Raw genomic sequence first — 55,795 nt, forward strand, 5'->3', positions numbered from 1 at the left:
GAAAAGCGGCCGCCCGAACCGTCGACGCTGTCTGCCTCGCCATCGGCCAGGTTCTGCAGCTCTTCACGCCCAAAGAACGCGCAAGCTACTTGGCAAACTCAGGATAGGCACGAACCTAACTTCATCACGCTCTAGTGCGCGGTCATCCAGGCGCGGGCTTCGCGCTGGGCGGCAGCGATCTCAGCTTCCGTCATCTGCTCGGCGATCTCGCGCCGCATCGCCATGGCATCCGTGCGGCCCTTCAGGGCGGCAAGGTTGAACCATTTGTGCGCCGCGACCAGGTTGACCACGCCGGAACGGCCGCTCGCCCAGTAGAGGCCACGCTCGAACAGCACGTCCGAGATCGCGGTCGCGTCCACCGGAATGGCCGTCTCCAGATTGATATGTCCCTGAAACATTCTCGTAGCTCCCCTTTTTATTGTTGGCCGCCCTCCCCCGAGCGCGGCCCCCGTCCACATCTAACGCCTTACTTCCCCTGCGCGCGATCAGCAAAAGTGGCATCCGGTTTTGCGTCCGATCGCGCGCCGCTTATGAAAAGAGCGCCTGATCTGATCGCCAAACCGCCTACACTTGGCGGATCAGGCGCTCGCCGTTTGCCGGCTTGTTGAGGGAGATCATGCCGGCCAAATTTGAAAAGCAGTTTAAGTATCGCGATGAACGGCGTGTAAACGCCCGGCGTGCGGCGAGTTCCCGAAATCCGAGAAGTGCCTGCAGCACAATGACTTATGCGCGATGGTGAAGTTCGGTTTACCCTGGCGGTTGGCGGAACGATAACCATCGCGCGCAAACGCCAACCGGACGCGGCTGCATCGCCGCCCGCCATACGGCAGCGGAAGCCAACCGGTCGTCATGTGGGGAGATCAGGCAACAAAAAAGCCGGCACCAAACGGCCGGCTATTGGAACGAGGGCGTCGGCGAACACGTCAGGATCAGATCTCACGATGGGCCTTGGGCCCTGTGAAATTGCGGAGCCGGATAAGTGGTCCGCACCGAACGAAGAAACCTGTTTCTTCTGCCGGACCGACTTCGAAGAGCGAACCCTTCTTGGAAAGGCGATCCAGCCGTTTGACCTGATGTCTCGCCGACACCCTCTTTCGTCAACCGGAGCCGCCTGGGTGGATCGCTTCAAGGAAGCAGATCGTCCGAAGGTCCGGGTGACGGGCCGGCGTCAACCCGCCGGCATCCTCTCTCGGGCGAGAGTTACTTCTTCTTCTTCGCGACCTTCTTGGTCTTCTTCGCAGTCTTCTTCACTGCGCTCTTCGCCTTCTTCGCCTTCTTCGCTTTCTTCGCCATGTTGCCCTCCAATGAGATGGCTATACTTCGCTGCGTGCACTCGGGAATCGAGATGCACTGCATCCCGAATACACCAACACATCGAAAAAAACAGCGTCCAGCTTAAGGAAGTGTTGATGTTACGAGGCGCGAGAAGTATGCGCGCGCCAAGCGCACGCGCGACGTTGCGCTGACGCACTGATGCAGGAAATGCAGAGTCGATCGACATCGACACTCATCGCGAATGCAAAAAGTGCCTGTGCCACAGGCATTTCTTGAATCGTCGCTTCTTCGCGCGCGATCTGACTGACATGTCGACAAGACTCACCGAGCGGGCTGAGAACACCTCGCGCAGGCGTCGAGTCGCCAATTCCGGCGCCAAAAAAAAATTCGTGGGTAAGCCCTGCCAGCGGCATCTCCGCCTGCCGAAACGGCCTTTCCGGACGAATCGCGGTCGGCCGATTCGGTGAAGCGATGATCCCGACGCGGTGATCGAAGGCGCGAGAAGCGAGCCGCGGACGCCTCCGCGCATCGTACAGAGTGCGTGCCGCGATGCCGTTCGCGTCCGCGCGCGAGGTGTCAGAGGCCGAGCTTCGCCTTCAGGAGATCGTTCACGGCCTGCGGGTTGGCCTTGCCGCCGGACGACTTCATCACCTGTCCGACGAACCAGCCGATCATCTGCGGCTTCGCTTTCGCCTGCGCCACCTTGTCCGGATTGGCGGCGACGATGTCGTCGACCACCTTCTCGATCGCACCCAAGTCGGTGACCTGCTTCATGCCGCGCGCTTCGACCAGCGCACGGGGATCGCCGCCTTCCTGCCAGACGATCTCGAACAGGTCCTTGGCGATCTTGCCGGAAATCGTCCCCTCGCCGATCAGCTCAACAATCGCGGCAAGCTGCTCGGATGAGACGGGCGAGCCCGTAATATCCCGGCCTTCCTTGTTGAGGCGGCCGAACAGTTCGTTGATCACCCAGTTGGCGGCGAGCTTGCCGTCGCGCGCACGGTCGGCGAGGCGGGCAAGCACCGCCTCATAGAACTCGGCGCTCTCGCGCTCGGCCACCAGCACGCCGGCGTCATAGGGTGACAGCGCCAAGTCGGCAATGAAGCGCGCCTTCTTCTGGTCCGGCAGCTCGGGCAGCGTCGTCTTCAGCTCGTCGACGAACGCCTGGCTGAATTCGAGCGGTAGCAGGTCCGGGTCGGGAAAATAACGATAGTCGTGCGCCTCTTCCTTGGAGCGCATCGAGCGCGTTTCGCCCTTGCCCGGATCGAACAGCCGCGTCTCCTGGTCGATGGAGCCGCCGTCCTCGAGGATCTCGATCTGCCGCCGCGCCTCATACTCGATCGCCTGGCCGATGAAGTTGACCGAGTTCATGTTCTTGATTTCGCAGCGGGTGCCGAGCGGACCGCCGGGCCGGCGCACCGAGACGTTGACGTCGGCGCGCAGATTGCCCTTCTCCATGTCGCCGTCGCAGGTGCCGAGATAGCGCAGGATCGAGCGCAGCTTGGCGACGTAGGCCTTTGCCTGCTCGGCATCGCGGATGTCAGGCTTGGAGACGATCTCCATCAGCGCGACGCCGCAGCGGTTAAGGTCGACATAGGACATCGTCGGCGACTGATCGTGCAGCAACTTGCCGGCGTCCTGCTCCAGGTGCAGCCGCTCGATGCCGATGGTGACGCTGCGGCCGCCCTCGAGCTCGAGCTCGACCTCGCCCTCGCCGACGATCGGCGATTTGTACTGGCTGATCTGGTAGCCCTGCGGCGAGTCCGGATAGAAATAGTTCTTGCGGTCGAACACCGAGCGCAGGTTGATCCTGGCATTCAGCCCAAGCCCGGTGCGCACCGCCTGCCGCACGCATTCCTCGTTGATCACGGGGAGCATGCCCGGCATCGCACCGTCCACCAGCGAGACATGGCTGTTCGGCTCGCCGCCGAACGCGGTCGAGGCGCCCGAGAACAGCTTTGAATTGGAGACGACCTGGGCATGGATCTCCATGCCGATCACCATCTCCCAGTCGCCGGTCGCGCCCTTGATGAGCTTGTGTGATGTGACAGGTGCGTTCATTGGTCTCGGTTTCCAAACAATTGATATCTGGGACTGCTTTCGGCTTCGCGCAACCGACCGCGCCAGTCAAGCCGGAGAGCATGATCCGGAAAGGATCATGCTCGGTTTTTGAGCGATCAAAGCCCGCGTCGAAACGCCTGGTAGGACTTGCTCAGGCGGAGCGCGTCGGCCCCGCCTGCGATCAGGAGGTCGACCTGTTCCGGCGGCAGTGCGAACCGCGTCGGGATCGCATTCAGGATGCCCGCGCGCTCTTCGCCCAACTGGTCGAAGCCGAGCCGCTCGACGTAGATGTGGATGTCACCGCATTGCCAGTTGCCGCCGACGCCAAGGCGGGCGCGATCCGCCGCCGACAGTCCACACCGCCACCGCTTCAGCTTGCCCGACCATTCGGTGGCAAGCCCGGAGAATGCCGCGTAGCTCGAGCGCACGCTGGCATCGATGGCGGTGTCGGCCGCTGCCGCAACCAGCTCGGCCCCGCTCGGGCCTTCGAGGCGCTGTGCGAAATCGCCGGATATGCCGCGCCCGGCATCGACCACCATGAACAGGATCCGCTGGAGCTTCACCGCCTGCCGCTCCGTCAACGGCTGGTACGGCCGCTCCGCGGCCAACAGCCCGATGGTGAGACCGGACAGGCCAAAATTGTCGACAAGACCGCCGTCCAGCAGCTTCACGTAGCGCATGGAGCCGTCGCGGTAGCGCGCATTGGCCTCGGCGAACGAGCGCAGCAATGGCTGCGCATTCGGATCGCGCCGCACGCGTTCGAGCCAGGCCGGCAGCGGCTTCGAGCACCCGCCGGGATAGGTCTCCAGCACGATCGGCGCGAACGCCAGCGGCACCGCCGCCGATGCGGCAACCGCTTCCGACACACGGTAGGAGCGGATGTCGCTGCACAGCGCGTCGAAGGAGGTCTTTCCGAACACGAAGGGCGTGCGGTTATAGATGTCGGAGGCGTTGATCCAGACCTTCGGCCGCCGGTCCTCGCGCAGCGCATCGAAGCGCGCGCCGTCGAACAGGTTCTGGTCCAGCCACTCGGTGAGCTGGCTGTTGTTGACGCCGCCGGCGAGCGCTCGGCCGATATTGCCGAGCGAGACATTGGTCCTCAGCCCCTCCTCCGCATTGCGCAACAGGAAGCGTTCGCGGAAATCGTCGAGCGCGGCGCGCTTCTTCAAACCGAAATAGGCGGCGGTGATCGAACCGCCTGATACACCGGAGACGAAGTCGACGCGATCGAGCAGCGTTTTCGCCTGACCGGAGCCGCCGTGAGAGCGATCGAGCTCCTTGAGCACGCCGAACGAGAAAGCCGCCGCCCGCGTGCCGCCGCCCGAGAAGGACAGCGCGACCAACACGTCGTCATCATAGCGTGGAATGTCAGCCCCGAGATTGCTATCGGCGAGCGCGTTGGCAAGCGGCACGTTGCTCGGCAAATTGTAGACCGTTGCGCATCCGGCAAGCGCCACTGCAAAACTGGCCGCCAGTACCGTCGACAGCCACGCCCCTATACCCGATCTACCCACAAACGCCCTCTTGCCCGCAGGCCCCCGCCACGCTTCCCCTCAGCCTATCGCGGGCAATCTGGGCGCCCGCGTGGCGCGGAAACAGGGCAATGTCTATACGAGCCAATTGAAGCCCGGTCCGGTAAAGAAACCGCGTCAAAATGAACCACGGAAAGCCTTCACAACTTGGAGAGGTTAGCCGAGCAGCGCGGTGACGATCCGCTCCCACTCGGCATCGACTCCATCCTTGGCGACCGGCTGGCCTGCCTGACGGTACCAGTAAGCGGCATTGCCGAGATCACCCTCGACGCGGTGCAGATAGGCGTGCACCCAGGCGGCCTCGGCGGTGCTTTCGTCCTGCACGATGCGGTGCGCCTGGTCCCAATCGCCTTTCGCCGCCCACCACAGCGCCGCCAGCGGCGGCGGCAGCGAAGGCTCCGGCGCGGCGTCGTTGAGGCTGGCGCGGAAATCCGCCATCTCACCACCATCTCGGCGGCGTGAAGTGTCCGGCCGCCTGCTCGATCACTTCGCCGAGCGAGAACAGCGTCTCTTCATCGAAGGTGCGCCCGATCAGTTGCAGACCGAGCGGCAAGCCTTGCGCATCCTTGCCGGCGGGGACCGCGATGCCGGGCAGGCCCGCCATGTTCACGGTCACCGTGAAGATGTCGTTGAGATACATCTCGACCGGATCAGCGCCGCCCTTCTCGCCGACGCCAAACGCCGCCGACGGCGTTGCCGGCGTCAGGATCGCGTTCACGCCCTTGGCGAAGCAGTCCTCGAAATCCTTCTTGATCAGTGTGCGCACCTTCTGCGCCCGCAGGTAATAGGCGTCGTAATAGCCGGCCGAGAGCACATAGGTACCGATCATGACGCGGCGACGCACCTCATCGCCAAACCCATCGGCGCGGCTGTTCTCATACATCTCGCCGATGCTGCGGCCGGGCACGCGCAGGCCGTAGCGAACGCCGTCGTAGCGCGCCAGGTTCGAGGAGGCTTCCGCCGGCGCCACGATGTAATACGCCGGCAGTGCGTATTTGGTGTGCGGCAGCGACACTTCGACCAGCTCGGCACCTGCCGCCTTCAACCATGCCGCGCCATCGCTCCAGAGCTTCTCGATCTCGGCCGGCATGCCGTCGAGGCGGTACTCCTTGGGGATGCCGATCTTCATCCCCTTCACCGACTTGCCGATCGCAGCCTCGTAATCGGGCACGCCGATATTAACCGAAGTCGTGTCCTTCGGATCATGCCCCGCCATCGAGCGCATCAGGATCGCGGAATCGCGCACCGTGCGCGCGATCGGACCAGCCTGGTCGAGCGAGGATGCGAATGCAACGATGCCCCAGCGCGAGCAGCGGCCATAGGTCGGCTTCACCCCGACCGTCGCCGTGAACGCCGCCGGCTGGCGGATCGAGCCGCCGGTATCGGTTGCGGTTGCGCCCATGCACAGCAATGCCGCGACGGCGGATGCCGAACCGCCCGAGGAGCCGCCCGGCACCAGATGCGTGTTGGAGCCCTCGCGCCGCCATGGATTGACCACCGGGCCGAAGCAGGAGGTCTCGTTCGACGAGCCCATCGCGAACTCGTCATTGTTGAGCTTGCCGAGTAGGATCGCACCGTCGCGCCAGAGCTGCGAGGTCACGGTCGATTCGTAAGGCGGCACGAAATTGCCGAGGATCTTCGAGCAGGCGGTGGTGCGGATATCGCGCGTCGCGAACAGGTCCTTGATGCCGAGCGGGATGCCGGCGAGCGGACCGCCCTCGCCCTTGCCGATCTGCTTGTCCGCGGCGTCAGCCATCTCGCGCGCGCGATCCGGCGTCTCCAGCACATAGGCGTTGAGCACGCGCGCCGCCTCGATCGCAGCAAGATGCGCATCGGTGAGCTCGCGCGCGGTGAAGGACTTGTTCGTCAGGCCCTCGCGGGCCTCGGCGATCGTCAGCGATGTCAAATCGGTCATTTATTGATCGGGCTGCAGAAGAACGGAGACAGGGTCTTGTCGTCGGCGGGATCGTCTTTCTTGGCGCGCGCCTTGTCGGCGGCCTCGAGCTGATCGAGCACGGTTTGCATCACCGCATTCGGATCGGCGGCCTTGCCCTGCCGCTCCATCACGTCGAGATAGTTCATGTAGGCCTGATAGGCCTTTTCATCGTCGCAGAGCAGACACATCGGACTTCCCGCAAAACAAGTAGAGAGAGGAGCTTACTCGACGACCTTCGGCACCAGGAAGAAGTGATTCTCGGTGGCCGGCGCATTGCGGACGATATCATCCGCAATCTCGCCGTCATTGACCACGTCGGCGCGCTTCTTCATCTCCATGGGCGTCACCGAGGTCATCGGCTCGACGCCCTCGACATTCACCTCCGAAAGCTGCTCGACGAAGGCGAGCATCGCGTTCAGCTCGCCCTGCAGATGGGGAACTTCAGCCTCGGAGACCGCGATCCGCGCAAGTTGCGCGATGCGGCGGACGGTCGTGGCGTCGACTGACATTATATATGGCCTTTGGGCAGCAAGATCAGCCCGCCGTATAGCAGACGCCGGTTTTGAGCCGCAACCCGCAGCCATTCACCTCTCCCGAAGGGAGAGGTCGCGCAAAGCGCCGGTGAGGGGCTACGGTCCCTCATTAGAGCCGCGGCCCCTCACCCGATTTGCTGCGCAAATCGACCTCTCCCCGCCGGGGAGAGGTAAAGAAGCTAGCGGCCCAAGGCCCCCATCCGCGCCAGCGCCTCGCTGGCCAATGTCCGGGTCAGCTCGTCCGCCGGCAGTTCGCGGCCCAATGGCAGCGCCTGTCCGGCCCACATATTGGTGAAATCGACCCTGCCGAGTTTTTCGGCAGCCACCTTCAGCGGCGCCAGCGCGGTTGCGGCATGCGGAAAGGCAGGCGCGTCCGGCGAGATCGGCCCGATCTCGGACATCGCGCGGTTGGCGACCCCGCGCGCCGGCCGCCCGGTCATCACATTGGTGATCACGGTTGAATCGTCCTTCGCCTGCGCCAGCGCGGCACGCGCCGCCGGCCCCACCCTGGATTCCGGGCAGCGCAGATAGGCGCTCCCGATCTGCACGCCGGAGGCGCCCAGTGCGAACGCCGCCGCGATCCCGCGCCCGTCCGCGATCCCGCCGGCCGCGATCACCGGCACTTTCACCGCATCGACGACCTGCGGCAGCAGCGCGAAGAGGCCGGGCTGCTCGGCAATATTGTCGGTCAGGAACATGCCGCGATGACCGCCCGCCTCGGCGCCTTGCGCGATGATGACATCGGCGCCGTGCTGCTCGAGCCAGACCGCTTCCTTCACGATGGTCGCCGACGCCATCACGATCGCGCCCGCATCCTTCACCCGCTTCAGCAGCCGCTCCTCCGGCAGGCCGAAATGGAAGCTGATGACTTCCAGCTTCAGTTCCTCGACCACTTCGCACATCGCGTCATCGAACGGCGCACGGTTGGCGGCGTTGACGGGCGCCGCGGGATCCAGCCCAAGCTCTTTGTAATACGCCGCAAGCCGCGCCTTCCAGCGCGCCTCGTGCTGCGGATCCGGATCGTCCGGCTGGTGGCAGAAGAAGTTCATGTTGATCGGCGCGGAGACGCGCTGGCGGATGATGTTGACCTGCTCGCGCGCCTTCTCCGCGGTGAGCATCGCACAGGGCAATGAGCCGAGCGCACCGCCTTGCGCGGCGGCGATCACGAGATCTGCATCCATCACGCCGGCCATCGGCGCCAGCACGATCGGAAACTCGGTCTTGAACAGATCGACAATTCGGCGGTCCGGCCACATGATTCAGCTCTTTCGTTGGCTCGTTGCTTGTAACCTTCTCCCACAAGGGGACAAGGCGAGATGCGTCGAACACACCTTCTCCCCTTGTGGGAGAAGGTGGCGCGGATGCAATCCGCGCCGGATGAGGGGTTCTCTCCACGGGCGCACGTGTTCGTGGAGAGAACCCCTCACCCAAGCGAGTTCGGTCGCAGCCGCCGGAGCTGCCCTCTCCCACAAGGGGCGAGGGCGCATCAACCGGCAGCATCGAGCCGTGATGAATTCAGCACGAAAGCGAACGTAGGATATTGCCCGGGACCCCATCTCGACAGCCACACTAGACAGAGCTACCATTCTCTCGAAATGAATACTTGAGAACGCTGCCATCTCAATAATGAAACGCAGGCCGCGATCATGGAACTCACCGACCTCCAGACCTTTGCAACGGTCGCCCGTCTTGGCGGCATCACGCGCGCCGCCGATGAGCTGCACACCGTACAGTCCAACGTGACCCAGCGGATCAAAGCGCTCGAGGCCGAGATCGGCACGGCGCTGTTCGAGCGGCACAGCCGCGGCATGACGTTGACCGGCGCCGGACGGCGGCTGCTCCCTTATGCGCAACGCATGGCCGCACTCTCGCGCGAAGCATTGCTCGCCGCCCGCGATGATGGCGAGCCGAAGGGACCGCTCGCGATCGGCTCCATGGAAACGACGGCCGCCGTCCGCCTGCCGGTGCTGCTTGCCGATTTCCATCGCCGCTTTCCGGCGGTACGCCTCACCCTGAAGACCGCGACCACAACCGATCTCGTCACCGCCGTGCTCGACGGCACGCTGGACGGCGCCTTCGTCGCCGGTCCGATCGATCACGCCGAGCTCACTTCCACCCTCGCTTTCCGCGAAGAGCTGGTGCTGGTCACCGCGCGCCGCTGGGCCAGCCTCGCCGCCTTGCGCGCAGGCACGTCGGAGTCCGGACCGACCGCGCTGGTATTCCGCACCGGCTGCACCTATCGCCAGCGGCTCGAGCAGATCTTCACCGACTTCGGCTGGCCGTCGGCCGCACGCTTCGAGCTCGGCACGCTCGACGGCATGGTCGGCTGCGTCGCCGCCGACATGGGCGTGACGCTGTTGCCGCGGGTCGTCGTCGAGCGCAACGCGTTGCATGCCAGCGTCAGCATCCACACGCTCGATCCATCCTATGCCCGCGCCGAAACCATCTTCATCCAGCGCCGCAGCGCCCATCAATACAGCGCGCTGCAGAGTTTTGCCGCCTGTCTCGACAAGGACGATCAGGTCATCGCGGCCTGACTGCCCGTTCCGCTCCGCGAAATTCGCAATGCCATTTTTCTGTGACGGAGCCACACGCTTCGCGCGTGCGAGCACACGTCATCAAAAATTTTTGGATCGTTGTGCGCGTCTACGTTAGTATGTGGCGCTTTCTACCAACAACCATAACGTCAACATCTGGGAGGGACTGCGATGCGCACCGCATTCGTGTTGTGCTGTTCTGTTGCCTTGTTGGCTACGGTGGGAACGGCAAGCGCACAAGACTGGACCAAGTCGAAATGGGGGCCGAACGACGAGATCGGCGCCGCCAACTACATGACGCCCGAGCTCGTCGTCAAAGCCGCGTCATTGGTGAAGACCGGCAAGACCTACGCGCTCGGCATTCCCGTCGACACCAAGACGCCGGCCTATCCGCCGCGCAGCTTCAAGATCACCATCGTCCAGCCCGGACAGGCCGGCAGCTCCGGCATCGGTCCGAACAAGGCAACCTACAATGACGATATCATCGATACCTGGGTCGGCATCGGCAGCCAGCTCGACGGGCTCGGCCATCTCGGCATCGAGCACGTCTACTACAACGGCAACAAGCTCGCCGATTTTGCCGATCCCACCGGGTTGAAGAAGCTCGGCATCGAGAAGGTGCCGCCGATGGTCGCCCGCGGCGTGCTGCTCGACATGGCCGCCTACTACAACACCGACGTGGTCAAGGAAGGCACCGCCTTCAACGTCAAGGAGATCGAGGAAGTCGCGAAGAAACAGGGTGTCGAGATCCGCCAGGGCGACGTCGTGATCTTCCACACCGGCTGGCTCAGCCTGATCGGCAAGGACGACAAGCGCTATTCCGCCGGCGAACCCGGCCTCGGGGTTGAGGGTGCCAATTATCTCACCGGCAAGGGCGTGGTTGCCGTTGGTGCTGATACCTGGGCAGTCGAGGTGCTGCCGTTCGAATCCAAGAATGTGTTCGAGGTGCATCAGATCCTGCTGGCGAAGAACGGCACCTATATCCTCGAGAACATGGACACCGCCGAGCTCGCCAAGGACAAGGGATATGAGTTCCTGTTCGTGCTCGGCCAGCCACGCTGGCGTGGCGGCGTGCAGAGCATGATCAACCCCATCGCAATCCGGTAGCCCCGAGGCACGCTGCCGGTTTCACCTCTCCCATCGGGAGAGGTCGGCGCACAGCGCCGGGTGAGGGGTCACGGTCTCTCATGGGCACCTGCGCCCCCTCACCCGGATCGCATCTAGCGATGCGATCCGACCTCTCCCCGCTGGGGAGAGGTGAAGAGAGCGCTTTGCCTCCGCACTGCACCACGTGTTAAGCGCATCGTCATGCCCGCCCCTGTCCTCCCCCTGATCGAAGCTGTCGCGCACTGGCCCGAGCGCGGCGCGTTGATCGGGCTCGATCTCGGAACCAAGACCATCGGCGTTGCCGTCTCCGATCCCGATCGGCGGCTGGCGACCGGCGTCGAAACCATCCAGCGCAAGGCGTTCAAGGCTGACGCGGCGCGGTTGCTGGTGATCGCCGGCGAACGCAACGTGGTCGGCTTCGTGCTTGGGCTTCCCATCAACATGGACGGCAGCGAGGGGCCGCGAGCGCAATCGACCCGCGCCTTCGCGCGCAACCTCTCCAACCTGACCACGCTCGCGATCGGGCTCTGGGACGAGCGGCTCTCGACGGCGGCCGTCGAGCGCGAATTGATCGGCCTGGATGTCAGCCGCGCCAAGCGCGCCGAGGTGATCGACGAGCACGCCGCGATCTTCATCCTGCAAGGTGCGCTGGATCGGCTGGCAAAATTGCGGGGCGAGCGCTGAAGCATGGCCGTCGTCATCGCGGCGCTCTTGCCGACATTCCTCTTGATCGCGCTCGGCTTCATCCTGAAGCGGACGCTGCTCAAGCCCGAGATGCAATGGCAGGGCCTGGAACGGCTGACCTATTACGTGCTGTTCCCCGTGCTCTTGATCCAGACGCTGGTGAAGGCCGACCTGACAAAGGTGCCGATCGGCGGTGTCGGCGGCGCGCTGTTCCTCTCGGCGCTGGCGATGTCGCTACTGTGCCTCGCACTGCGCCCGCTACTCGCGCGCAGCGGCGTCGACGGTCCTGCCTTCACCTCGGTGTTCCAGGGCGCCACCCGCTGGCAGACCTATGTCGCGCTCGCGGTGTCCGGTGCCCTCTACGGCGATGTCGGACTCGCGCTCGCTTCGGTGGCGATGGTCGCGATCATTCCACTGGTCAATGTGTTCAGCGTCTCCGTGCTCGCGCACTACGCCGCGCCGCAAAAGCAGTCGGCGGGCGCCATCGTCATGACGGTGGTGAAGAACCCGCTGATCTGGGCCTGCGTCGTCGGGCTCCTTCTGAACGTGACCCACTTCCCGCTGCCAAAGCTCTGGCATGACGTCGCAGACGCGCTCGGCCGCTCCTCGCTTGCGATCGGCCTGCTCGTCACCGGCGCCGGCCTGCATCTCGAAGGCATGTTCCGTCCGAACCTCGCCGCCAGCATCACGGTGTTCCTGAAACTGATCGCCATGCCCATACTCACCGTGACGCTCGGGCTCGCGTTCGGCCTATCCGGTCCGAGCCTGGTCATCGTCGCCGTCGGCTCGGCGGTCCCCACTTCCTCATCGGCCTACGTGCTCGCCCGCCAGATGGGCGGCGATGCGCCGCTGCTCGCGCAGATCATCACGCTGCAAACGATTCTGGCGGCGATCACGATGCCCGTTGTCATCGCGCTCGCTGCAAGCGGGCGCTAGGCTTACAATAATAGCCAAATGAAGAGGGCGAACATATTCATGGCTGAATGAGCCATTACTGCCAACAAAGTCGAGTTGCTGCGCCAGCGAAAGTAACCGAGAAAAATACCCGAGACGAAGAGACAGAAACGCCCAAGCCAATCATATTGAGTATGGAGTATCGCCCATACTATTGATGTCAGAACAATCGCGCCGGTCGGGCCGAGGAAGGACTGCGACCAGCCACGAAACATAAAACCACGAAAGAGAAATTCTTCCATTAGCGGCGCTGCAATGCAGGCGGAGATCAAATAAATGAACAAACCGTCGGCTCCCACGGCCCGGAAATCAGAATCGACAGGAGCGTCCCTGGTGGCACCAACGACCACACTCTCCACCACCAAGAATATGGTCGTGATTACGAGAGCACGTCGGAGTTCAATTGGATTTGGCCACTTCAACGCAAGATATTCGGCGAACTCCCGGCGGGCCATCCAGATGGCGATCCCAAGCACCGCGATCGCAGGTGGACTTGCCAGAATGCTGGCGGCGCTTTCCAAACTATTCTGGATCACCCCTGTTCGAAGTTGCGCAGGTGACAATATCTTGCCGGCTAGGTCCGATATGATATTGAAGAAAAAGTCCGATGCGAAAATGAAAGCGCCGTAAGCGATCAGGCTGACGAACGTCGTCTCCATGAAGTCCCAGGTTCGCGGCGGCCGTGGCGAGACCGAGGCCGGCGACTTGGCTTTTTCGAAGTCCGACATATCGATTTTTCCGCGACAAAGTCGCAGCGAAGGTGGGCTGAGCCTCTACCTAGCACGTCCGGCGATCATCCTGCCAGTGGGGTGCGAGGAGCTACGACTGCCCGGCCAGCCACAATGTCTGCAGCGTCGCCGCAAGATTGTTCAGCCCGTGCAGCACGATCGTGAGCCAGGTCGAGTTAAAGCGGTAGCGCAGATACCCGAACACGAGCCCGATCGAAAACACCTCGCTCAGGAAGAACCAGTCGTATTGCAAATGGAGCAAGGTCCAGACGAGCGACGACAGCAGAATCGCGCCTCCGGGCCGCAGGGCGGTTTCCGACCAGCCGCGATAGAGGAAGCCGCGAGCGAGAAGCTCTTCCGATACCGGGGCGGCGACGCAGAACGCGATGACGAGCAGCCAAAGCGCGCCTTCGGCCTGCGCCGATTTCATCACCTCGCCCATGAAGCCCGGCGAGGCTTCGCGGCCAACCGCGCGCAAGATGAGATCCCATACGCCAACCAATAGCGCCAGCGCGACCACGCCGATGGCGAAACTCTTCCAGGAGGTCCAGCGCAGCGCAAGATAATCGACAAAGGAAGTCCGGCTCGGACGGATCGCGATCCAGAGCGTCAGCAGCACTCCCGGCAATCCCGTGATGACCGAGAGCGCAATCGTCAAGCCCCCGCCGATCGTCTGGATGACCGATGCGATACTGGACGCATCCTGCTTAAGCATGAAGTAGATGACGACGGCGAGCTGCCCGAGGAACATGCCGCCGAACACGAACAACCCCCACAGCGTCGTACCCCAGAATTTCCAGATCCGCGGCGGCGGTGGAGCGGTGGTCAGCGGAGGATTATCGGGACTGAGGACATCCATCAGCTAACTCTCGATCGATTGCGCGCCTGTCGCCTCCACAACGTCATGGCCGGGCTCGTCCCGGCCATCCACGTCCCTTTTTCTCTGCGTCGCACGAGAGGCGTGGATGCCCGGGTCAAGCCCGGGCATGACGGAGTGTGTGTCATTCAATGTGGCAGCGCCCGCTCCAGCAGCGCGCGCATGTCGCTCTCGGCAATGTCCACCGCGCCGTACATGCCCGCATGCGTGGTCGCGAGCCGTGTCGCCGCGAACAGTTCGGCGTGACGCGGCATCACGGCATTGAGCGCGGCGCTCGCGGCAAGCAGCGCCAGTTTTTCGACTGCAAGCCGCGCGACGCGCTCGCTATCCGGTCTGCGGAACGCCTTGCCGATGAAGGCCACCGCCTCGCTTGCGCCGGGCAGGCCCTGCGTCTGCCCGGCCAATTCCTGCAGGATCGCCGATGCAGCATCCGCCTCGCGCGAGAGCGCGCGCAGCACGTCGAGGCACATCACATTGCCCGAGCCTTCCCAGATCGCATTGACCGGCGCCTCCCGGTAATGCCGCGCCAGAATGCCCTCCTCGACATAGCCGTTGCCGCCGAGGCACTCCATCGCCTCGTAGAGGAAGCCGGGCGCGCTCTTGCAGGTCCAGTATTTGATCGCGGGCGTGAGCAGCCGCATATAGGCGGCTTCCTTAGGCTCATCCGGTGTGCGGTCGAACGCGCGGCAGAGCCGCATCACCAGCGCAACCGTCGCCTCGACATGCAGCGCCATGTCCGACAGCACCGCCTGCATCAGCGGCTGGTCGGCGAGATGCTTCTGGAACACGCTGCGATGGCGCGCGTGATGCAGCGCGTGGGCAAGCCCCGAGCGCATCAGGCCGGCAGAGGCGATCGCGCAATCCTGCCGGGTCAGTTGCACCATCTGGATGATGGTGCGGATGCCCTTGCCCTCCTCGCCGATGCGCTCGGCATAGGCGCCGTGGAATTCCACCTCCGACGACGCATTCGAGCGGTTGCCGAGCTTGTCCTTCAGGCGTTGGAAACGGATGGCGTTCACGGACCCATCCGGCGCAAAGCGCGGCATGAAGAAGCAGCTCAGGCCCTCCTCGGCCTGCGCCAGCACCAGGAACGCGTCGCACATCGGCGCCGACATGAACCATTTGTGTCCGGTGATGCGATACGCATCGCCATCGCGCGCCGCGCGCGTCATGTTGGCCCGCACGTCGGTGCCGCCCTGCTTCTCGGTCATGCCCATGCCGAGCGTCACGCCGCGCTTCTCCCACCAGGGCACGAAACTCGGATCATAGGAACGCGTGGCGATCACCGGCATCGTCCTTGCGAGGAGATCCGGCTGCGACGCCAGCGCCGCGACGGCGGCGCGGGTCATGGTGATCGGGCAGAGATGTCCGGTCTCGACCTGTGCAGCGATGTAGAATTTCGCCGCGCGCACCACCTCCGCCGCGCCGCCCGCGGGCTTGCCCTGCGCGGTCCAGGTCGAGTTGTGCACACCGGCATGGGCGCTATGCGCCATCAGTTCGTGATAGGCCGGATGAAACTCGACCACATCACGGCGGTTGCCGCGGGAATCGAAGGTGCGCAGTTTCGGCGTGTTCTCATTGGCGATGCGCCCCCGCTCCGCCATCGCCGCCGAGCCCCACTGCTCGCCGAATTGTGCGAGCTCGCCCTGTGCCGAGCCGCCGCCATTGGCGGCCACCGCCTCGACCAGCGGCTTGTCGAGCGTGAACAGATCGACATCCTCGAACGGCGGCGACTGGTTGAAGACCTCGTGGGTCGAGAAGATGGCTTGGGTCATGACGCTTCCTGAAAGCCGGAACTAGAGCATGATCCGGAAAAGTGGACACCGGTTTTCCGAAAAGATCATGCTCAAACAAAGGACTAGAGCGGGATGACGATTCGAAGAGCAGTCATCACGCTCTAGCGGCGCGGCGGAATCGGGAAATCATAGGCCTGACCGCCCCCGCCGGGCAGCGAAAAATGCCACCACTCCTTGGAATAGTTGACAAAACCCTGTCGCGCCATCGCTGCGACGAGCATCCTGCGCCACCGCCGCTGCGACCGATTGATCGAGGCTGCGGCGGTATGCGCCTTGACGTCGGAGCAATCATAGCCGGTGCCCATGTCGACGCTGCCTTCCGGTGCCCGCCTTTCCACTGTTGCCGTGCAGTCGGCATAGTCTCTCGCGGGATCGAACTTGCCGGAATTGTCGGCGGCAAGATCCACCAGCGTCAGGTCGAGCGCGGCCCCGGTCGAATGGCCGGAACGCGCGGCGATATAGCCGAGCCGGAACAGATCGGCCTTCCTGAACGCCGGATTGTAGCGCTTGCCGGCGACCGTCTCCTTGCCATCCCTCGACCACGCCACCATGTCGGAGACCGCCCGCACCGGGCGGTAGCAATCGAACATCTTCAATGAGAGCCTTTGTGCCGCGAGTTCCTGCTGCACGGCCTTCAGCCTAAGCCCGACCTCGCGCTTCACGACGCATTCCGCCGCGCCGTAGCCCCTGAGCGGCCGGCCGACGAAATTGTTCGGGCCGGCATATCGGATGTCCTGGACGATCGTGGAATCGATGTCGCGCAGGAACACGAAACCGCCCGGCAGGGTTTGCGCGCGGGCTGCCGAAATCGACATGGCTGCCACAATTCCGATGAGTATCGCTTTCACGAGGACCTACCCACTTGCGTCATGGCCGGGCTCGTCCCGGCCATCCACGTTCTTTGCGGCCGATACTTCTTTGCGGCAGATATTAAGTAAGCCGTGGATGCCCGGGACAAGCCCGGGCATGACGACGCCGTGACAGACCCGGGGATAACTCATCCACCCCCTATTCCCGCTTGCCCCGCCGACCATCCACGCCTATAGCTCTGGCTTTAATGACCCCATCATTGAAATCGACCTTTGTCCTCGGTCACCGGCATTTGCTGGGCATCGAGGGGCTTTCCGCTGCCGACATCACCGGGCTGCTTGACCTGTCCGAGGAGTATGTCGAGCTCAACCGCCAGGTGGACAAGAAACGCGCATCCTTGCGCGGCCGCACCCAGGTCAACCTGTTCTTCGAGGCCTCGACCCGCACGCAATCCTCCTTCGAGATCGCGGGAAAAAGGCTGGGCGCCGACGTCATGAACATGTCGGTGTCCTCGTCCTCGATGCGCAAGGGTGAGACCCTGATGGACACCGCGGTGACGCTGAACGCGATGCATCCGGATATCCTGGTGGTGCGCCACCATGCCTCCGGCGCCGTGGAACTGCTGGCGCGCAAGGTTGACGGTTCCGTGATCAATGCCGGCGACGGTGCGCATGAGCATCCGACCCAGGGCCTGCTCGACGCGCTGACGATCCGCCGCAACAAGGGCCGGATCGAGGGGCTGGTGGTCGCGATCTGCGGCGACGTCATGCATTCCCGCGTCGCACGCTCCAACATCCTCCTGCTCAACACCATGGGCGCCCGCGTCCGCGTCGTTGCGCCCTCGACGCTTGTGCCGCGCGGCATCGAGCGGATGGGAGTGGAGGTCGCCCGCGACATGCGCGAGGGGCTAGACGGGGCCGACATCGTGATGATGCTGCGCCTGCAGCGCGAGCGCATGAACGGCTCCTTCGTGCCGTCCTCGGGCGAATATTTCCAGTATTTCGGCCTCGACCAGAAGAAGCTGTCCTACGCCAAATCAGATGCACTGGTGATGCATCCGGGGCCGATGAACCGCGGCGTCGAGATCGACTCGGCTGTCGCCGACGGCGCGCAGTCGGTGATCCGCGAACAAGTCGAAATGGGAGTGGCAGTGCGCATGGCGGTGCTGGAAGCGCTCGCCCGCAACCTGCCGAATGCGTGAGATCATGCTGACCGATCGTCGTCCAATCCTGCTTGCCAATGCCCGCGTCGTCGATCCCTCCCGCGATCTCGACGGGCCCGCCGACGTCCTGATCGCCGACGGCATGATCCGCGATAGCAAACGCGGCATCGGCACGACCGGCGTCCCAGAGGGTACCGACATCGTCAATTGCGCCGGCAAGATCGTCGCTCCCGGTCTGATCGACATGCGCGCCTTTGTCGGCGAGCCCGGCGCCAACCATCGCGAGACCTTTGCCTCGGCTAGCCTCGCCGCAGCCGCCGGCGGCATCACCACCATCATCTGCCAGCCGAACACCTCGCCGGTGATCGACAATTCGGCGACCGTCGATTTCGTGATGCGCCGCGCCCGCGACACTGCGATCGTCAACATCCATCCAATGGCGGCACTGACCAAGGGCTTGGGCGGCGAGGAGATGACCGAGATCGGCCTCCTCAAGGCCGCCGGCGCGGTCGCCTTCACCGATGGCGACAAGAGCGTCACCAACGCGCAGGTGATGCGCCGCGCGCTCACCTACGCCCGCGACTTCGACGCGCTGATCGTGCATCACACCGAGGATCCCGACCTCGTCGGCGAAGGCGTGATGAACGAGGGCGAGTTTGCGACGAGGCTGGGGCTTGCCGGCATCCCGAATGCCGCCGAGTCGATCATGCTCGAGCGCGACGTGCGGCTCGCAGCGCTCACCGGCGGGCGTTATCACGCGGCCTCCCTCTCCACGGCGGAGTCGCTTGAGATCCTCAAACGCGCCCGCGATGCTGGCGCCGACGTCTCCGCCTCCGTCTCGATCAACCACGTCACGCTGAACGAGAACGATATCGGGCCTTACAGGACGTTCCTGAAACTGTCGCCGCCGCTGCGCACCGAGGATGACCGCCAGGCATTGGTCGCAGCGCTGGCCTCGGGTCTTATCGACGTCATCATGTCCGATCACAATCCGCAGGACGTCGAGGTCAAGCGCCTGCCGTTCGCCGAGGCCGCCCCCGGCGCGGTCGGGCTGCAGACCATGCTGCCGGCGGCCTTGCGTTTGGTCCATAATGGCGAGATGGATTTCAAGACCTTGATCCGGGCGATGTCGACCCGACCTGCCGAACTGCTGGGCCTGCCCGGCGGCTCGCTGCGCGCGGGTTCGCCGGCCGACGTGATCGTGATCGATCCGGACACGCCCTGGGTGCTCGATCCCGCCGACCTCAAATCGCTGTGCAAGAACACGCCCTTCGACGAGGCCCGCTTCTCCGGCCGCGTCGTACGCACCATTGTCGGTGGGCGGACGGTGTATGAACATGTCTAGAGCGTTTTCAAGCGAAGTGGATACCGGTTCGCGTCAAGAAAACGCGTCAAGAAAAAGAGACACCTCCGAGACATGCCGCGCCTGCGGCGGGAGCGCCGGCCATGTCCTCTGACGCCTTCCTGATCGTCGCGTTTCTGATCGGCTATCTCTTCGGCTCGGTCCCGTTCGGCCTGATCCTGACCAAGATCGCCGGCACACAGGATCTGCGCTCGATCGGGTCCGGAAATATCGGCGCCACCAATGTGCTGCGCACCGGGCGCAAGGGGCTCGCCGCGGCCACGCTGATCTTCGACATGCTGAAGGGCACCGCTGCAGTCGTGCTGTCGGGCTATCTCGGCGGCCCGAATGCGGCGATGGTGGCCGGACTCGGCGCCTTCCTCGGCCATCTCTATCCGGTCTGGCTCGGATTCAAGGGCGGCAAGGGCGTCGCTACCTATATCGGCGTGCTGATCGGCCTGTTCTGGCCGGCCGCGGCCGTCTATGGAGCCGTCTGGCTCGCGACCGCCTTCACCACGCGCTATTCGTCGCTCTCAGCGCTGGTGGCCGCCGTCGTCACCCCAATCTTCCTGTGGTGGTTCGACCACGCCGCACTCGCCGCGCTCGCCGCGGTGCTGATGCTCATGCTGTTCTACACCCATCGCGAAAACATCAAGCGCTTGCTGGCGGGAACCGAGGGGCGCATCGGCCAAAAGGCCTAGAATTCGCCATCAACCTGTTGAGGACGGGTCACATCTGTCCGAAATTCTTGCGCGACACTGGCAAACGGTAACGCGGGCTGTCATCCTTCGATTCAAATGGCGTCATACGGTTTCGTCAGGTGGACGGGATCGAACAGGATGGGATTAGCGGAATGAGCGCGCCCGATGTCGCGTCGCGTCCGGTGAGTACGTCCGGCGCGAGCGCCCTGCTCGCGGCCAGCGAAATCTGGTCATTCTCCGGCAAGACACCGACTGCCGTCGATTCAGCAGCCAAGTCCAGCTCGGAAGCTGAGCTGCCTGCCCCATCACTCCCGGACGCCATCCTGAACATGCAATCGGCGCGGGCCGACCTGCGGGCGCGCTCGCCGGTCGATAGACCGAAAAAAACGGACGCACGCGAATCGCTGGTCTGGCCGCCGCGACAATTATCGCTGGCACTGCAGGGCGGCGGCACCTTTGCCGCGTTCACGTGGGGCGCACTCGAGCGGCTCCTGGAAGAACCGGATTGCGCGTTGGACACCATCAGCGGCGCCAGCGCCGGCGCCGTCAATGCCGCGCTGCTCGCTTGCGGCCTGGTGGAAGGTGGCCGCGAAGGCGCACGTGCCGCGCTCAACCGGTTCTGGATGCGGATGATGCACGAGGCTTCGTTCCGCTCGCTGATGCTGGTCGGAGGATTCTCGCCGGCCGGACGGTCGGTCGCATTCGGGCCGACGCTGCGGTCCGGCCAGTTCGATCCGTTCGATCTCGATCCGCTGCGCCAGGCGCTCTGGAGGGATATCGATTTCTCCGCGCTGCAGAGCCCCGCCAGCCCGAAGCTTTTGGTCGCGGCGACACGCGTGCGCGACGGCCGGCAGCAAGTCTTCGGCAATGACGAGATCACCGCCGATGTGCTGCTCGCCTCGACCTGCCCGCCCCTGATCCATTGCGCGGTCGAAATCGACGGCGAGTCCTATTGGGACGGCGGCTTTGGCGGCAATCCCCCGCTGGTCCGACTCGTGCAGGAATCCGAGACGTCCAACGTGCTCGTCGTTCAAGTCACGCCGGCGCGCGACAGCTATGTTCCGATCACGCCCGCCGCGATCGATCGCCGCCTCGACCAGATCACCGCCAATTCCGTGCTCAACGCCGAGATTGCGGCGCTGGAATGGGCGCGTCCTGCGGCAGCCCCCTCGTTGCGACTATTCCGGATCGCAGCGGAAGATGAGATCGACGGGCTCGCCCAGCGCAGCGCCACCGATCTCGGGCCGGGCTTCATTCGCCAACTGCATCGGAGCGGCCGCAAGGCTGCCGAACGTTTCCTGGCGCAAGATGCCGGCTCGACGCGAATCGAGACGCCGCGCAAGTCGCGCGCCGCCGAGCCCGCACTGTTATAGTTTCGCCAGCGCCATCTCGACAAAGCGCGCCGCCGCCAGCGCCTTGGCGTCGGCAGCGAATGGCGCGATCACCTGCACGCCGACAGGCAAGTTGCCTTCGGCCACGTAGGTCGGCACGTTGACGCAAGGAACGCCCATCAACGTCCATAGCCGGTTGTAGCGGGGATCGCCGGTCGACGAGAGCCCCTTCGGCGCAGCACCGGGCGCGGACAGCGTCAGCAGCACGTCGACATCCGCAAACGCTTGCGTAAGCGCCTGCCGCGCACTACCGGCGACATCGATCGCCTCGTCGTATTGAGCCGCGCTGACATCCCTGCTCTCGTCAAGCCGGCCGCGCAGCAATGGCGGCATTGCGTCGTAGTTCTCGCGATATTTCCACGCCAGTGACCGGTGCGCCTCGAAATCCTGCACCACCGGCTGAATGCGCCAGGCTTCCGCAACGATCTCAGGCAATGACAGCGCGCGAACCGAAGCACCAGCGCGCTCGGCCATCTGCGCCGCGATCCTTAGCGCCTCCGCGCCCGACGCATCGGGCGCACCGGCAAAGTCCTGCGTCACGATGCCGATCCGCGGCGCTGTGATGGTGTCGGGCAACCGCAGCGCCGGCCGTCCCGTCATCGCCGCCAGCGCCACCGCGAGGTCGCTCACGCCTGAAGCGAACAGGCCGACGGTATCGAGCGTCCAGGAAAAGCACTTGACGCCGACCGTCGGCAGCAGCCGGTAGGACGGCTTGATCGCGGCCACGCCGCAATACGACGCCGGCCGGATCACCGAGCCTGCCGTCTGCGTCCCCAGCGCCAGCGGAATCATCCCGGCCGCGACCGCCGCCGCTGAGCCTGCCGACGATCCGCCCGGCGTGTGGCCATGATTGCGCGGATTGAGCGTCGCCGTCGGATCGTTCGCAGCGAACGCCGTCGTCGTGGTCTTGCCGACGATCGTGGCGCCGGCCTGCTTCAGCATCATCACGACAGACGCATCGGCGCGCGGCCGGTGTCCCCGGTAGATCGACGCCCCCATCTCGGTCGGGAAATCCGCGGTGTCGATGATGTCTTTGATCCCGACCGCAATCCCGCGCAGCGGCCCCGCCGCCTGCGCGCGCGGATTCTCCGCCCGCGACACGAAGGCGCCGATCGTCTTCTCCTCGGCATCGACCGCCGCGAGCGATTGGGCAAGCGCTGCATCGGGCGAGAGCTCGCCCTGCTCGATGCGACGGGTGAGTTCGGCAAGCGAGATCATCGGGAATTTCCTCCCTTCATTGGTTGGATTGGTTTTACGGGCCGCCTCCTCCTCGGGCAAGTAAATCGGACGGAAGGCCTTCACCTCCTCGTCATGGCCGGGCTTGTCCCGGCCATCCACGCCTTGCTGTGCCCCGTGCAAAGAACGTGGATGCCCGGGACAAGCCCGGGCATGACGAAGGAGACGGCAAACAAGTTGATCGCGATATCCGATTGGGCGAAGCTGCGCCGCCATGCATGACCGCACGCCCAATCACCAACTCACCGACACCGAACGCCTCGACCGCCTGCGGCTGATCCGCTCGGAGAATGTCGGGCCACGCACCTTTCGCTCGCTCCTCAATCATTTCGGCGACGCGCGCACCGCGCTCGAACATCTGCCGGACATGGCGCGCCGTGGCGGCGGTGGTGCGGGACGCATCTGCACGGTCGAGGAGGCAAAGGCCGAGCTTGCGGCCTGCAAGAAGCAGGGCGTCAGCCTGGTCGCGCCGGGCGAAGCCCCCTATCCGGCACGGCTTGCCACCATCGATGACGCGCCGCCGCTGCTTGCGGTGCGCGGCGCGCTTGACGCTCTGGCGCGGCCGATGATCGCGATCGTCGGCTCGCGCAATGCATCCGGCGCCGGGCTGAAATTTGCAAGCACCCTCGCCCATGATCTCGGCGACGCCGGCTTCGTCGTGATCTCCGGTCTCGCCCGCGGCATCGACCAGGCCGCGCATCGCGCTACCACGACGACCGGCACCGTCGCGGTGCTCGCCGGCGGTCACGACCGGATCTATCCGCCCGAGCATGAGGACCTGCTCGCGGCCTTGCTCGAACAAGGCGCAGCGATCTCCGAAATGCCGCTCGGCCACACCCCGCGCGCCCGCGACTTCCCGCGCCGCAACCGCCTGATCTCGGGTGCTGCGCTCGGCGTGGTCATCGTCGAAGCCGCGCACCGCTCGGGCTCGCTGATAACAGCGCGCATGGCGGCGGAACAGGGCCGCGAAGTCTTCGCCGTCCCCGGCTCGCCGCTCGATCCGCGCGCGGCCGGCACCAACGATCTGATCAAGCAGGGCGCGGCGCTCGTGACCAACGCGAGCGACATCATCAACGCGGTGCAGCCGATCATGGAGCGGCCGTTCGCGCTCGCTGCACGCGAAAGCGATGACGAGCCGCTCGATTTCGACACCGATCCGAGCGAGCGCGAACGCATCGTCGCGCTGCTCGGCCCGAGCCCGGTCAGCCTCGACGACCTGATCCGGATGTCGGGCCTGTCCGCCACCATCGTTCGCACGGTGCTGCTCGAGCTTGAACTCGCCGGCCGTCTCGAACGCCACGGCGGCGGACTGGTGTCGCTGGTCTAGGACGTCGTTTCTTCACCTCGCCCATAGGGAGAGGTCGAATTGCGAAGCAATTCGGGTGAGGGGTTACAGTCCCTCGATAGAGCGGATCCCCTCACCCGGCGCTGCGCGCCGACCTCTCCTATGGGAGAGGTGCAGATCCCTCGTCTCCATCGTTCACCCCCGCTCGTTCCGCGCATCGAACTCGCCTCGCGCGCGCTCGATTTCGGGCAAATGCTCGAACGCCCATTGGCCTAGCGCCTGCACCGGCTTTGAGAGGCCGCGACCGAGATCGGTCAGCTCGTAGTCGACGCGCGGCGGGATGGTTGGAAACACCGTGCGCGTGACCAGCCCGTCGCGCTCCAGCCCGCGTAGCGTCAGGGTCAGCATCCGCTGCGAGATGCCGCCGATCGTGCGCTTGAGCTCGTTGAAGCGGCGCGGTCCGTTACCGAGCAGCATGATCACCAGCACGCTCCATTTGTCGCCGACCCGCGCCAGCACCGAGGCCACGCCACGGCAGTCGCCGCCGGTATGCGGGATCGGTTCCAGGACAGGCACATGGATGTGCGCGGGTTTCACTGATGTGCTCCGGTGAGAAAAATGTGCGTTCTTGCGGGGTTTTGCCACGGTCACTCATATAGCGCCAGTTACAAACCTATACCAAAGGGTGACACCAACCATGAAACTTCTGCATCTCGACTCCAGCGTGCTGGGCCCGCACTCCGTCAGCCGTCAGGTTTCCGCCGCCATCGTCGACCGGCTGGCCAAGACCCATCCCGGCCTCGACATCACCTATCGCGACCTGACGACGACGCCGCTCGCCCACCTCTCGGGTTCCCACCTCGCCGCGAGCCAGGGTGCCACGCCGGAAGCCTCGCTGCAGGCGGACATCGCCGCGGGCCAGCAGGTGCTGGACGAATTCCTGGCAGCCGACATCGTCGTGCTCGGCGCGCCCATGTACAATTTCACTATCCCCAGCCAGCTCAAGGCGTGGATCGATCGTATCCTGGTGGCCGGCAAGACGTTCAGGTACGGCGCTGCCGGCGTCGAGGGCCTTGCCGGCAACAAGCGCATCATCGTCGCGGTCTCGCGCGGCGGCTATTACGGCGCCGGCACGCCGATGGCGGTGGCCGAGCATTTGGAGACCTATTTGCGTTGGGTGTTCGGCTTCATCGGCGTGAAGGATCCCGAATTCATCTCCGCCGACGGAATCCAGGTCGGACCGGAGCATCGGGAGAAAGCCGTCGCGGGCGCATTGCAAGCTGCCGGCAATCTCAGCGCGGCTTGAGATGCGTCCTCGCCGTCATGCCCGGGCTTGTCCCGGGCATCCACGTTGCCGCGACAAGAAAGGCGTGGATGGCCGGGTCGAGCCCGGCCATGACGAATGGAGAAAACGCTCTAATACCAGGCGCCCTGCACGCCGAAGATCAGGGCGACCAGCGAAATCAAAAGGCCGATCCCGGCAAACAGAGTGATCGAAACGAACTGCGTGTTGTCTGACTTCTGCGAGGCGCGGGAAGCCGAGACCGAAGTAGACGTGCGGACGGCGGTCGGCATGGCTGCTCTCCAAATCAAATGGTCAAAGAAATTTCCCTGCCCACCAGAACTGTCTTGGCAGCTACGACCAAGGTTCAATGCCTTGTGCCCAGTCCAATGAAATAATGCCGGCGCACCCGAAGCTCCGGTTCTGGCTAAATCAGAACCGAAGCTCCGTGTTCTTCTCTTGACGCGTTTTCTTTACGCGAACCGGATCACCGCTTATTGCCGCGGGCTCTGTCCCCGATAGATCGGAGCGCCGGCGGGCAAGGCAGTGGCACCGCCATCGACGAACAGCTCCTGCCCCTGGATATGAGCGGAATCGTCGGAAGCCAGGAACAGCACCGTCTTGGAGATGTGATCGGGTTCGCCGAGCCCACGTAACGGCGTCGACAGAGCGATGCGCGCCTCGAACGCCTTTTCTGCTTCAGGCGTTGCGGTCGCGGCACCCCAGATCGGCGTGCGGATGGCGCCGGGCGCGACCACGTTGACCCGAATGCCGCGCGGCGACAGTTCGGCGGCCATCACGCGCGCCATCGCGCGCACGCCGCCCTTGCTCGCGGCATAGGCCGAATAGCCCGGATTTCCCAGCATCGAGATCACCGACCCGTTGAGAATGACCGAAGCGCCGTCATTGAGATGCGGCACGGCCGCCTGCACCGTGAAGAACACGGCGGTTAAATTGGTGCGGATCACCTGCTCGAAAGCCGCGAGCGTGGTGCCGCCGAGCGGCGTCTGGCCGGGAATGCCGGCATTGGCAAAGACGATGTCGAGCTTGCCGAATTTCTGCGCGGCCTGCGCGACCGCGGCCTCCGTCGCTGCGACGTCGGTGGCGTCGGCAACGATCGCGATCGCATTCGGTCCCAGTTCCTTGGCCGCCGCTTCCAGCGTCGCCCGGTTTCGTCCGGTGATCGCAACCTTGGCGCCCTCCTGAACGAACAGACGTGCGGTCGCAAGACCGATGCCGCTGTTGCCGCCTGTGATCAACGCCGTCTTGTTCGCCAGTCTCACGATAGCCTCCAGTGGTTGCATTATTAAACTTCGTTGGACAACTAGGCGATCTGGTTTTATAATGCAACTACACAAGCCTGTGATATGTCTGGACGGAGATCTTGATGGTGAAGCGGACAAGCCTTGAGGGCGCGGAATGCCCAATCGCGCGCTCGCTGGATGTGCTGGGCGACTGGTGGTCGCTATTGATCATCCGCGATGCGCTGATGGGGCGGCGCCGCTTCGGCGAGTTCCAGAAGAGCCTGGGGCTCGCGAGGAACATCCTCACCGTGCGGCTGCGCGCGCTGATGAACCAGGGCATATTGGAATTGGCCCCCGCGTCCGACGGCAGCGCCTATAAGGAATATGTGCTGACCCCAAAAGGCTTCGGGGTCTTCCCGATCCTGGTGGCGCTCCGGCAGTGGAGCGAGGAATTCGACGACCATCCGGAAGAGATCGGCACCACCATGGTGGATCGCGAAAACCGCAAGCCGGTGAAGAAACTCGCGCTATGTTCCCAGGACGGCCGGCTGCTGTCGGTCGCCGACATCACCCTGAAGCGCGGCGCACCGAAGCGCGCCAGGCGCGGTGGGGCGTAGGTCCTGCTTCATCTGTGATTCGTTGCGCGCCGCAGCCTACGTCGTCATTCCGGGGCGCGACGAAGTCGAGAACCCGGAATCCATTGCGCGGCTTGCGTCGGCGGAGAAATGGATTCCGGGCTCGATGCTTCGCATCGCCCCGGAATGACAGGGGGACGCATCGCGCAATCCCCTCCTCCGTCATGGCCAGGCTTGACCCGGCCATCCACGTTCTCTCCCGTGCACGGAGGCAAAGCACGTGGATGCCCGGGGACAAGCCCGGGCATGACGGCGTCGTCTCATTCGCGCGATTTTCCTTAAGCCAATCAACGTGATTTGCTTCGTCCAGCCCTCTTACAAAAAACATTCCGCTTCCGCCGTCGGGCAAATCAGTGATTTAACTCCGCGCGTCTCACCCGAGAGAGGGGCGGCTCGCGATCGTCACGAACGTTGCGGTGAGATGCGGTGGACGCGATGTGTGTGACTGACGAGCGCGCGCATTACGGACGGCGAAGTCGTGTGGTCCTGGCGCCCCGACGCTGGCGCTAAGTTTTTTGCGCGAAGAAGTTCGCACAAGAGATGATGGTGGCAAGAAAGCCCGGTCACCAGGGAGAGCGCGAAGGAAACCGTAAAACCATCGCGCAGGGAAAGCCGGAATGCTTCGGTTGAACCTGTGGTCCTACCCCCGTGCTTTTTGTTGCACGGGACCCATGGGTGCAACCGGCACCCGGCTTTCCCTGCGCCCTCTGCTCAATGAGAGGGTGAAGAGATACGCAAACCTCGGACGCAACGCGCCGCGAGAATGCGGACCCACATCCTCTCCGCTGTTTGAAAACCGAATCGGAAACGTAGGATGGGTAGAGCAAAGCGAAACCCATCATTCACGCCGCTTGCTCCATCGTGATGGGTTTCGCTTCCGCTCTACCCATCCTACGGGACAGTGCGACGCCCCTTCACGACAGCTTGCGCTTGCTGCGCAGGCGCAGCCGTTCTTCGGCCTCGAGCTTCGCCATGCCCAAGAGATGACTCAAGACCTCCAACCGGTGACGTTCCGCGAGCTTCACGAGCTCGGTCACAGTCTCCGCAATGAAGGCCACGGCCTCATCAGGGCCGCCCTCCTCGCCGGTTTCATCCAGATGCGATCGCTTTTCCCGACCAGAAGCGGAGCGCTTCCGGCGGCCTCCCGCCCTAGCCAAAAATTTTTTCCAAAAGCACCATTTTGAAATGAGGATAGGGCCTTTTCGGCCGCAACTCTAGGACGCATTCTGCAACTTCCTAGATATTAAGTCGTAGACCCGCCCCACCCTCTCAATATCCTTCGATTTGACAGGGGGCCCCTCAACACCCATGTTCGCCCCGACAGAGGGGGTCGCGAGTCTCGCGGAGCCCGCTTTCAGTTCCTCCCATAAGCTATTGGAATGACATGAATATCGTCATTGTGGAGTCGCCGGCCAAAGCCAAGACTATCAACAAATATCTGGGCTCCTCCTACGAGGTCCTGGCCTCGTTCGGCCATGTCCGCGACCTCCCCGCCAAGAACGGATCGGTCGATCCGGACTCCAATTTCCAGATGATCTGGGAGGTCGATCCCAAGGCTGCCGGCCGACTCAATGACATCGCCAAGGCGCTGAAAGGTGCCGATCGCCTGATTCTCGCGACCGACCCTGATCGCGAGGGCGAGGCGATCTCCTGGCACGTGCTGGAGGTGTTGAAGGAGAAGCGCGCGCTGAAGGATCAGAAGATCGAGCGCGTGGTGTTCAACGCCATCACCAAGCAGGCGGTCTCCGAAGCGATGAAGACGCCGCGCCAGATCGACGGCGCGCTGGTCGACGCCTATATGGCGCGCCGCGCGCTCGACTATCTCGTCGGCTTCACCCTCTCCCCCGTGCTCTGGCGCAAATTGCCGGGCGCGCGTTCCGCCGGCCGGGTGCAGTCGGTGGCGCTGCGTCTGGTCTGCGACCGCGAGCTCGAGATCGAGAAGTTCGTACCGAGGGAATATTGGTCGCTGGTCGCGACGCTTCTGACGCCCCGCGGCGACGCCTTCGAGGCACGGCTCGTCGGCGCCGACGGCAAGAAGATCGCGCGGCTCGACATCGGCTCGGGCGCGGAAGCCGAAGATTTTCGTAAAGCCATCGAAGCCGCGCTGTTCAAGGTCGCGACCGTCGAAGCAAAGCCCGCCCGGCGCAATCCGCAGGCGCCCTTCACCACATCGACGCTGCAGCAGGAAGCCAGCCGCAAGCTCGGCTTCGCGCCGGCCCACACCATGCGCATCGCGCAGCGGCTCTATGAAGGCATCGACATCGGCGGCGAGACCACCGGCCTCATCACCTATATGCGTACCGACGGCGTGCAGATCGATCCGTCCGCGATCACCCAGGCGCGCAAGGTGATTGGCGAGGACTTCGGCAACGCCTATGTGCCCGACGCTCCGCGCCAGTACCAGGCCAAGGCCAAGAACGCGCAGGAAGCGCACGAAGCGATCCGCCCGACCGATCTCTCGCGCCGGCCCGCCGAGCTGAAGCGGCGGCTGGATAACGATCAGGCGCGGCTCTACGAATTGATCTGGACCCGCACCATCGCCAGCCAGATGGAATCCGCTGAGCTCGAGCGCACCACCGTCGACATCGAAGCCAAGGCCGGCTCGCGTGTGCTGGAATTGCGCGCCACCGGCCAGGTGATCAAGTTCGACGGCTTCCTCGCGCTCTACCAGGAAGGCCGCGACGACGAAGAAGACGAAGACTCCCGCCGCCTGCCCGCGATGAGCGCGGGCGAGCCGCTGAAGCGGCAGGACCTGACCGTCACCCAGCATTTCACCGAGCCGCCGCCGCGCTTCTCGGAAGCCTCGCTGGTCAAGCGCATGGAAGAGCTCGGCATCGGCCGTCCCTCGACCTATGCCTCGATCCTGCAGGTGCTGAAGGACCGCGGCTACGTGAAGCTCGAGAAGCGGCGCCTGCACGGCGAGGACAAGGGGCGCGTCGTGATCGCGTTCCTGGAGAGCTTCTTCCGCCGCTATGTTGAATACGACTTCACCGCCGATCTCGAGGAACAGCTCGACCGCATCTCGAACAACGAGATCTCCTGGCAGCAGGTGCTGAAGGATTTCTGGCGCGACTTCATCGGCGCGGTCAACGACATCAAGGATCTGCGCGTCGCCGAGGTGCTCGACGTGCTCGACGAGATGCTGGGTCCGCACATCTATCCGCCGCGCGCGGATGGTGGCGATCCCCGGCAGTGTCCGACCTGCGGCACCGGCCGATTGAACCTCAAGGCCGGCAAGTTCGGCGCCTTCATCGGCTGCTCGAACTATCCGGAATGCCGCTACACGAGGCCGCTCGCTGCCGATTCCGAGGCTGCCGCCGACCGCGTGCTCGGCCAGGATCCGGACACCGGCTTCGACGTCACCGTGAAGGCGGGACGGTTCGGCCCCTATATCCAGCTCGGCGAGCAGAAGGATTATGCCGAAGGCGAGAAGCCGAAGCGCGCCGGCATTCCGAAGGGCACCTCGCCGAGCGACGTCGATCTTGAACTTGCGCTCAAGCTGTTGTCGCTGCCGCGCGAGGTCGGAAAGCATCCCGAGACGGGCCAACCGATCACCGCCGGCATCGGCCGCTTCGGTCCGTTCGTGAAGCACGAGAAGACCTACGCCTCGCTCGAGGCCGGCGACGAAGTCTTCGACATCGGCCTCAACCGTGCGGTGACGCTGATCGCGGAGAAGATCGCGAAAGGTCCGAGCGGCCGGCGCTTCGGCGCCGATCCCGGCAAACCGCTCGGCGATCATCCGGCGCTTGGCGCGGTCGCGCTCAAGAACGGCCGCTATGGCGCCTATGTCACTGCTGGTGGCGTCAACGCAACGATCCCGAGCGACAAGACGCCTGACGAGGTGACGCTTGCGGACGCGATCGCGCTGATCGACGAGCGCGCAGCCAAGGGCGGCGGCAAGGCGAAGGCCAAGAAAGCCAAGGCGGAAAAACCGGCGAAGGCTGATGGCGACGCCGCGGCGAAGCCTGCCAAGAAGGCGGCGGCAAAGAAGGCGCCGAGCAAGCCGAAATCGGACGCCGCCAGCAAGGCGCGTGCGCCGGTGAAGGCTGCGAAGACATCAGCGGCAAAACCTGCCGCAACATCGAAAACGCCTGCGAAGAAAAGCGCGGGCAAGGCTCGAGGGTAAGTGAAGCAAAAGCCTGACCATGGCTTTCCGGCCAGGGACGCCATTGTCGCCTTTATCCGATCCAATCCCGGAAAAGTCGGCACGCGGGAGATCGCGCGCGAATTCGGGTTGAAGAACGCCGATCGCGTCGAGCTGAAGCGCATGCTGCGCGAGCTGGCCGACGACGGCACGATCGCCAAACGCGGCCGCAAGATTCATGAGCCGGCCGCGCTGCCGCCGACCGTGATGGCCGACGTCACCGGCCGCGATGCCGACGGCGAGCTGATCGCAACGCCCACCGAGTGGGATACGGAAGAGAACGGCACCGCGCCGAAGATCCGTATCGTCACGCCGCGCCATCAGAAGCGCGGCACCACCGCAGGGGTCGGCGACCGTGCGCTGCTGCGCATCGAGATGACGGATGAAGCCGACGGCACGCCCTATCGCGGTCGCATCATCAAGGTCATCGACCACGCCAGGACCCGCGTGCTCGGCCTGTTCCGCGCCCTCCCCGACGGCGGCGGCCGGCTGGTGCCGGTCGACAAGAAGCAGGCGGGGCGCGAACTCAACATCGCCAACGCCGACGCCGCCGGCGCCAAGGATGGCGACCTCGTCAGCGTCGATCTCGTTCGCAGCCGCGGCTTCGGTCTCGCGTCGGGCAAGGTGAAAGAGCGGCTCGGCTCGATCGCGAGCGAAAAGGCGATCAGCCTGATCGCGATCCATACTCACGAAATCCCGCAGGAATTTTCGCGCGGCGCCCTGCGCGAGGCCGAGGAAGCGAGGCCCGCGACGCTGCAGGGACGCGAGGACTGGCGCCACGTGCCGCTGGTCACCATCGATCCGCCCGATGCCAAGGATCACGACGATGCCGTGCATGCGGAAGCCGACCCCGATCCGCACAACAAGGGCGGCTACGTCATCCACGTCGCCATCGCCGACGTCGCCTATTATGTGCGGCCGGGTTCGGCGCTCGACCATGATGCGCTGATCCGCGGCAACTCGGTCTATTTCCCGGACCGCGTGGTGCCGATGCTGCCCGAGCGCATCTCCAACAATCTCTGCTCGCTGGTGCCGGGCGAGCCGCGCGGCGCGCTCGCGGTGCGGCTGGTGATCGGCGCCGACGGCCGCAAGCGTTCGCACACATTCCACCGCGTGCTGATGCGCTCGGCCGCCAAGCTGCACTACGCGCAGGCCCAAGCCGCCATCGACGGCCGGCCGGACGACACCACTGGACCCCTGCTCGATCCGATCCTGAAGCCGCTCTGGGAGGCGTATCGGCTCGTGAAGCTGGCGCGCGACGAGCGCGATCCGCTCGACCTCGATCTGCCCGAGCGCAAGATCCTCTTGAAGGCGGACGGCACGGTCGACCGCGTCATCGTCCCCGAACGTCTCGACGCGCACAGATTGATTGAGGAGTTCATGATCCTCGCCAACGTCGCCGCGGCCGAGACGCTCGAGAAGAAAGGCCTGCCGCTGATCTACCGCGTGCATGACGAGCCGACGCAGGAGAAGGTTTACAACCTCCAGGAATTCCTCAAGACGCTCGATCTTCCCTTCACGAAGGCCGGTGCGCTGCGGCCGTCGATTTTTAACCGCGTGCTGGCACAGGTCGAGGGCGAGGATTACGAGTCGCTGGTCAACGAGGTCGTGCTGCGCTCGCAGGCGCAGGCCGAATACTCCTCGGAGAACTACGGCCATTTCGGCCTGAACTTGAGGCGATACGCGCATTTCACCTCGCCGATCCGGCGCTACGCCGACCTGATCGTGCACCGTGCGCTGATCCGCGCGCTTGGGCTCGGCGATGGCGCCCTGCCGGACAGCGAGACGCCGGAGACGCTTGCCGAGATCGCCGCCGAGATTTCGATGACGGAGCGGCGCGCGATGAAGGCCGAGCGCGAGACCGCCGACCGGCTGATCGCGCATTATCTTGCCGACCGCGTCGGCGCGAGCTTTCAGGGCCGCATCTCCGGCGTCACCCGCTCCGGACTGTTCGTCAAGCTCGATGACACTGGCGCCGATGGATTGATCCCGATCCGGACGCTCGGCACCGAATATTACGACTATGACGAGACGCGTCACGCCCTGATCGGCTCCCGCAGCGGTGCCATGCACCGATTGGGTGACGTGGTCGACGTGCGTCTGGTAGAAGCTGCTCCGATCGCCGGTGCACTACGCTTTGAATTGCTGTCGAGCGGACAAGCCATTCCGCGCGGCAGAAAAAGCGAGGGCCGGCGCGAACGGAAGAAAGAAGTGCGGGGCGCGAAAGCGGGGCGCGCGACGAGCAAGAAGGATCGCAAGCCGGGCAAGCAAAAGTCCGGCAAATCGAAGCGAGGCAAGTCATGGAAACGCTGAAGCCCGTGACGACGGTGTGGACTCGCGAAGCCGCGGCGGCCGAGCGGCGCGACCTGTGGGCGGCCTTGAAGCGCGGCTTTCGCTGCCGCTGCCCACGCTGCGGCCAAGGCAAATTGTTTCGCGCCTTCCTCAAGGTCGATGGTCACTGCCCGGTCTGCGACCTGGATTTTTCGCACCATCGCGCCGACGACCTGCCGGCCTATCTCGTTATCGTCGTCGTCGGCCACATCGTGGTGCCGCTCGCGCTGTGGATCGAGACCAACTATTCACCGCCGGTCTGGCTGCAACTCTCGATCTATCTGCCGCTGACTTTCATCTTGTCGCTGCTGCTGTTGCAGCCGATCAAGGGCGCAGTCGTAGGTTTCCAGTGGGCGATGCGCATGCACGGTTTCGACGAGAACGCGCCAGACGATCTTCCGCCGATCCGATAGCCTTAAATTCAAAAAAATAACAAACGGGGATGGAATGACCGAAGCAGCGACCGCGATCAAAGCGGAAGTCAAGGAAGAAAAGGAAGCGGATCATCATCCGTATTTCCGGCCCAAGGATGCCGCGACGCTGATCCTGATCGACCGCTCCAGCGCGAGGCCGAAGGTGCTGGTCGGCAAGCGCCACGACAAGGTCGTGTTCATGCCCGGCAAATACGTCTTTCCCGGCGGCCGCGTCGATGCGGCCGACAACCGCGTCCCGGTCGCCGCTCCGATCAGCAAGGAGCTCGAGACGAACCTGCTGAAGGGCAGCCCGAAGATCACGCCCGGCCGCGCGCGTGCGCTCGCCAATGCGGCGATCCGCGAGGCCTGCGAGGAGACCGGCCTGTGCCTCGGCCGCAAGGCTGAGAAGCCCGGCAACCTCGATGGTCCGTGGAAGCCGTTCGCCGATGCCGGCCTATTGCCCGACCCCTCCGGCCTGTTTCTCATCGCGCGCGCGATCACCCCGCCTGGCCGTGTCCGCCGCTTCGACACGCGCTTCTTCACGGCGGATGCCTCCGCCATCGCCCACCGCGTCGAGGGCGTGGTGCATGCCGATGCGGAATTGGTCGAGCTGGTCTGGGTCGAGATCGGCTCCGAGCCATTGGCGGACGCCCATGCCATGACCAAGAACGTGCTGGCCGAGCTCGACCGCCGGCTTGCTACCGGTCCGCTCAACCACGACGCTCCGGTGCCGTTCTTCCATTTCTACGGCGGCAGGATGCAGAAGGACATTTTGGGAGCTTGACAGAGGCATGTCGCGCAAGTGTGCAAAAACAAAATAATCTTCCCAGTGGCGCCGCCGTGCTTCGTGCCTATCTGCTCCTGAACGACCCACACGGAAACGGGGCAAATGGCACAGCGTCAACTCAAGCTCGGCGCTTTCATGCGGCCGATCAGCATCCACACCGGCGCATGGCGCTATCCCGGCGCCTGGCCGGACGCCAATTTCAACTTTTCCCATATCAAGCAGCTCGCCCAGAAGCTGGAAGCCGGCAAGTTCGACGCCTTCTTCATGGCGGACCATCTGGCCGTGCTGAACATGCCGATCAATGCGCTGAAGCGCAGCCACACCGTGACCTCGTTCGAGCCGTTCACGCTGCTGTCGGCGCTCGCGACGGTGACGGAGAATATCGGCCTGGTCGCGACCGGCTCGACCACGTTCGACGAGCCCTATCATGTCGCCCGCCGCTTTGCCTCGCTCGACCACATCAGCGGCGGCCGCGCCGGCTGGAATATCGTCACCACCTCCAATCCGGATGCGGCGCTCAATTTCGGGCTCGACGACCATATGGAGCATGCCGAACGCTATCGGCGCGCGCGGGAGTTCTACGACGTCGTCACCGGGCTCTGGGATTCCTTTGCTGATGATGCCTTTGTGCGCGACGTCGAATCCGGGCTCTTCGTCGATCCTTCGAAGATGCATGTGCTCAATCATGAGGGAAAATACCTGAAAGTGCGCGGTCCTCTGAACATCGCACGCCCGGTGCAGGGCTGGCCGGTGATCGTGCAGGCCGGCGCATCGGAGGACGGCAAGCAGCTCGCGGCGGAGACGGCGGAAGCGGTGTTCACCGGTGGCGGCAGTCTCAGCGACGGGCAGAAGCTTTATGCCGATATCAAGGGCCGCATGGACAAGCTCGGCCGCGACCGCGAGCATCTGAAGATCCTGCCGGGCGCCTTCGTCGTCGTCGGCGACAGCGTCGAGGAGGCCAAGGAGAAGCGGGCGTTGCTCGACAGCCGCGTACACTACGACAGCGCGATCGCCTCGCTCTCGGTGATCCTGGGCACCGACGCGTCCGGATTCGATCCGGATGGGCCGTTGCCGCCGATCCCCGAAACCAATGCCAGCAAGAGCGGGCGCCAGCGCCTGGTCGACGTCGCCGCGCGCGACAAGCTCACCGTGCGTCAGCTCGCACAGCGCGTCGGCGGCTATGGCGGGCTGGCCTTCGTCGGCACTCCGAAACTGATCGCCGACCAGATGGAGGAATGGCTAACGAGCTATGCCTCCGACGGCTTCAACATCATGTTCCCGTACCTGCCGGGCGGGCTCTACGATTTCGTCGACAAGGTGGTGCCGGAACTGCAGAAGCGCGGGATCTTCCGCAAGGAGTATGAAGGCAAGACGCTGCGGGAGAATCTGGGCCTGCCGCGGCCGAAAAACCGGTTTTTCGCGCACTGATCCGCCCGAATTGGGCCGGTTTGGGTCCGGAAAACCTTGACTTTGGGCCGATTCTGACTAGTTTGCCGGCCAAACGCGGGCCGCTTGGCCGGCTCCTATACCCCACATTTCCTGAGGTTTTGACATGGCCAAGGCGGTCACCATCAAGGTCAAGCTCGTGTCGTCCGCCGACACCGGCTACTACTACGTCGCCAAGAAGAATTCGCGCACCATGACCGACAAACTGGTCAAGAAGAAGTACGATCCGGTCGCGCGCAAGCACGTCGAATTCCGCGAAGCCAAGATCAAGTAAGATCGCGGGACACTACCCACTCGAACGGGGCCTCGCGGCCCCGTTTTTATTTTGTGGCCCGGGGGCAAGGGCTCACATGATCGCAACCTTGGACGAAGGAAGCGTCGGCGGTTACTCGGTCGCATATGGCCGCGAGGACATCTACTTTCCCGTCTACATCACCGCCGCCCTCGCCGCGATCTTCTTCACAGCCACCTGGATCACCGGCGCGCTGTATTGGCTGGCGCTTGCGGCTGCGGCGGCTGGCTTCACCTACTACAACATTCCCCTGCTGGAGACCGGGCGCCCGACCATCGGCGCCAATCAGTACGGCATCTTCATCCAGGCCTTCGGCCTGATCCGCTGGCGCGCCATCGAACGCATCGACCTCGTCCAGATCGCCGAGCGCGCGATGACCGTCCATGAATTGCAGATCGCGCTCAGCATGCCTCTCAGCGGCGCGCTCGTCGCCGACTGGCGCAAGCGGCCGGCCTATCGCCGCTTGATGCGGCTGCCGTGGCGCATGGACCACCGCGCCGTGGTGTGCGTCAACCTGGAGCCATTCGACCGGTCGCCCGACGACATCCATCGGACATTCCTCAGGATGTGGCGTTACTACCGGAGCTAAGTCAGTGCACCACTTCACCATGCAGCGCGAGGTCGAGGCCGTCGCGCTCGGCGTCCTCGTGCACCCGAAGCCCGACGAACACCTTGACCGCAGCGAGGATGATCAAGCTGACGACGGCATCGTAAACGATCACGGAGGCTACGCCGACGCACTGGTTGAAGAACTGACCAGCGTTCCCCTCCAGAACGCCGGCCGTCCCGCCGTATTGTTCGACCGCGAACACGCCCGTGAGCAGTGCCCCGACGATGCCGCCAATCGCATGCACGCCGAAGCAATCGAGCGCGTCATCATAGTTGAACGTGCGCTTCAAGCCGGTGCATCCCCAATAGCAGAAGACGCCTGCGCCAATTCCAATTGCAAAGGAGCCGACCGGTCCCACGAAACCGGAAGCCGGCGTGATGGCGACGAGGCCCGCGACCGCGCCCGAGCAGATGCCGATAACGGTCGGTTTGCCCTTGAGCGTCCATTCCACCAGCATCCAGGTGAAGGCAGCAACCGCCGTGGCGATCTGCGTCACCAGCATGGCCATGCCCGCCTGCATCCCCGCCGAGACGGCGGAGCCGGCGTTGAAACCGAACCAGCCGACCCAGAGCAAAGAGGCCCCGATGAAGGTGAGAACCATGTTGTGAGCAGGCCCCGTCTCCTTGCGCTTGCCGAGCATGATGGCGCACATCAGACCTGCCACGCCGGCGTTGATATGCACGACGGTACCGCCGGCGAAATCGAGCACCTTCACCCATGCGTTCTCGTTGGCAGCGGCGAAGACGCCGTCGGGTCCCCAGACCCAGTGCGCAGCCGGCGCATAGACCAGGATCGCCCACAGGCCGATGAACCACAGCATGGCCGAGAATTTCATGCGCTCGGCAAATGCGCCGGCAATCAGCGCCGGCGTGATGATCGCAAATGTCATCTGAAAGCAGATGTACACGGCCTCGGGAATGGTTGGAGCAAGCGGATTGGGATTGCCAATTCCGCCCTTGCCGATGTCGCTCAGGATGTCCTTGAGGAACATGCGATCGAGGCCGCCGACAAGGGGCGTGCCAGCGCGAAATGCCATGCTGTAAGTCAGAATGGCGAATAGAATGGTGACGAGACAGGTGACCGCGAAACTGGTCATCACGGTGTCGCCGACGTTCTTCTTGCGCACCATGCCGCCATAGAACAGGCCGAGGCCCGGGATCGTCATCATCAAGACGAGCGCGACGGATGTGAGCATCCACGCCGTGTCACCCGAGTTCGGCGTGCACTTTTCAAGGACCTTGCCGCCGCAGGCCGGCGGCGTCGCGTCCTGCGCAAACGCAATGTCGCCCAGTGCGAGACCGAGGAGCGCAATTGCCAGGAAAGTCGCCAGGAAAGCAGCCGCGAATTTCACGAGCCTTTGGCTCGCATAGATCCTTGAGTGCATCATCTTTCTCCCGTCGCAAGAGAAGTCGGCGAAAGGCTTGAAGAGAGGCTTTGCCGCGCCGGCACACGCGCGGCTTGCTGCTCAACGGACGTCACCAAATGTCTGCTGTGGCCCGCTCGTCGGGTTTTCGCAGTGCTTTGGAGCGCCGCAATTGGCCTGCAGTGCTTGCCCAGAATTGGCAACGTGCCCGACTTGGGCACAAAGCTCGGGCAACTCGGCGCCGCGGCACGGCCGTCGAGTTTCAGTGGCTTGGGATTGGCGGCGACTAGCCTCATGGGCTGCCAGCCTTTTCAGAGACACCAAAGTCGGAAGACGTCCGTGTCGGTCTCCGACTCCCAATTCTTAGCCAGACTTAATCAAGTTTCGTGCCACCAACCATGCAGAGAAAACCCGTTGAATCAACATCGTCTCTCGTTCACCAACGCGTGAACTAACTTGGCTGCTGCCGATTTTGAAAGCACATCACTGACCATAATTTAATCAGCCACGATGGCCGTCGGCATGGCGCAGCAGTCCTCCGCGGAGGACTAGCCACCGGCGCGGACTTTACGCCGCCTTCAATAGCGGCGGCTGCGAAGGCCGCACCAGCGCAAACGCCACCTGGATGATGCCGCCGGCAAGCCCCAGCGCGACGCCGATGCGCCAGGCCATGGTGTAGGAGCCGAGCGCGTCGTACAGCAGCCCTCCCCCATAGGCGCCGAGGAAGCTGCCGATCTGGTGGCTCATGAACGCGAGCCCCTGGATCATCGCCTGCCAGCGCAGCCCAAACATCTCCGCCACGGCGCCCGCGACCAGCGGGCCGACGCCCATCCACAGGAAGCCCATGATGGCTCCGAACAGCAGCGTGGAGGCAGGCGTCGCCGGCAGCATGAAATACCAGGCGAGCGCCAGCGAGCGCAGGATGTAGATCATGCCCAGCAGCGCAAGCTTGTTCCAGCGCTGGCCGGCCCAGCCGAAGAAGAGAGAGCCGAGTACGTTAAAGCCGCCAATCATGCCGAGCGTCTGCGCGCTCAGCATTGGGTCGAGGCCGCAGATCGCGAGATAGGACGGTAGATGCGTGGTGAGGAAGACGAGTTGCATGCCGCAAACGAGATAGGCGCAAGTCATCACAACGAACGAGGCGTTGCCGAGCGCTGCTCGCGCGGCAATGGCTGCGGTGGCCTCGCCGATGTCCTCGGATGACCTTGGCTTGGGCAGCGGGACCTTGTCGATGCGACCCGCGTACCAGGCGGCAGGAATCATCGCGAGCGCCAGCACCACGAAGCCGAGCAAACCGACGCGCCAGCCGAAACCTTCATTGAGAAGCTGTCCGATCGGGGCCGACAGCAGCGCGCCGAGCGATCCGGCACCGGAGACGATGCCAAGCACCGTCGAGCGCACCGTCTCGGGCACCGCGCGGGCAGCGACCGACATCGCGATCGCGGCTGCCGTGCACGCCATCGAGGTACCGATCAGGACCCCACCGCCGATCATGATGCTGATGACGCCGTGCGCGCCCGCCATGAACGCAAGGCCCGCGATATAGAGCAGCGAGCCAACCACCATGATCGGGCGAAAGCCGTACCGCACCGTCATGGCGCCGGCGAGCGGCTGCAGGAAGCCCCAGGCGAGGTTCTGCACCGCCAGCGCCAGCGTGAAGTCGGAAACAGAAATCCGGATGTCGTGCGTCAGCGGCTGCATGAAGATGCCGAGGCTCTGGCGCAGGCCCATGCTCAGCGTGAGCATGATCGAGGCTCCGATCAGGATGGGCAGCGTGGGACGCAGGACTTGCAGCAAGGGCATTGTTTTTGTTCTCCCTATCGATGGCGGCGCAGCAAGGTCCACCTGCGATTCACGCATTTTTTAGTTACACAGACCTGTGTACCTTGGCTATAAGGGAGGGGTGCTGTCAAGCGAGTGAGATACGGAGCCAACGCATGGCTTCTCCGCACCAGAAACAGACGATGAGGGACCGCATCCTTCAGACCGCCGACCGGCTGTTCTACCTGAAGGGCATTCGTGCCATCGGCGTCGACACGATTTCCGCCGAGATCGGCATCAGCAAGCGCACGCTCTACAATCACTTTCCGTCTAAGGACGCGCTGATCGCGGCCTATCTCGAGCATCGCTTCGTGCAGCCGAAGCCGTCGGACAAGTCGCCGGTCGAGCAGATCCTCGGCACCTTCGATGCGCTGGAGCGTCGTTTCGGCGCCAAGGATTTTCGTGGCTGCCCCTTCGTCAACGCGGTCGCCGAACTCGGCAGTGAAGACAAGTCGGTCAAGAAGATCGCCATCGCCTTCAAGGAAAGTCGGCGGCTGTGGTTTCGCGATCGATTGGTCGAGCTAGGCGTTGCCGATCCGGAGGGGCTTGCGATCCAACTGCAATTGCTGGTCGATGGCTCGATCGCGCAGGATCTCGTCCGCGACGATCCCGCGATGGCGCGCGCGGCGAAAGATGCGGCGCGGGTGCTGCTGGAGAATGCCGGGGTGAAGGTCAGTAGCCCGGATGAAGCGAAAGCGTAATCCGGGGGCGGACGATGAGCGCACGCGCCCGTGGAGAGAACCCCTCACCCAAACGAGTACGTTGCTGGTACCGGAGCAGTCCTCTCCCACAAGGGGCGAGGGCGCATCAACCGGCACCTGCAAGGCAGGGACGAATTCTGTTCGAACGGCGATGGCGCGTCCTTTCCTTCTCCCCTTGTGGGAGAAGGTGGCGCGCATGCAATGCGCGACGGATGAGGGGTTCTCTCCGCGGGCACGCCGCATCCCGCGCGCTACGGAGCGGCTATGCCGCCGCTGAGACCACCCTGTTGCGGCCATCGTGCTTGGCGCGGTAGAGCGCGTTGTCAGCGCGTTTGAGCACGTCGGAGACCGACTCGCCCTTGCGCTCCAGCGTGGTGAGACCGATCGAGATCGTGACCTCGATGCGGTTGGCGCCCTTGTTGATGGAGAAGGATTCACCGGCGATCGAGCGGCGCAGGCGTTCGGCGACCATGCTGGCGACGTGAAGGTCGGTTTCAGGCATCACGATCACGAATTCCTCGCCGCCATAGCGGCAGGCGAGATCAATGCCGCGGATCGATTTGCGGATCCGTGTCGCGAAGTCGCGCAGGACGTCGTCGCCGGCGTCATGACCATAGGTGTCGTTGATCGCCTTGAAGTAATCGATGTCGAGGATCATCAGCGCCAGCGGCTTGCCGCGGGCGGAGGCCTGTTCGGCGAGGGTCCCCAGATGGCTCTCCATGTAGCGGCGGTTATGCAGCCCGGTCAGCGCGTCCGTGATCGCCATCTCGATCGAGTTCTGCACATTGTCGCGCAGATGATCGGTATAGCGCCGGCGCCGAATTTGCGTGCGCGCCCGCGCCAACAGTTCGTTCTTGTCGATCGGGCGCAGCAGGTAATCGTTGACGCCGATCTCGAGCCCACGCAGCAGCCGCGCATTGTTGTCCGCATCCGAGATGGCGAGGATCGGCAATTGGCGGGTCCGCTCCAGCGAGCGCGCCTGGCTGCAAAGCCGCAGGCCGTCGTAATTGTCGAGGCTGAGCGAGACAATCAGCAGGTCGTAATTGCCCTCGGCGGCATTGAACAGCGCTTCCGCCGGGTTGGTCTCGACATCGACCGTATGCTCGGCCGACAGCATCGGTGCGAGCCGTTCGTAGGACGACGGCCGGTCGTCGACCAGAAGGATGCGGCCGCCAAGCCCCTTGTCGGCAATCGCGCTGCGTTCGGGCGCCTGCATGCCGATCTCGAGCGAGGTGATCGCGCGCATGCGCAATTCATCGGTCATCATCTTCAGTCGCGTCAGCGAGCGCACGCGTGCGATCAGCACGACGTCGGACACCGGTTTGGTCAGGAAGTCGTCGGCGCCGGCTTCCAACCCGCGCACGCGATCGGCGGGGCTGTCGAGCGCGGTGACGATGACGACCGGAATGAAGTGCGTGGCCGGGTTGGACTTGAGGCGGCGGCACACCTCGAAGCCATCCATGTCAGGCATCATGACGTCGAGCAGGATGATATCGCACTCGGCACGAGCGCAGATCTGCAGGGCCTCGGCGCCGTTGGAAGCGGTCAGCACGTCGAAATATTCGGCCGACAGTCGTGCTTCCAACAACTTGACGTTCGCGGGAACGTCATCGACCACGAGGATACGCGCAGACATCGAAACTCTACTCCCCTACCCGATAAAGCGTCGGACAGTCTCAATGAATTTGCCGACCGAAATTGGTTTGGACAAATAGGCCTCGCATCCGCCCTCGCGGATGCGTTCCTCATCGCCCTTCATCGCGAACGCGGTGACCGCGACCACCGGGATCTTGCGCAGATCGGGATCATCCTTGATCCAGCGCGTGACTTCGAGCCCGGAGACCTGCGGAAGCTGGATGTCCATCAGGATCAGGTCGGGATGCAGCTTGCGGACCAGATCGAGCGCTTCGAAGCCGTTGCTCGTGCCGGAGGTCTGATAACCGTGCGCCTCCAGCAGGTCGCGAAAGAGCTTCATATTGAGCTCGTTGTCCTCCACGATCAGGACGGTCTTGGCCATCCCGTCCCTCCAAAGCCGTAGGAAACAGTCCCTGATACGGTACGTTCGATACCGCGCTCGGGCGCGTCGAAATGTAAAATCAAACTAGCGCCAGATTCGCTCAAACCCGTTAAGCCCGACGCTATCTTGTGTGGCGTGGTTTCCACTTGCTTGAACAGGTCCGAAAGACTCGGGCATGATGCGTCTCATTAGAGAACATAAGTTAACGGAAAGGCAAACCGGCCGTTGAAAAAGCCTGTTCAAAATCCCCGCGAAGTAGCTGAAATCGTTGCGGTTCAGGCACTGGGTTTCATTGCCGGCGACCCCGAAAGGCTGGGCCTGTTCCTGGCCGAGACGGGAATCGGCCCGGAGACGCTCCGCTCGGCCGCCTCCGATCCAAAGTTCCTTAGCTCGGTGCTCGATTTCGTGATGCGGGATGATGCGACCGTGCAGGCGTTTGCGAAGGCTTCCGAGCTGCACCCGACCAACATCGCCGCGGCCCACCAGGTCTTGAACGATCCCAAATGGGAACGCGACGTGCCGTGAGCGCTCCGCTCACGAGCAACGGCCCCCGCTGCTTCTGCCGGGATTGTCTCGGCGATCTCGACTTCAAGGCAAGGCGCTGCAGCCATTGCGGCTCGCCGCGCCTGGTTCGCCATGACGCCCTGCCCCGGCTTGCGCTGGCGCATATCGATTGCGACGCCTTCTACGCCACGGTCGAAAAACGCGACAATCCTGATCTCGCCGACAAGCCTGTCATCATCGGCGGCGGCAAACGCGGCGTGGTCTCGGCCGCCTGCTACGTCGCGCGGACTTTTGGCGTGCGCTCGGCCATGCCGATGTTCAAAGCGCTCGAGCTTTGCCCGTCGGCGACCGTGATCCCACCGGACATGGCGAAATATGTCCGCGTCGGCCGCGAGGTGCGCCACGCGATGCAGGCGCTGACGCCCCTGGTCGAGCCGTTGTCGATCGACGAGGCCTTCCTCGATCTCTCCGGTACTGAGCGCGTCCACGGCATGATCCCGGCGAAAGTGCTTGCGGGCTTTGCCCGCGACGTCGAGCGCAATATCGGCATCACGGTGTCGGTCGGGCTGTCCTGCAACAAGTTCCTGGCCAAGATCGCGTCCGACCTCGACAAGCCGCGTGGCTTCGCCACGCTCGACCAGGACGAAGCGCGCGAGATGCTCGCGGACAAGCCGGTCGGATTCATTTTCGGCGTCGGCCCTGCGACCCAGGAAAGGCTGATCCAGCGCGGTTTTCGCACCATCGCCGACCTGCAGCGCGCGGACGAGAACGAGCTGATGAAGCAGTTCGCCAGCGAAGGCCGAAGGCTATGGCGGCTTGCGCGCGGCATCGACGACCGCCGCGTGGTAGCCGATCGCGGCGCCAAGACGATCTCGAGCGAGACCACGTTCGAGAACGACATCCGCGATTTCGTCACGCTGGAAAGGCTGCTGTGGAGATTGTCCGAGAAGGTCTCGGCGCGGCTGAAGAACAGCGAGCTTGCAGGCTCCACCATCACCTTGAAGCTGAAGACCGCCGATTTCCGACCGCGCACCCGCTCGCAATCGATCGCGGCGCCAACCCAGCTCGCCGGAAAGATCTTTGCGGTGTCGCGCGAGATGCTGGCGAAGGAGATCGACGGCACCGCCTTCCGCCTGATGGGCGTCGGCGTCAGCGCGCTGCGGCCGGGATCGGCGGCCGACGACACCGACATGCTCGACCGACGCTCCGCCCATGCCGAGCGCGCAATGGATGACTTGCGCAAGAAGTTCGGAAATGCGGCGGTGATTAGGGGGATTTCTTACAAGGGGCCGGCGAAGGCGGAATAGGCCTCCATCGTCATGGCCGGGCTTGTCCCGGCCATCCACGCCTTCGCGGTGGCGGCAAGAACGTGGATGCCCGGGACAAGCCCGGGCATGACGGCAGAGTACGCCGCGAATAATACCTCACTTACACGGCTTCGAGTCCTTGACGTCGAACTTGCCCATCGCGCCTGATATCACGAAGTCATTGTAATCCAGCACCAGCGCACGGGAGACGCCGTTCTCATAGAGCTCGAACGACATCGCGTAGACCGGCGTCTGCTCGCCATCAACGGCCTTGGCGTCCCGGTCATAGTAGCTCACCGTCACCGGCCAGCGGGTCATCGCTTTCATCGCATCGTTCGTGCTCGAAGCATCGGGCGACGCCGGCGCGCGCTCGCCGGGGATCGGCTGTCCGATCACCGAAAGCGTGTTGTAGACCTTTTCGCCATTGTCGGAGCCGTCATAGACCGTGAGCTCGAGCACGCTCTTGCCCTCGCGCGCAGCAGTGATGATGTGCTGGATCTGCTCGGTCGGAAATACGACTTTGCCGTCGAGCTGAAAGGTCTTCGCCACCGGCTGCTTCAGCTTGACCGTGATGTGGTCGCCCACCCGCTCCGCCACGCCATCCACCGGCGCGGAATCGCCGTCGTTCATCCGCGTATCGATCTTGAACCGGTAGCTCTTGCCGGCGGCATCCTCCCAGGACGAAGAGCGCAGGTCGGAGAGCGTAACCTTGCCCTCGCCGCTGTCGAGCTCCGATACCTGGCGGAATTCGGATGTGTAGCCCTCGCAGGTGCTGCCGGAGAAATTGTAGAGGATGCGCCCGCGCACGCCGCTGATCGCGTTGGAACCACGCGACTTCACGAGATTGAGCTCGTAGAGCGCCTGATGCGACAGAAACGGCACCGTTCCGGCCGTCGCTGCTCCGTTGATGAATCCCGATCCTGCGGCTACGGCAATAGTCATCGCCAAAACGCGAGGCGGAATCCGGAACAGGCGGGCCATGTATATCCCTTTAGGAAACGGGCGATTCGTCACAATAGTGACGGCTCTATTGCGCCGCAACTGGGGCAGTTTCACAAAAAGGTAACGCCGAGGACGCGAGTGATGCGTTTTTCGGCATATTTCACCGGGGTTTACGCAGAAAGCGCCGTCCTTGACCGATCCGCGGCCGACTTGAAAGCGGCGGCGCGATGCGCGAAACAGTGCGCCCTGATTGTCACTGAACCGGGGACGGAAAACATGGCAGGTACGGTCGAACAGAAACTGGCGGCACAGGGCATCACCCTGCCCGAGCCCGCTGCTCCCGTGGCGAACTATGTCGGCTTCGTCCGGACCGGCAACCTGCTGTTCGTCTCCGGCCAGCTTTGCTTCGATGGCCAGGGCAAGCTGATCGCCAAGGGCAAGCTGGGCGCCGGCGTCACCCTCGAGCAGGGTCAGGCCGCCGCCCGCGGCTGCGCGATCAACCTGTTTGCGCAGATCAAGGCCGCGCTCGGCGACCTCGACAAGGTCGCGCGCGTGGTGCGGCTCGGCGGTTTCATCAATTCGACGCCCGACTTCCTGGACGCACCGAAGGTGCTGAACGGCGCCTCAGACCTGATGGTGGCCGCCTTCGGCGACAAGGGCCGGCACGCCCGCACCACCGTTGGCGTCGCTTCGCTGCCGGCGGACGCCGCTGTGGAAGTCGAAGGATTGTTCGAGGTCATCTGAGCGATGCGAGCTCCCGACTGGCTGACGGCACGGCCGGTCGCCCATCGCGGCCTGCATGATGCCGCGCGCGGCATCATCGAGAACATGCCGGCGGCGGCAGAGGCGGCCATCGCGGGCAATTTCACCATCGAGTGCGATATCCAGCTTACCGCCGACGGCGAGGCCATGGTGCATCACGACGATGCGCTCGGCCGGCTCACCGAGGGCTCGGGCCTCCTGCTCACCAAGACGGCGGCCGAACTGAAGACCGTCAGGTTCAAGGACACCGCGGAGCGCATGATGTCGCTCGGCGACCTCTGCGCGCTGGTTGCCGGCCGCGTGCCGCTCCTGGTCGAGGTGAAGAGCCATTTCGACGGCGACCGCAAATTGGTGAAGCGGATGGCCGAGGTGCTGAGCAGCTATGCCGGCCCCGTGGTCGGCATGTCCTTTGATCCGGACCAGGTGCTGGCGCTGCGCGAGATCATGCCAAGGCTTCACCGTGGCGTCACCGCCCAGCGCAATTATGACGACGGGTATTGGGCCAAGCTCACGCCGGCACAGCGCGACAGCATGCTGTACCTGCGCCACGGCTTTCGCACCGAGCCGCATTTCGTCGCCTTTTGGGTCGACCAGTTGCCGGCGCCCGCTCCCTGGATCGCCCGAAACCTGTTCGGCTGCCCGCTTCTGGCCTGGACCGTGCGCACGGCGGAGCAGCGGGCGAAAGCGGCACGCTATGCCGACCAGATGATCTTCGAAGGTTTCATGCCGGGAACCTGAGATGTGGCTGGCGGACTTGAAGTCGGCATTGCGATGCACGATCTTTCCAAGGCGCAGGTCACCATGGGCGATGGCCGCTCGCACAGGGGACCGGTTCAAATTCTCAATGACCTCATCTGAAATCACCCTCGAAGCCGTTCCGTCCGTCAGCGACATCAAGGCTGCCGATTGGGACGCTTGTGCCAATCCGACGGTCGATCCCACCTCGCTCGACGCCCTCGACACGCTGGCTTTACCGAGTTCCGGAGGTCTTGCGTGCATCCGTGCAAGACCTTCCTATAACCCATTCGTTTCACATGCCTTTTTTGCAGCGTTGGAGGCCTCTGGCTCGGCCGTTGCGCGGACCGGCTGGGGGCCGCGGCATCTGCTGGCCAGGCTGGATGGCGAGATCGCCGGGATCGTCCCCTGCTATCTCAAGTCCCACTCGCAGGGCGAGTACGTTTTCGATCGCGGCTGGGCGGACGCCTACGAGCGCGCCGGCGGCCGGTATTATCCGAAGCTCCAGGTGTCGGTCCCCTTCACGCCGGCCACCGGGCCCCGCCTCCTGCTTCGCAACGGCATCCCCCGTGAGCAGATCAGGTCGGCGCTTGCCCATGGCCTGATGGCGCTGTGCGAGGCCACCGAGGCCTCCTCCGTGCACGTGACCTTCGCAGGCGAGGACGAAGCAAAGTTTCTGGGCGGACATGGTTTCCTGCAGCGGACCGACCAGCAGTTCCACTGGCACAATGCCGGCTTCAAGAGCTTCGACGATTTCCTCGCCACGCTGAATTCGCGCCACCGCAAGGCGATCAAGCGCGAGCGGCGCGAGGCGCTTGCGGCTGGTGTGACGATCCACTGGCTAACTGGCGAGGAGATCACCGAGGATGCGTGGGACGCGTTCTTCGACTTCTACATGGAGACCGGATCGCGCAAATGGGGCCGGCCGTACCTGAACCGGAAATTCTTCTCGCTGATCGGCCAGAGCATGGCCAAGGACGTGCTGCTGGTGATGGCCAAGCGCAATGGACGCTGGATTGCGGGCGCCATCAACTTCATCGGTTCGGACACGCTGTTCGGCCGCAACTGGGGCGCGATCGAGCACCATCCGTTCCTGCATTTCGAGGTCTGCTACTATCAGGCGATCGACTTCGCCATCCAGAACGGATTGAAGGTGGTCGAGGCCGGCGCGCAAGGCGAGCACAAGCTCGCACGCGGATATTTGCCGCAGACGACCTATTCCGCCCACTATATCGCGGACCCAGGTCTGCGCCGGGCGATCGCCGATTACCTCAAGCGCGAGCGCGCCTATGTCGCTGAGGTCGGCCGTGAGCTCACTGACGCTGGCCCGTTCCGCAAGGGCGGCGACGAGGCTTGAGCTTTCTGCTAGGACCCGAGAACTTCTGATGTGAGGAACCGCCATGCCCGCCTATGACCCCCAAAATCCCTTCGCAAAGATCCTGCGCGGCGAATTCCCCTGCTACAAGGTCTACGAAAATGAGTACGTGCTGGCCTTCCTCGACATCATGCCGCGCTCGCCCGGCCATACGCTCGTGATCCCGAAGGCCCCTGCCCGCAACATCCTCGACATCTCGCCCGACGATTACGCCCATGTCGCGCGCGCCGCCCACAAGATCGCCGCAGCGGCCATGAAAGCCTTTCAGGCCGACGGCATCACCGTGCAGCAGTTCAACGAGCCAGCCGGCGGCCAGGTCGTCTTCCACCTCCACATGCATGTGATGCCGCGCCAGGACGGCGTCGCGCTGTTGCCGCCTGCAAGCCGCAAGGAGGATGCGAAGGTGCTGGAGGACAATGCGACCAAGCTGATCGCCGCGCTGGGGTAACGGCTCTCTCCACTCGTCATTCCGGGATGCGCCGTCAGGCGCAGGCCCGGAATCCATTGGACCCCATGCGCTGCGGCGAAATGGATTCCGGGCTCGCGCTGCGCGCGCCCCGGAATGACGAGCGGGACGAGAAAATCACTCCGTCTCGAAATCGCCGGGCTGTGGCGGCGCGAGCGGGGTGAATTCGCAGCGGTCGGGCTTGACGTCGAGCAGCGGCGTCTCGTCGAGACAGTCCAATCCGCGCACCAGGATGACGTTGCCCTCGACGCCGACCAGCTTCACGATCGAGGTCGCGATCGGGTTCGGTCGCACCGGGGAGCGAAGCGAGAAGGCGCCGCGGGTCTTGCCGTTGCTCTTCGGGCTCTGCAGCACGAGGTCGCGGCGCGACTGGTGCAGCCAGTAGAGCACTTCGAGATTTTCGTAGAAATCGACGCCCTTGATGGCGGGCACCCAGGGCTCGAAAATCTCCAGACGACAGACGGGCCCGTCCTGGCGGCCTTGGCGCGGCGTCGTCAGCCGCGAGGTCCAGGGCGTGCGGATGCGGCCGATGAAGATCAGGCCGGCGTCCTGCGTCGGCGGCATCTCGACGGCGGCTTCGCCCGGGCGTATCTCACCTTCTCGAACCATGTCTCAATCCACAGATAGCTGCTTGCCGATCGACAGTAACGCATTGCGCGGCGGCTGCAATCAGCCGAGCCACCATTGGCCGCCGACCAGGATCACTTCGCCGATTGCAACGCCTGCGAAGATCGACCTCCGCGACAGCATGAACGCGGCAAAGCCTGCGGCCACGGCGCCATAGCGCAATAGGGCCGGAACGCTTGCGAGCGCGCCGGGCGGCTGCACCACGATCTGCGCGATGACGCCGGCAAGAATTGCGGTCGCGACAGCCCTCACCCACACAAGAAGCTCCGAGCCCTCGTGGAGCCCGCCGCCGAACCACAGGCCCAGCATCCGCCAGATCTGGTTCGGGATCACGCCGGCCACGAACAAGACCACGAGCGCGTGCCAGTCGCCGATGAAGGTGCTCATGCGATCGCCTTTGCCCTTGCCCGGTGCACGCCATAGGCGATGGTGCCGGCGACGACGCCACTGACCAGGATGTCGAGGCCGCTGTTGAGCAGCGTCGCCAATGGATACAGTGCCAGTCCGAGCGCGAGCGCGATGCCGTCGGCCAATTCGCGGCAATTGCGCGCGGTCGAGAACAGGAACGCCAGGGGCGTCAGCATCAGGATCGCCGCGGCGAAGAGCTGCGAAAGATTGGCCGCCAGCAAATAGCCGATCGTGTTGGCCACCACTGAGAGAAAGACCAATCCGCAGCCGAGCCCATGAATGAAGGCGATGCGGCGCTCCCGCGGCACCTGTGGCAGAAAGCGATGGCATTCGACCCACAGCGTCACCGCGGTGAGATGCGCCACCAGGATCAGGTGCCGCCGTTTTGTCTTTGGCGTCCGCATCATTGGCAAGACTGACACCACCATCGGAAACAGGCGGATGGCGCTGACGCTCACCGCAATCGCCGACTGCAGGATGGTCGCGCCGGAGCCCAGCGTCGACACCAGGATGATCTGCGCCGGTCCAGCCCAGACAAACACCGTGCTCGCGAGCGTCCAGGCCAGCGAGAAATGCGTGTCATGCGCCAGCGCCCCGATGCCGAGATAGGTCGCGAACAGCACCAGCGCCAGGATGGTCGAGCCGACCGACCGCACGCCCCAGAAGAAGGCGCGGAACGAGCTGTGCCATTGCGGAGAATCAAGCGGAGGAAGCGCCACGGAGGACCGGAGAGAGGTTTGAATTGAGCGGCATAGGGCTGATGAAGCCGGGCCACGTCAAGCAAGCGGGTATCAGGGCTGGCATGCAGCCGCGCCCCAACATCATTGCGAGCCACCGGGTCGGCGCGTAGCGCCGCCCGATGACAGGCTCCGCGAAGCAATCCATGCCGCCGCTTGCGGAGAGATGGATTGCTTCGTCGCTTTCGCTCCTCGCAATGACGAATCTTGCCCGCTCACACCCTGTTCCGTAACACAAAACAGGCGCCGCCGGCTTTGCGGATGCGGTTACAGAGATTGTCGGCCTCGGGCCGCGTGTCGGCGCCGATGCGCACCTGATAGAAGGTGGCGGTCCCGCGCGTGCGCAGGGGTGCGCTGAACAGGCTCGGGTCCTGATCACCGATCACGGCGCTCAGGCTCTTCATCGCGCGCGCATACATCGCGAGCGCCTTGTCGCGGTTGAAGCCAGCGGCAAGCTGAACGCCCCAGACCTTTGCAGCGGCGAGCGTAACGTGCCGTTCAAGGCCGGCAACGAACGGGTTCGGCGCGCGCTTCAAGAGCGCCATCAATTCGCGGCAGCTCGAGGTCTGCGGGCGTGTGGGCACCTTGCCATTGCGGGCGGCGGACGCCCATTCGTCGACGCTGGAGCCGGTGATCGCGTATACATAGTTGCGCGTTTCCTGCGGCATGTAGCCGGTGCCGGCGAGCCAGTCCTGCACGCGGCGCGGACCGGCATTGTAGGCTGCGGCGGCAAGGCCGAGATTGCCGAACTGGCTGCGAAGCTCGCTGAGGAATTCGGCCGACTTCGGCAGCGCCTGCACGGGATTGAAGGGATCGAGCAGGCCGCGCTCGTTCGCCGTTCCCGGCATGAACTGCGCGATGCCCTGCGCGCGCTGGCCGTTCCGCGTCATCGGGCCCACCGCATCGGGCTGAAACCGGCTCTCCTGCCAGATCACGCGGGCAAAGAATTCGAGCGGCAGATCGTTCGCCCGTGCAGCAGATTCGATCATCAGGCACATCGCCTCCCGCGCCTCGCTCTCGCGCGCGGTCTCAGACTTTTCCGGGGGTTGCGCGAGTTCCTCGACGCTCGGGTGCACGACGCGGCTGTCAGGCTCCTCGGCCGCCGCCGGTGCCAGCCACAGCAAGATCGCGAAAGCGGCACTGAAATGCGGGATTATTCGCATCATCTCAGACCTGACAAATCAGTCCTTGACTTAGGCGGCGGGCCAACTAGCAAACTTGGGCATTATCAACGCCCCAGGGCCGAAATGCGCACAATCTATTTTGATCTCGACGGCACGTTGACCAATCCCAAGCCCGGGATCACCCGTTCGATCCAATATGCCCTCGAGCGACTGGGCCAGGCGATCCCAAGCGAAGACGAATTGACCTGGTGCATCGGCCCTCCCCTGCACGCGAGCTTGAAGAAACTGGTCGGCAGCGATGCGCTCGCAGATCGGGCGTTGACACTTTATCGCGAGCGGTTCGCCGATATCGGTCTGTTCGAGAACGAGACCTATCACGGCATCCAGGAGACGCTGTCCGCGCTGGCCGCCTCGCATCCGCGCATGTTCATCGCCACCAGCAAGCCCGCGGTCTATGCCGAGCGGATCATCGACCATTTCGGCCTGCGTCCCTATTTCGAACAGGTGTTCGGCTCGGAGCTCGACGGCACGCGCACCGACAAGACCGAGCTGCTGCGGCATGCGCTCGATACGGCGAAGGTGGATCCGACGCAGGCGATCATGATCGGCGACCGCAGCCACGATATCGTCGGCGCGCGGAGCAACGGCATGACGGCCATCGGCGTCCTCTACGGCTATGGCAGCGAAGAGGAGCTGAAGGGCGCCGGCGCACATCATATCTGCGCGACCCATCCGAATTTGCTCGACCATTGCCTGTCGCTTCCGGCTTGATCACTCGGAGCACACGAGATGACAACAACGTCCGACCAGCAGCTCGACTTCGCACCCGACGACGATGCGCCGATCGGCTATATGAAACGCACGCGCGACTACTATGCGGCCATCGGCTACACGACGCCCTACCGCTGGGCGCATTACACCAGCGCGCCGTTCCAGCCGCTGCGCAAGTCGCTCGCCGAATCCCGCGTCGCCATCATCACCACGGCGGCGCCGTTCGATCCCGCCAAGGGCGATCAGGGACCGGGGGCGAAATATAACGGCGGCGCCAAGTTTTATCAGGTCTATGACGGCGACACATCGAAGCAGCACGATCTGCGCATTTCCCATATCGCCTATGACCGCGTGCACAGCTCGGCCGAGGACAGCGGCACCTGGTTCCCGTTGCCGCAATTGCGGCGGCTGGCGCAGGAAGGACGGATCGGCGAGATCGCGCCGCGCTTCTTCGGCGCGCCCACCAACCGCAGCCACCGCGTCACCATTGAGACCGATGCGCCGGACATCCTGGCGCGCTGCCGCGCTGATGGCGTCGATGCCGCGGTGCTTGTGCCGAATTGCCCGGTGTGCCACCAGACCGTCAGCCTGGTGGCACGGCATCTCGAAGCGAACGGCATTTCGACCGTCGTGATGGGCTGCGCGAAGGATATCGTCGAGCACGCCGCCGTGCCGCGCTTCCTGTTCAGCGATTTCCCGCTCGGCAATTCAGCCGGCAAGCCGCAGGACCCGGCTTCGCAGGCATTCACGTTCGAACTCGCGCTGCGTGTGCTTGAGTCCGCGCCGGGACCGCAGACCACGGTGCAATCGCCGCTGCGCTGGAGCGCCGATCCTTCCTGGAAGCGCGACTACAGCAACGCCGATGCGCTGAGCGCCGAGGAACTGGCGCGGCTTCGTCGCGATTTCGACGCGCAGAAGGAAATCGCGAAGGGTATTCGCGAGAGCGCGGCGTAATCCCGACATGAAAAAGGCCGGCTTTGCAGCCGGCCTTTTTAGTATCGATCAGAACGCTGTCAGACCTTCACCAGCGGCCCGCGCGCCGGCCCCTTGGAGCCGCCGCCGCCATTGGGACCGCCCGGCTTCGGCTTGCGCTTGCGGGCGCCCGGGAGCTTCTCCGGCTTCGGCGTGACCGGGCCTTCGACGAACTCGAAGCCGATCTTGTCTTTGCCGGTCGCCTCGTCCTTGACCAGGATGACACGGACATGGCCGCCGCCCTTGAGATGACCGAACAGCACTTCATCGGCCAGCGGCTTCTTGATGTGCTCCTGGATCACCCGCGCCATCGGGCGGGCACCCATCTGCTCATCATAGCCGTTCTCGATCAGCCAGGCCTTTGCGGGCTCGGACAGTTCGATGGTGACGTCGCGGTCCGCAAGCTGCGCCTCGAGCTGAAGCACGAACTTCTCGACCACCATGCCGATCACGTCGGCATTAAGATGCGCAAAGGAGACGATCGCATCCAGCCGGTTGCGGAATTCCGGCGCGAACTGGCGATTGATCGCCTCGTGGTCGTCGCCTTCCCGCTTGCTGCGGGTGAAACCGAAGGCCTGCCTGGCGAGATCCGCCGCGCCGGCATTCGTGGTCATGATCAGGATCACGTTGCGGAAGTTGACCTGCTTGCCGTTATGGTCGGTCAGCCTGCCGTGATCCATGATCTGCAGCAACACGTTGTAGAGATCCGGATGCGCCTTCTCGATTTCGTCGAGCAGCACCACGCAATGCGGATGCTGGTCCACGCCGTCGGTCAAGAGGCCGCCCTGGTCGAAGCCGACATAGCCGGGAGGTGCACCGATCAGGCGCGACACCGTGTGCCGCTCCATGTACTCGGACATGTCGAAGCGCAGCAGCTCGACGCCGAGCGACGCCGCAAGCTGTTTTGCCACCTCGGTCTTGCCGACGCCGGTCGGGCCCGAGAACAGGTAGCAGCCGATCGGCTTTTCCGGTTCGCGCAAGCCGGCACGCGCCAGCTTGATCGAGGCCGATAGCGACTCGATCGCCTTGTCCTGACCGAACACCACGCGCTTCAGGGTCTGCTCAAGGTGCTTCAGCACCTCGGCATCGTCCTTCGACACGCTCTTGGGCGGAATCCGCGCCATGGTCGCGATCGTGGTCTCGATCTCCTTGATGCCGATCGTCTTCTTGCGCTTGTTCTCGGCGACCAGCATCTGCGCCGCACCGGACTCGTCGATCACGTCGATCGCCTTGTCAGGCAATTTGCGATCGTGGATGTACCGCGACGAAAGCTGCACCGCCGCCTCGATCGCCTCATTGGTGTATTTCAGCCGATGGTAATCCTCGAAATAGGGCTTGAGGCCCTTGAGGATCGCAATCGCGTCTTCCACCGTCGGCTCGTTGACGTCGATCTTCTGGAACCGGCGCACCAGGGCGCGGTCCTTCTCGAAATGCTGGCGGTATTCCTTGTAGGTCGTCGAGCCCATGCAGCGGATGGTGCCCGAAGCCAACGCGGGCTTGAGTAGGTTGGACGCATCCATCGCGCCGCCCGACGTGGCGCCGGCGCCGATCACGGTATGGATTTCGTCGATGAACAGGATCGCGTTCGGGTGCGCCTCGAGTTCCTTCAGCACCTGCTTCAGGCGCTCCTCGAAATCACCGCGATAGCGCGTACCGGCAAGCAGCGTTCCCATGTCCAGCGAGAACACGGTGGCCGCGGCCAGCACTTCCGGCACTTCGCTGTCGACGATGCGCTTGGCCAGTCCCTCCGCGATCGCGGTCTTGCCGACGCCGGCTTCGCCGACGAACAGCGGATTGTTCTTCTGCCGGCGGCACAGCACCTGGATCGCGCGGCTGATCTCGGCATTGCGCCCGATCACCGGATCGATCTTGCCGTCACGCGCCTTCTTGTTGAGGTTGACGCAATAGGTCTCGAGCGCCTCGCCCTTCTTCTTGGCGTCCTCATTGCCCTTGGCCTCGGTCTCCTCGTCGACGCCGCGCACCGGCCGCGCCTCGGAGACGCCCGGCCGCTTGGCGATGCCGTGGCTGATGT

At 64.1% G+C, this 55,795-nt stretch carries 54 protein-coding genes (1 of these 54 cut by a window edge); 27 read left to right on the forward strand and 27 right to left on the reverse strand.

The window, feature by feature from the left end; genetic code table 11:
- Positions 1-131: 131 nt before the first annotated feature.
- The 8 genes from AC5ZGW_RS20140 to AC5ZGW_RS20175 form a co-directional block, all read right to left on the reverse strand.
- Positions 132-398 carry a hypothetical protein gene (locus AC5ZGW_RS20140; protein ID WP_028166669.1) on the reverse strand — a complete coding sequence of 89 codons (267 nt, stop codon included), beginning with the start codon at positions 396-398 and terminating at the stop codon, positions 132-134.
- 1,453 nt (positions 399-1,851) lie between these two features.
- A complete protein-coding gene (gene gatB / locus AC5ZGW_RS20145; RefSeq protein WP_130228443.1) occupies positions 1,852-3,336 on the reverse strand; it encodes an Asp-tRNA(Asn)/Glu-tRNA(Gln) amidotransferase subunit GatB in 1,485 nt (494 codons plus the stop codon).
- A gap of 116 nt (positions 3,337-3,452) precedes the next feature.
- On the reverse strand, positions 3,453-4,850 hold the full coding sequence (locus AC5ZGW_RS20150; RefSeq protein WP_463327603.1) for a patatin-like phospholipase family protein: 1,398 nt from the start codon (positions 4,848-4,850) through the stop codon (positions 3,453-3,455).
- Positions 4,851-5,024: 174 nt separating this feature from the next.
- A complete protein-coding gene (locus AC5ZGW_RS20155) occupies positions 5,025-5,306 on the reverse strand; it encodes a hypothetical protein (RefSeq protein WP_130228444.1) in 282 nt (93 codons plus the stop codon).
- Between the two features lies 1 nt (position 5,307).
- Positions 5,308-6,783: an Asp-tRNA(Asn)/Glu-tRNA(Gln) amidotransferase subunit GatA gene (gene gatA, locus AC5ZGW_RS20160; RefSeq protein ID WP_130228445.1), complete on the reverse strand. Its 1,476-nt coding sequence runs from the start codon at positions 6,781-6,783 to the stop codon at positions 5,308-5,310.
- Entirely contained in the window at positions 6,780-6,992 is a 213-nt protein-coding gene (locus tag AC5ZGW_RS20165) for a hypothetical protein (protein WP_028166674.1), read from the reverse strand. The genes gatA and AC5ZGW_RS20165 overlap by 4 nt, the downstream gene beginning before the upstream one ends.
- Positions 6,993-7,025: 33 nt before the next feature.
- A complete protein-coding gene (gene gatC / locus AC5ZGW_RS20170) occupies positions 7,026-7,313 on the reverse strand; it encodes an Asp-tRNA(Asn)/Glu-tRNA(Gln) amidotransferase subunit GatC (protein ID WP_028166675.1) in 288 nt (95 codons plus the stop codon).
- 203 nt (positions 7,314-7,516) lie between these two features.
- Positions 7,517-8,593: an NAD(P)H-dependent flavin oxidoreductase gene (locus tag AC5ZGW_RS20175; protein WP_130228446.1), complete on the reverse strand. Its 1,077-nt coding sequence runs from the start codon at positions 8,591-8,593 to the stop codon at positions 7,517-7,519.
- A gap of 390 nt (positions 8,594-8,983) precedes the next feature.
- On the opposite strand from AC5ZGW_RS20175, the gene AC5ZGW_RS20180 reads away from it, so the two are divergent.
- The 4 genes from AC5ZGW_RS20180 (at position 8,984) to AC5ZGW_RS20195 (ending at position 12,601) form a co-directional block, all read left to right on the forward strand.
- Complete coding sequence (locus tag AC5ZGW_RS20180) at positions 8,984-9,874, forward strand: LysR family transcriptional regulator (RefSeq protein WP_028166678.1); 891 nt, start codon at positions 8,984-8,986, stop codon at positions 9,872-9,874.
- A gap of 171 nt (positions 9,875-10,045) precedes the next feature.
- Positions 10,046-10,981, forward strand: coding sequence for a cyclase family protein (locus AC5ZGW_RS20185; protein ID WP_130228447.1), 936 nt, complete (start codon positions 10,046-10,048; stop codon positions 10,979-10,981).
- Positions 10,982-11,182: 201 nt separating this feature from the next.
- Positions 11,183-11,665, forward strand: a complete 483-nt coding sequence (gene ruvX, locus AC5ZGW_RS20190; RefSeq protein WP_130228448.1) for a Holliday junction resolvase RuvX — start codon at positions 11,183-11,185, stop codon at positions 11,663-11,665.
- A gap of 3 nt (positions 11,666-11,668) precedes the next feature.
- Positions 11,669-12,601 carry an AEC family transporter gene (locus AC5ZGW_RS20195; RefSeq protein WP_130228449.1) on the forward strand — a complete coding sequence of 311 codons (933 nt, stop codon included), beginning with the start codon at positions 11,669-11,671 and terminating at the stop codon, positions 12,599-12,601.
- A 2-nt stretch (positions 12,602-12,603) separates the two neighbouring features.
- Here the strand turns inward: AC5ZGW_RS20195 and AC5ZGW_RS20200 are convergent, their stop codons facing one another.
- From AC5ZGW_RS20200 to AC5ZGW_RS20215, 4 genes are all read right to left on the reverse strand, one after another.
- Positions 12,604-13,347, reverse strand: a complete 744-nt coding sequence (locus AC5ZGW_RS20200; protein WP_245474927.1) for a CPBP family intramembrane glutamic endopeptidase — start codon at positions 13,345-13,347, stop codon at positions 12,604-12,606.
- 91 nt (positions 13,348-13,438) lie between these two features.
- Positions 13,439-14,206 carry a CPBP family intramembrane glutamic endopeptidase gene (locus AC5ZGW_RS20205; RefSeq protein ID WP_130228450.1) on the reverse strand — a complete coding sequence of 256 codons (768 nt, stop codon included), beginning with the start codon at positions 14,204-14,206 and terminating at the stop codon, positions 13,439-13,441.
- 146 nt (positions 14,207-14,352) lie between these two features.
- Complete coding sequence (locus AC5ZGW_RS20210; RefSeq protein ID WP_130228451.1) at positions 14,353-15,999, reverse strand: isovaleryl-CoA dehydrogenase; 1,647 nt, start codon at positions 15,997-15,999, stop codon at positions 14,353-14,355.
- Between the two features lie 122 nt (positions 16,000-16,121).
- Positions 16,122-16,835 (reverse strand): M15 family metallopeptidase, encoded by a 714-nt coding sequence (locus AC5ZGW_RS20215; protein WP_130228452.1) that lies wholly within the window; start codon positions 16,833-16,835, stop codon positions 16,122-16,124.
- A 242-nt stretch (positions 16,836-17,077) separates the two neighbouring features.
- Here AC5ZGW_RS20215 and AC5ZGW_RS20220 point away from each other — a divergent pair, with 242 nt between their 5' ends.
- The 4 genes from AC5ZGW_RS20220 to AC5ZGW_RS20235 all read left to right on the forward strand — a co-directional run bounded on the left by AC5ZGW_RS20220 (position 17,078) and on the right by AC5ZGW_RS20235 (position 21,408).
- Positions 17,078-18,031 (forward strand): aspartate carbamoyltransferase catalytic subunit, encoded by a 954-nt coding sequence (locus AC5ZGW_RS20220; RefSeq protein WP_130228453.1) that lies wholly within the window; start codon positions 17,078-17,080, stop codon positions 18,029-18,031.
- Positions 18,032-18,035: 4 nt separating this feature from the next.
- Positions 18,036-19,337, forward strand: a complete 1,302-nt coding sequence (locus AC5ZGW_RS20225; RefSeq protein ID WP_028166686.1) for a dihydroorotase — start codon at positions 18,036-18,038, stop codon at positions 19,335-19,337.
- Between the two features lie 101 nt (positions 19,338-19,438).
- On the forward strand, positions 19,439-20,035 hold the full coding sequence (gene plsY, locus AC5ZGW_RS20230; RefSeq protein ID WP_028166687.1) for a glycerol-3-phosphate 1-O-acyltransferase PlsY: 597 nt from the start codon (positions 19,439-19,441) through the stop codon (positions 20,033-20,035).
- Positions 20,036-20,187: 152 nt separating this feature from the next.
- A complete protein-coding gene (locus tag AC5ZGW_RS20235; protein ID WP_130228454.1) occupies positions 20,188-21,408 on the forward strand; it encodes a patatin-like phospholipase family protein in 1,221 nt (406 codons plus the stop codon).
- On the opposite strand, the gene AC5ZGW_RS20240 is transcribed toward AC5ZGW_RS20235, so the two are convergent.
- On the reverse strand, positions 21,403-22,644 hold the full coding sequence (locus AC5ZGW_RS20240) for an amidase (protein ID WP_130228455.1): 1,242 nt from the start codon (positions 22,642-22,644) through the stop codon (positions 21,403-21,405). The genes AC5ZGW_RS20235 and AC5ZGW_RS20240 overlap by 6 nt on opposite strands.
- Positions 22,645-22,876: 232 nt before the next feature.
- Between AC5ZGW_RS20240 and dprA the strand changes: the two genes are divergently transcribed.
- Positions 22,877-23,989: a DNA-processing protein DprA gene (gene dprA / locus AC5ZGW_RS20245; protein ID WP_028166690.1), complete on the forward strand. Its 1,113-nt coding sequence runs from the start codon at positions 22,877-22,879 to the stop codon at positions 23,987-23,989.
- 153 nt (positions 23,990-24,142) lie between these two features.
- Here dprA and AC5ZGW_RS20250 read toward each other — a convergent pair whose 3' ends face one another.
- Positions 24,143-24,544, reverse strand: a complete 402-nt coding sequence (locus AC5ZGW_RS20250) for a winged helix-turn-helix transcriptional regulator (RefSeq protein WP_130228456.1) — start codon at positions 24,542-24,544, stop codon at positions 24,143-24,145.
- A gap of 100 nt (positions 24,545-24,644) precedes the next feature.
- On the opposite strand from AC5ZGW_RS20250, the gene AC5ZGW_RS20255 reads away from it, so the two are divergent.
- Positions 24,645-25,253 carry an FMN-dependent NADH-azoreductase gene (locus AC5ZGW_RS20255; RefSeq protein WP_130228457.1) on the forward strand — a complete coding sequence of 203 codons (609 nt, stop codon included), beginning with the start codon at positions 24,645-24,647 and terminating at the stop codon, positions 25,251-25,253.
- Between the two features lie 110 nt (positions 25,254-25,363).
- Here AC5ZGW_RS20255 and AC5ZGW_RS20260 read toward each other — a convergent pair whose 3' ends face one another.
- Both AC5ZGW_RS20260 and AC5ZGW_RS20265 read right to left on the reverse strand, forming a co-directional pair.
- Positions 25,364-25,522, reverse strand: coding sequence for a hypothetical protein (locus AC5ZGW_RS20260; RefSeq protein ID WP_165435422.1), 159 nt, complete (start codon positions 25,520-25,522; stop codon positions 25,364-25,366).
- A 201-nt stretch (positions 25,523-25,723) separates the two neighbouring features.
- The gene (locus tag AC5ZGW_RS20265) at positions 25,724-26,512 is read right to left on the reverse strand and encodes an SDR family NAD(P)-dependent oxidoreductase (protein ID WP_165435423.1); all 789 of its coding nucleotides are present in this window, start codon (positions 26,510-26,512) and stop codon (positions 25,724-25,726) included.
- A 104-nt stretch (positions 26,513-26,616) separates the two neighbouring features.
- Between AC5ZGW_RS20265 and AC5ZGW_RS20270 the strand changes: the two genes are divergently transcribed.
- On the forward strand, positions 26,617-27,090 hold the full coding sequence (locus tag AC5ZGW_RS20270) for a winged helix-turn-helix transcriptional regulator (protein WP_130228459.1): 474 nt from the start codon (positions 26,617-26,619) through the stop codon (positions 27,088-27,090).
- A gap of 932 nt (positions 27,091-28,022) precedes the next feature.
- On the opposite strand, the gene AC5ZGW_RS20275 is transcribed toward AC5ZGW_RS20270, so the two are convergent.
- Positions 28,023-28,166, reverse strand: a complete 144-nt coding sequence (locus AC5ZGW_RS20275) for a hypothetical protein (RefSeq protein WP_245287282.1) — start codon at positions 28,164-28,166, stop codon at positions 28,023-28,025.
- Positions 28,167-28,492: 326 nt separating this feature from the next.
- Here AC5ZGW_RS20275 and topA point away from each other — a divergent pair, with 326 nt between their 5' ends.
- The 7 genes from topA (at position 28,493) to AC5ZGW_RS20310 (ending at position 37,110) form a co-directional block, all read left to right on the forward strand.
- Positions 28,493-31,234 carry a type I DNA topoisomerase gene (topA, locus tag AC5ZGW_RS20280; RefSeq protein WP_130231023.1) on the forward strand — a complete coding sequence of 914 codons (2,742 nt, stop codon included), beginning with the start codon at positions 28,493-28,495 and terminating at the stop codon, positions 31,232-31,234.
- Positions 31,235-33,565 (forward strand): ribonuclease R, encoded by a 2,331-nt coding sequence (gene rnr / locus AC5ZGW_RS20285; RefSeq protein WP_130231025.1) that lies wholly within the window; start codon positions 31,235-31,237, stop codon positions 33,563-33,565.
- Positions 33,553-33,996 carry a DUF983 domain-containing protein gene (locus AC5ZGW_RS20290; RefSeq protein ID WP_130231027.1) on the forward strand — a complete coding sequence of 148 codons (444 nt, stop codon included), beginning with the start codon at positions 33,553-33,555 and terminating at the stop codon, positions 33,994-33,996. The genes rnr and AC5ZGW_RS20290 overlap by 13 nt, the downstream gene beginning before the upstream one ends.
- 34 nt (positions 33,997-34,030) lie before the next feature.
- Positions 34,031-34,780: an NUDIX hydrolase gene (locus tag AC5ZGW_RS20295; protein WP_130231029.1), complete on the forward strand. Its 750-nt coding sequence runs from the start codon at positions 34,031-34,033 to the stop codon at positions 34,778-34,780.
- 105 nt (positions 34,781-34,885) lie between these two features.
- Positions 34,886-36,211 carry an LLM class flavin-dependent oxidoreductase gene (locus tag AC5ZGW_RS20300; protein WP_028163946.1) on the forward strand — a complete coding sequence of 442 codons (1,326 nt, stop codon included), beginning with the start codon at positions 34,886-34,888 and terminating at the stop codon, positions 36,209-36,211.
- 124 nt (positions 36,212-36,335) lie between these two features.
- Entirely contained in the window at positions 36,336-36,503 is a 168-nt protein-coding gene (gene rpmG, locus AC5ZGW_RS20305) for a 50S ribosomal protein L33 (RefSeq protein ID WP_027581235.1), read from the forward strand.
- A gap of 76 nt (positions 36,504-36,579) precedes the next feature.
- Positions 36,580-37,110 (forward strand): hypothetical protein, encoded by a 531-nt coding sequence (locus AC5ZGW_RS20310; protein WP_130228725.1) that lies wholly within the window; start codon positions 36,580-36,582, stop codon positions 37,108-37,110.
- Position 37,111: 1 nt separating this feature from the next.
- Here AC5ZGW_RS20310 and AC5ZGW_RS20315 read toward each other — a convergent pair whose 3' ends face one another.
- Together AC5ZGW_RS20315 and AC5ZGW_RS20320 are read right to left on the reverse strand one after the other, a co-directional pair.
- Positions 37,112-38,518: an ammonium transporter gene (locus AC5ZGW_RS20315; protein WP_130228726.1), complete on the reverse strand. Its 1,407-nt coding sequence runs from the start codon at positions 38,516-38,518 to the stop codon at positions 37,112-37,114.
- A 543-nt stretch (positions 38,519-39,061) separates the two neighbouring features.
- A complete protein-coding gene (locus tag AC5ZGW_RS20320; protein WP_130228727.1) occupies positions 39,062-40,297 on the reverse strand; it encodes an MFS transporter in 1,236 nt (411 codons plus the stop codon).
- 134 nt (positions 40,298-40,431) lie between these two features.
- Here AC5ZGW_RS20320 and AC5ZGW_RS20325 point away from each other — a divergent pair, with 134 nt between their 5' ends.
- Positions 40,432-41,016 (forward strand): TetR/AcrR family transcriptional regulator, encoded by a 585-nt coding sequence (locus tag AC5ZGW_RS20325; protein WP_130228728.1) that lies wholly within the window; start codon positions 40,432-40,434, stop codon positions 41,014-41,016.
- Positions 41,017-41,278: 262 nt separating this feature from the next.
- Here the strand turns inward: AC5ZGW_RS20325 and AC5ZGW_RS20330 are convergent, their stop codons facing one another.
- Positions 41,279-42,652 carry a PleD family two-component system response regulator gene (locus AC5ZGW_RS20330; protein ID WP_028163955.1) on the reverse strand — a complete coding sequence of 458 codons (1,374 nt, stop codon included), beginning with the start codon at positions 42,650-42,652 and terminating at the stop codon, positions 41,279-41,281.
- A gap of 15 nt (positions 42,653-42,667) precedes the next feature.
- Entirely contained in the window at positions 42,668-43,033 is a 366-nt protein-coding gene (locus AC5ZGW_RS20335; protein WP_027581229.1) for a response regulator, read from the reverse strand.
- A gap of 225 nt (positions 43,034-43,258) precedes the next feature.
- Between AC5ZGW_RS20335 and AC5ZGW_RS20340 the strand changes: the two genes are divergently transcribed.
- Together AC5ZGW_RS20340 and AC5ZGW_RS20345 are read left to right on the forward strand one after the other, a co-directional pair.
- Positions 43,259-43,558, forward strand: coding sequence for a DUF3572 domain-containing protein (locus AC5ZGW_RS20340; protein WP_028163956.1), 300 nt, complete (start codon positions 43,259-43,261; stop codon positions 43,556-43,558).
- Positions 43,537-44,844: a DNA polymerase IV gene (locus AC5ZGW_RS20345; RefSeq protein WP_130228729.1), complete on the forward strand. Its 1,308-nt coding sequence runs from the start codon at positions 43,537-43,539 to the stop codon at positions 44,842-44,844. Before AC5ZGW_RS20340 ends, AC5ZGW_RS20345 begins: the two co-directional genes overlap by 22 nt.
- Positions 44,845-44,961: 117 nt before the next feature.
- Here the strand turns inward: AC5ZGW_RS20345 and AC5ZGW_RS20350 are convergent, their stop codons facing one another.
- Complete coding sequence (locus AC5ZGW_RS20350) at positions 44,962-45,825, reverse strand: cell envelope integrity EipB family protein (protein WP_207231103.1); 864 nt, start codon at positions 45,823-45,825, stop codon at positions 44,962-44,964.
- A 237-nt stretch (positions 45,826-46,062) separates the two neighbouring features.
- Between AC5ZGW_RS20350 and AC5ZGW_RS20355 the strand changes: the two genes are divergently transcribed.
- The 4 genes from AC5ZGW_RS20355 to AC5ZGW_RS20370 all read left to right on the forward strand — a co-directional run bounded on the left by AC5ZGW_RS20355 (position 46,063) and on the right by AC5ZGW_RS20370 (position 49,106).
- The gene (locus AC5ZGW_RS20355) at positions 46,063-46,530 is read left to right on the forward strand and encodes a RidA family protein (RefSeq protein ID WP_130228743.1); all 468 of its coding nucleotides are present in this window, start codon (positions 46,063-46,065) and stop codon (positions 46,528-46,530) included.
- Between the two features lie 3 nt (positions 46,531-46,533).
- Complete coding sequence (locus tag AC5ZGW_RS20360) at positions 46,534-47,286, forward strand: glycerophosphodiester phosphodiesterase family protein (protein ID WP_130228731.1); 753 nt, start codon at positions 46,534-46,536, stop codon at positions 47,284-47,286.
- A 106-nt stretch (positions 47,287-47,392) separates the two neighbouring features.
- On the forward strand, positions 47,393-48,640 hold the full coding sequence (locus AC5ZGW_RS20365; RefSeq protein WP_130228732.1) for a GNAT family N-acetyltransferase: 1,248 nt from the start codon (positions 47,393-47,395) through the stop codon (positions 48,638-48,640).
- Positions 48,641-48,683: 43 nt separating this feature from the next.
- The gene (locus tag AC5ZGW_RS20370) at positions 48,684-49,106 is read left to right on the forward strand and encodes an HIT domain-containing protein (protein ID WP_130228733.1); all 423 of its coding nucleotides are present in this window, start codon (positions 48,684-48,686) and stop codon (positions 49,104-49,106) included.
- A gap of 135 nt (positions 49,107-49,241) precedes the next feature.
- Here the strand turns inward: AC5ZGW_RS20370 and tsaA are convergent, their stop codons facing one another.
- The 4 genes from tsaA to AC5ZGW_RS20390 form a co-directional block, all read right to left on the reverse strand.
- Positions 49,242-49,733 carry a tRNA (N6-threonylcarbamoyladenosine(37)-N6)-methyltransferase TrmO gene (gene tsaA, locus AC5ZGW_RS20375; RefSeq protein WP_130228734.1) on the reverse strand — a complete coding sequence of 164 codons (492 nt, stop codon included), beginning with the start codon at positions 49,731-49,733 and terminating at the stop codon, positions 49,242-49,244.
- A 60-nt stretch (positions 49,734-49,793) separates the two neighbouring features.
- Complete coding sequence (locus AC5ZGW_RS20380; RefSeq protein WP_130228735.1) at positions 49,794-50,138, reverse strand: AzlD domain-containing protein; 345 nt, start codon at positions 50,136-50,138, stop codon at positions 49,794-49,796.
- On the reverse strand, positions 50,135-50,878 hold the full coding sequence (locus tag AC5ZGW_RS20385; protein ID WP_130228736.1) for an AzlC family ABC transporter permease: 744 nt from the start codon (positions 50,876-50,878) through the stop codon (positions 50,135-50,137). The genes AC5ZGW_RS20380 and AC5ZGW_RS20385 overlap by 4 nt, the downstream gene beginning before the upstream one ends.
- Before the next feature lie 233 nt (positions 50,879-51,111).
- Positions 51,112-52,059, reverse strand: a complete 948-nt coding sequence (locus tag AC5ZGW_RS20390) for a transglycosylase SLT domain-containing protein (RefSeq protein WP_463327607.1) — start codon at positions 52,057-52,059, stop codon at positions 51,112-51,114.
- 84 nt (positions 52,060-52,143) lie between these two features.
- Here AC5ZGW_RS20390 and AC5ZGW_RS20395 point away from each other — a divergent pair, with 84 nt between their 5' ends.
- Complete coding sequence (locus AC5ZGW_RS20395) at positions 52,144-52,791, forward strand: HAD family hydrolase (protein ID WP_028163967.1); 648 nt, start codon at positions 52,144-52,146, stop codon at positions 52,789-52,791.
- A gap of 18 nt (positions 52,792-52,809) precedes the next feature.
- Positions 52,810-53,745, forward strand: coding sequence for a glycine/sarcosine/betaine reductase selenoprotein B family protein (locus AC5ZGW_RS20400; protein ID WP_130228738.1), 936 nt, complete (start codon positions 52,810-52,812; stop codon positions 53,743-53,745).
- A gap of 59 nt (positions 53,746-53,804) precedes the next feature.
- Here AC5ZGW_RS20400 and clpA read toward each other — a convergent pair whose 3' ends face one another.
- Positions 53,805-55,795, reverse strand: partial view of an ATP-dependent Clp protease ATP-binding subunit ClpA gene (clpA, locus tag AC5ZGW_RS20405; RefSeq protein WP_130228739.1) — the 3' portion only. The gene runs 412 nt beyond the window's last position; only the last 1,991 of its 2,403 coding nucleotides appear in the window; its start codon lies off the right edge, out of view — the gene reads right to left on this strand; it ends in the stop codon at positions 53,805-53,807.

The organism is Bradyrhizobium sp. Crot121 (assembly GCF_059512385.1).

Coding starts and splice junctions, on each gene's coding strand:
- AC5ZGW_RS20205 (WP_130228450.1), bottom strand. CDS start 14,206: ATGGATGTCCTCAGTCCCGATAATCCTCCGCTGACCACCGCTCCACCG.
- AC5ZGW_RS20200 (WP_245474927.1), bottom strand. CDS start 13,347: ATGTCGGACTTCGAAAAAGCCAAGTCGCCGGCCTCGGTCTCGCCACGG.
- AC5ZGW_RS20355 (WP_130228743.1), top strand. CDS start 46,063: ATGGCAGGTACGGTCGAACAGAAACTGGCGGCACAGGGCATCACCCTG.
- AC5ZGW_RS20185 (WP_130228447.1), top strand. CDS start 10,046: ATGCGCACCGCATTCGTGTTGTGCTGTTCTGTTGCCTTGTTGGCTACG.
- tsaA (WP_130228734.1), bottom strand. CDS start 49,733: ATGGTTCGAGAAGGTGAGATACGCCCGGGCGAAGCCGCCGTCGAGATG.
- AC5ZGW_RS20310 (WP_130228725.1), top strand. CDS start 36,580: ATGATCGCAACCTTGGACGAAGGAAGCGTCGGCGGTTACTCGGTCGCA.
- AC5ZGW_RS20335 (WP_027581229.1), bottom strand. CDS start 43,033: ATGGCCAAGACCGTCCTGATCGTGGAGGACAACGAGCTCAATATGAAG.
- AC5ZGW_RS20225 (WP_028166686.1), top strand. CDS start 18,036: ATGCTGACCGATCGTCGTCCAATCCTGCTTGCCAATGCCCGCGTCGTC.
- AC5ZGW_RS20390 (WP_463327607.1), bottom strand. CDS start 52,059: ATGCGAATAATCCCGCATTTCAGTGCCGCTTTCGCGATCTTGCTGTGG.
- AC5ZGW_RS20255 (WP_130228457.1), top strand. CDS start 24,645: ATGAAACTTCTGCATCTCGACTCCAGCGTGCTGGGCCCGCACTCCGTC.
- topA (WP_130231023.1), top strand. CDS start 28,493: ATGAATATCGTCATTGTGGAGTCGCCGGCCAAAGCCAAGACTATCAAC.
- AC5ZGW_RS20260 (WP_165435422.1), bottom strand. CDS start 25,522: ATGCCGACCGCCGTCCGCACGTCTACTTCGGTCTCGGCTTCCCGCGCC.
- AC5ZGW_RS20380 (WP_130228735.1), bottom strand. CDS start 50,138: ATGAGCACCTTCATCGGCGACTGGCACGCGCTCGTGGTCTTGTTCGTG.
- AC5ZGW_RS20295 (WP_130231029.1), top strand. CDS start 34,031: ATGACCGAAGCAGCGACCGCGATCAAAGCGGAAGTCAAGGAAGAAAAG.
- AC5ZGW_RS20315 (WP_130228726.1), bottom strand. CDS start 38,518: ATGATGCACTCAAGGATCTATGCGAGCCAAAGGCTCGTGAAATTCGCG.
- gatB (WP_130228443.1), bottom strand. CDS start 3,336: ATGAACGCACCTGTCACATCACACAAGCTCATCAAGGGCGCGACCGGC.
- AC5ZGW_RS20400 (WP_130228738.1), top strand. CDS start 52,810: ATGACAACAACGTCCGACCAGCAGCTCGACTTCGCACCCGACGACGAT.
- AC5ZGW_RS20210 (WP_130228451.1), bottom strand. CDS start 15,999: ATGACCCAAGCCATCTTCTCGACCCACGAGGTCTTCAACCAGTCGCCG.
- AC5ZGW_RS20350 (WP_207231103.1), bottom strand. CDS start 45,825: ATGGCCCGCCTGTTCCGGATTCCGCCTCGCGTTTTGGCGATGACTATT.
- AC5ZGW_RS20165 (WP_028166674.1), bottom strand. CDS start 6,992: ATGTGTCTGCTCTGCGACGATGAAAAGGCCTATCAGGCCTACATGAAC.
- AC5ZGW_RS20365 (WP_130228732.1), top strand. CDS start 47,393: ATGACCTCATCTGAAATCACCCTCGAAGCCGTTCCGTCCGTCAGCGAC.
- AC5ZGW_RS20290 (WP_130231027.1), top strand. CDS start 33,553: ATGGAAACGCTGAAGCCCGTGACGACGGTGTGGACTCGCGAAGCCGCG.
- AC5ZGW_RS20330 (WP_028163955.1), bottom strand. CDS start 42,652: ATGTCTGCGCGTATCCTCGTGGTCGATGACGTTCCCGCGAACGTCAAG.
- AC5ZGW_RS20360 (WP_130228731.1), top strand. CDS start 46,534: ATGCGAGCTCCCGACTGGCTGACGGCACGGCCGGTCGCCCATCGCGGC.
- ruvX (WP_130228448.1), top strand. CDS start 11,183: ATGCCCGCCCCTGTCCTCCCCCTGATCGAAGCTGTCGCGCACTGGCCC.
- AC5ZGW_RS20215 (WP_130228452.1), bottom strand. CDS start 16,835: ATGTCGATTTCGGCAGCCCGCGCGCAAACCCTGCCGGGCGGTTTCGTG.
- AC5ZGW_RS20270 (WP_130228459.1), top strand. CDS start 26,617: ATGGTGAAGCGGACAAGCCTTGAGGGCGCGGAATGCCCAATCGCGCGC.
- AC5ZGW_RS20235 (WP_130228454.1), top strand. CDS start 20,188: ATGAGCGCGCCCGATGTCGCGTCGCGTCCGGTGAGTACGTCCGGCGCG.
- AC5ZGW_RS20300 (WP_028163946.1), top strand. CDS start 34,886: ATGGCACAGCGTCAACTCAAGCTCGGCGCTTTCATGCGGCCGATCAGC.
- plsY (WP_028166687.1), top strand. CDS start 19,439: ATGTCCTCTGACGCCTTCCTGATCGTCGCGTTTCTGATCGGCTATCTC.
- AC5ZGW_RS20345 (WP_130228729.1), top strand. CDS start 43,537: ATGGGAACGCGACGTGCCGTGAGCGCTCCGCTCACGAGCAACGGCCCC.
- AC5ZGW_RS20180 (WP_028166678.1), top strand. CDS start 8,984: ATGGAACTCACCGACCTCCAGACCTTTGCAACGGTCGCCCGTCTTGGC.
- AC5ZGW_RS20240 (WP_130228455.1), bottom strand. CDS start 22,644: ATGATCTCGCTTGCCGAACTCACCCGTCGCATCGAGCAGGGCGAGCTC.
- AC5ZGW_RS20140 (WP_028166669.1), bottom strand. CDS start 398: ATGTTTCAGGGACATATCAATCTGGAGACGGCCATTCCGGTGGACGCG.
- AC5ZGW_RS20320 (WP_130228727.1), bottom strand. CDS start 40,297: ATGCCCTTGCTGCAAGTCCTGCGTCCCACGCTGCCCATCCTGATCGGA.
- rpmG (WP_027581235.1), top strand. CDS start 36,336: ATGGCCAAGGCGGTCACCATCAAGGTCAAGCTCGTGTCGTCCGCCGAC.
- AC5ZGW_RS20220 (WP_130228453.1), top strand. CDS start 17,078: ATGACCCCATCATTGAAATCGACCTTTGTCCTCGGTCACCGGCATTTG.
- AC5ZGW_RS20175 (WP_130228446.1), bottom strand. CDS start 8,593: ATGTGGCCGGACCGCCGAATTGTCGATCTGTTCAAGACCGAGTTTCCG.
- AC5ZGW_RS20370 (WP_130228733.1), top strand. CDS start 48,684: ATGCCCGCCTATGACCCCCAAAATCCCTTCGCAAAGATCCTGCGCGGC.
- AC5ZGW_RS20195 (WP_130228449.1), top strand. CDS start 11,669: ATGGCCGTCGTCATCGCGGCGCTCTTGCCGACATTCCTCTTGATCGCG.
- gatC (WP_028166675.1), bottom strand. CDS start 7,313: ATGTCAGTCGACGCCACGACCGTCCGCCGCATCGCGCAACTTGCGCGG.
- AC5ZGW_RS20325 (WP_130228728.1), top strand. CDS start 40,432: ATGGCTTCTCCGCACCAGAAACAGACGATGAGGGACCGCATCCTTCAG.
- AC5ZGW_RS20155 (WP_130228444.1), bottom strand. CDS start 5,306: ATGGCGGATTTCCGCGCCAGCCTCAACGACGCCGCGCCGGAGCCTTCG.
- AC5ZGW_RS20395 (WP_028163967.1), top strand. CDS start 52,144: ATGCGCACAATCTATTTTGATCTCGACGGCACGTTGACCAATCCCAAG.
- gatA (WP_130228445.1), bottom strand. CDS start 6,783: ATGACCGATTTGACATCGCTGACGATCGCCGAGGCCCGCGAGGGCCTG.
- dprA (WP_028166690.1), top strand. CDS start 22,877: ATGCATGACCGCACGCCCAATCACCAACTCACCGACACCGAACGCCTC.